Annotated in this window: 53 protein-coding genes and 7 pseudogenes (1 of these 60 cut by a window edge); 27 read left to right on the top strand and 33 right to left on the bottom strand. The window is 68.6% G+C overall.

Features of this window, described 5'->3' with window-relative positions; all coding sequences use genetic code 11:
• From ACWGKT_RS40120 to ACWGKT_RS40110, 3 genes are all read right to left on the bottom strand, one after another.
• Positions 1 to 21 carry the start of a tetratricopeptide repeat protein gene (locus ACWGKT_RS40120; protein ID WP_453277563.1) on the bottom strand. Its footprint begins 4347 nt before the window's first position, so the window shows 21 of its 4368 coding nt (coding positions 1-21); its start codon is at positions 19 to 21; the stop codon falls past the left edge of the window.
• A 1133-nt stretch (positions 22 to 1154) separates the two neighbouring features.
• Positions 1155 to 1313: a DUF397 domain-containing protein gene (locus tag ACWGKT_RS40115; protein WP_453277562.1), complete on the bottom strand. Its 159-nt coding sequence runs from the start codon at positions 1311 to 1313 to the stop codon at positions 1155 to 1157.
• Positions 1314 to 1329: 16 nt separating this feature from the next.
• Positions 1330 to 3159: a hypothetical protein gene (locus ACWGKT_RS40110; RefSeq protein WP_453277561.1), complete on the bottom strand. Its 1830-nt coding sequence runs from the start codon at positions 3157 to 3159 to the stop codon at positions 1330 to 1332.
• Positions 3160 to 3370: 211 nt separating this feature from the next.
• On the opposite strand from ACWGKT_RS40110, the gene ACWGKT_RS40105 reads away from it, so the two are divergent.
• The 4 genes from ACWGKT_RS40105 to ACWGKT_RS40090 all read left to right on the top strand — a co-directional run bounded on the left by ACWGKT_RS40105 (position 3371) and on the right by ACWGKT_RS40090 (position 6251).
• A protein-coding gene (locus ACWGKT_RS40105; protein ID WP_453277560.1) for an IS5 family transposase occupies positions 3371 to 4188 on the top strand; the annotation gives its coding sequence in 2 pieces (ribosomal slippage) (positions 3371 to 3713 and positions 3713 to 4188; 819 coding nt in all).
• A 268-nt stretch (positions 4189 to 4456) separates the two neighbouring features.
• A complete protein-coding gene (locus ACWGKT_RS40100) occupies positions 4457 to 4849 on the top strand; it encodes a hypothetical protein (RefSeq protein WP_453277559.1) in 393 nt (130 codons plus the stop codon).
• A complete protein-coding gene (locus ACWGKT_RS40095; RefSeq protein WP_453277558.1) occupies positions 4846 to 5487 on the top strand; it encodes a maleylpyruvate isomerase N-terminal domain-containing protein in 642 nt (213 codons plus the stop codon). The genes ACWGKT_RS40100 and ACWGKT_RS40095 overlap by 4 nt, the downstream gene beginning before the upstream one ends.
• Before the next feature lie 353 nt (positions 5488 to 5840).
• Positions 5841 to 6251, top strand: coding sequence for a hypothetical protein (locus ACWGKT_RS40090; protein ID WP_453277557.1), 411 nt, complete (start codon positions 5841 to 5843; stop codon positions 6249 to 6251).
• Between the two features lie 466 nt (positions 6252 to 6717).
• On the opposite strand, the gene ACWGKT_RS40085 is transcribed toward ACWGKT_RS40090, so the two are convergent.
• On the bottom strand, positions 6718 to 6912 hold the full coding sequence (locus tag ACWGKT_RS40085; RefSeq protein WP_453277556.1) for a hypothetical protein: 195 nt from the start codon (positions 6910 to 6912) through the stop codon (positions 6718 to 6720).
• 346 nt (positions 6913 to 7258) lie between these two features.
• On the bottom strand, positions 7259 to 7762 hold the full coding sequence (locus ACWGKT_RS40080) for a TetR family transcriptional regulator (RefSeq protein ID WP_453277555.1): 504 nt from the start codon (positions 7760 to 7762) through the stop codon (positions 7259 to 7261).
• A gap of 81 nt (positions 7763 to 7843) precedes the next feature.
• Here ACWGKT_RS40080 and ACWGKT_RS40075 point away from each other — a divergent pair, with 81 nt between their 5' ends.
• Positions 7844 to 8905 (top strand): FAD-dependent monooxygenase, encoded by a 1062-nt coding sequence (locus tag ACWGKT_RS40075; protein ID WP_453277554.1) that lies wholly within the window; start codon positions 7844 to 7846, stop codon positions 8903 to 8905.
• Between the two features lie 13 nt (positions 8906 to 8918).
• Here ACWGKT_RS40075 and ACWGKT_RS40070 read toward each other — a convergent pair whose 3' ends face one another.
• Positions 8919 to 10163, bottom strand: coding sequence for an RNA-guided endonuclease InsQ/TnpB family protein (locus tag ACWGKT_RS40070; protein ID WP_453277553.1), 1245 nt, complete (start codon positions 10161 to 10163; stop codon positions 8919 to 8921).
• 27 nt (positions 10164 to 10190) lie between these two features.
• Here ACWGKT_RS40070 and tnpA point away from each other — a divergent pair, with 27 nt between their 5' ends.
• A complete protein-coding gene (gene tnpA / locus ACWGKT_RS40065) occupies positions 10191 to 10607 on the top strand; it encodes an IS200/IS605 family transposase (RefSeq protein ID WP_453277552.1) in 417 nt (138 codons plus the stop codon).
• 697 nt (positions 10608 to 11304) lie between these two features.
• Positions 11305 to 11961, top strand: coding sequence for a hypothetical protein (locus tag ACWGKT_RS40060; RefSeq protein ID WP_453277551.1), 657 nt, complete (start codon positions 11305 to 11307; stop codon positions 11959 to 11961).
• A 79-nt stretch (positions 11962 to 12040) separates the two neighbouring features.
• Here the strand turns inward: ACWGKT_RS40060 and ACWGKT_RS40055 are convergent.
• Both ACWGKT_RS40055 and ACWGKT_RS40050 read right to left on the bottom strand, forming a co-directional pair.
• A pseudogene (locus ACWGKT_RS40055) lies at positions 12041 to 12422 on the bottom strand (VOC family protein).
• A gap of 163 nt (positions 12423 to 12585) precedes the next feature.
• Positions 12586 to 12852: a hypothetical protein gene (locus ACWGKT_RS40050; RefSeq protein WP_453277550.1), complete on the bottom strand. Its 267-nt coding sequence runs from the start codon at positions 12850 to 12852 to the stop codon at positions 12586 to 12588.
• 527 nt (positions 12853 to 13379) lie between these two features.
• On the opposite strand from ACWGKT_RS40050, the gene ACWGKT_RS40045 reads away from it, so the two are divergent.
• Together ACWGKT_RS40045 and ACWGKT_RS40040 are read left to right on the top strand one after the other, a co-directional pair.
• Positions 13380 to 14576, top strand: a complete 1197-nt coding sequence (locus ACWGKT_RS40045) for a cytochrome P450 (RefSeq protein ID WP_453277549.1) — start codon at positions 13380 to 13382, stop codon at positions 14574 to 14576.
• Between the two features lie 2 nt (positions 14577 to 14578).
• Positions 14579 to 15124, top strand: a complete 546-nt coding sequence (locus ACWGKT_RS40040; protein ID WP_453277548.1) for a hypothetical protein — start codon at positions 14579 to 14581, stop codon at positions 15122 to 15124.
• Positions 15125 to 15343: 219 nt separating this feature from the next.
• Here the strand turns inward: ACWGKT_RS40040 and ACWGKT_RS40035 are convergent, their stop codons facing one another.
• The gene (locus ACWGKT_RS40035) at positions 15344 to 16789 is read right to left on the bottom strand and encodes a gamma-aminobutyraldehyde dehydrogenase (protein WP_453277547.1); all 1446 of its coding nucleotides are present in this window, start codon (positions 16787 to 16789) and stop codon (positions 15344 to 15346) included.
• A gap of 574 nt (positions 16790 to 17363) precedes the next feature.
• On the opposite strand from ACWGKT_RS40035, the gene ACWGKT_RS40030 reads away from it, so the two are divergent.
• Genes ACWGKT_RS40030 through ACWGKT_RS40015 form a run of 4 tightly spaced genes read left to right on the top strand, consistent with a single transcriptional unit; the run spans position 17364 to position 21296 of the window.
• A complete protein-coding gene (locus tag ACWGKT_RS40030) occupies positions 17364 to 18473 on the top strand; it encodes an extracellular solute-binding protein (protein WP_453277546.1) in 1110 nt (369 codons plus the stop codon).
• Positions 18473 to 19354 carry an ABC transporter permease gene (locus tag ACWGKT_RS40025; protein WP_453277545.1) on the top strand — a complete coding sequence of 294 codons (882 nt, stop codon included), beginning with the start codon at positions 18473 to 18475 and terminating at the stop codon, positions 19352 to 19354. Before ACWGKT_RS40030 ends, ACWGKT_RS40025 begins: the two co-directional genes overlap by 1 nt.
• Positions 19341 to 20171, top strand: coding sequence for an ABC transporter permease (locus ACWGKT_RS40020; protein WP_453277544.1), 831 nt, complete (start codon positions 19341 to 19343; stop codon positions 20169 to 20171). Before ACWGKT_RS40025 ends, ACWGKT_RS40020 begins: the two co-directional genes overlap by 14 nt.
• A 3-nt stretch (positions 20172 to 20174) precedes the next feature.
• A complete protein-coding gene (locus ACWGKT_RS40015) occupies positions 20175 to 21296 on the top strand; it encodes an ABC transporter ATP-binding protein (RefSeq protein WP_453277543.1) in 1122 nt (373 codons plus the stop codon).
• A 34-nt stretch (positions 21297 to 21330) separates the two neighbouring features.
• Here the strand turns inward: ACWGKT_RS40015 and ACWGKT_RS40010 are convergent.
• The 12 genes and pseudogenes from ACWGKT_RS40010 to ACWGKT_RS39955 all read right to left on the bottom strand — a co-directional run.
• Positions 21331 to 21884, bottom strand: a pseudogene (locus tag ACWGKT_RS40010) (RNA-guided endonuclease TnpB family protein); the annotation flags it as partial.
• Positions 21885 to 22159: 275 nt separating this feature from the next.
• The gene (locus tag ACWGKT_RS40005; RefSeq protein ID WP_453277542.1) at positions 22160 to 23410 is read right to left on the bottom strand and encodes a PucR family transcriptional regulator; all 1251 of its coding nucleotides are present in this window, start codon (positions 23408 to 23410) and stop codon (positions 22160 to 22162) included.
• Positions 23411 to 23418: 8 nt separating this feature from the next.
• Positions 23419 to 24834: a phytoene desaturase family protein gene (locus ACWGKT_RS40000; protein ID WP_453277541.1), complete on the bottom strand. Its 1416-nt coding sequence runs from the start codon at positions 24832 to 24834 to the stop codon at positions 23419 to 23421.
• Positions 24835 to 24857: 23 nt separating this feature from the next.
• A complete protein-coding gene (locus ACWGKT_RS39995) occupies positions 24858 to 26600 on the bottom strand; it encodes a DUF3556 domain-containing protein (protein ID WP_453277540.1) in 1743 nt (580 codons plus the stop codon).
• A gap of 19 nt (positions 26601 to 26619) precedes the next feature.
• Complete coding sequence (locus tag ACWGKT_RS39990) at positions 26620 to 28008, bottom strand: class I adenylate-forming enzyme family protein (RefSeq protein ID WP_453277539.1); 1389 nt, start codon at positions 28006 to 28008, stop codon at positions 26620 to 26622.
• 336 nt (positions 28009 to 28344) lie between these two features.
• Positions 28345 to 29556 carry an acyl-CoA dehydrogenase family protein gene (locus tag ACWGKT_RS39985; RefSeq protein ID WP_453277538.1) on the bottom strand — a complete coding sequence of 404 codons (1212 nt, stop codon included), beginning with the start codon at positions 29554 to 29556 and terminating at the stop codon, positions 28345 to 28347.
• Complete coding sequence (locus ACWGKT_RS39980) at positions 29553 to 30512, bottom strand: 3-hydroxyacyl-CoA dehydrogenase NAD-binding domain-containing protein (protein WP_453277537.1); 960 nt, start codon at positions 30510 to 30512, stop codon at positions 29553 to 29555. Before ACWGKT_RS39980 ends, ACWGKT_RS39985 begins: the two co-directional genes overlap by 4 nt.
• A gap of 32 nt (positions 30513 to 30544) precedes the next feature.
• Complete coding sequence (locus ACWGKT_RS39975; protein WP_453277536.1) at positions 30545 to 31300, bottom strand: acetoacetate decarboxylase; 756 nt, start codon at positions 31298 to 31300, stop codon at positions 30545 to 30547.
• A gap of 28 nt (positions 31301 to 31328) precedes the next feature.
• On the bottom strand, positions 31329 to 32099 hold the full coding sequence (locus ACWGKT_RS39970) for a crotonase/enoyl-CoA hydratase family protein (RefSeq protein WP_453277535.1): 771 nt from the start codon (positions 32097 to 32099) through the stop codon (positions 31329 to 31331).
• 58 nt (positions 32100 to 32157) lie between these two features.
• Positions 32158 to 33327 carry a CaiB/BaiF CoA transferase family protein gene (locus tag ACWGKT_RS39965; RefSeq protein WP_453277534.1) on the bottom strand — a complete coding sequence of 390 codons (1170 nt, stop codon included), beginning with the start codon at positions 33325 to 33327 and terminating at the stop codon, positions 32158 to 32160.
• A gap of 156 nt (positions 33328 to 33483) precedes the next feature.
• Positions 33484 to 34389, bottom strand: coding sequence for a LysR family transcriptional regulator (locus ACWGKT_RS39960; RefSeq protein WP_453277570.1), 906 nt, complete (start codon positions 34387 to 34389; stop codon positions 33484 to 33486).
• A 408-nt stretch (positions 34390 to 34797) separates the two neighbouring features.
• A pseudogene (locus ACWGKT_RS39955) lies at positions 34798 to 35562 on the bottom strand (SpoIIE family protein phosphatase); the annotation flags it as partial.
• Positions 35563 to 35840: 278 nt separating this feature from the next.
• Here ACWGKT_RS39955 and ACWGKT_RS39950 point away from each other — a divergent pair.
• Both ACWGKT_RS39950 and ACWGKT_RS39945 read left to right on the top strand, forming a co-directional pair.
• Positions 35841 to 36998, top strand: a pseudogene (locus ACWGKT_RS39950) (PP2C family protein-serine/threonine phosphatase); the annotation flags it as partial.
• A complete protein-coding gene (locus tag ACWGKT_RS39945; protein WP_453277569.1) occupies positions 36904 to 37482 on the top strand; it encodes an ATP-binding protein in 579 nt (192 codons plus the stop codon). The pseudogene ACWGKT_RS39950 and the gene ACWGKT_RS39945, both read left to right, overlap by 95 nt.
• A gap of 36 nt (positions 37483 to 37518) precedes the next feature.
• Here the strand turns inward: ACWGKT_RS39945 and ACWGKT_RS39940 are convergent, their stop codons facing one another.
• Positions 37519 to 38091: a TetR family transcriptional regulator C-terminal domain-containing protein gene (locus ACWGKT_RS39940; RefSeq protein ID WP_453277533.1), complete on the bottom strand. Its 573-nt coding sequence runs from the start codon at positions 38089 to 38091 to the stop codon at positions 37519 to 37521.
• A 409-nt stretch (positions 38092 to 38500) separates the two neighbouring features.
• On the opposite strand from ACWGKT_RS39940, the gene ACWGKT_RS39935 reads away from it, so the two are divergent.
• The 3 genes from ACWGKT_RS39935 (at position 38501) to ACWGKT_RS39925 (ending at position 42205) form a co-directional block, all read left to right on the top strand.
• Positions 38501 to 39613 (top strand): alpha/beta fold hydrolase, encoded by a 1113-nt coding sequence (locus tag ACWGKT_RS39935; protein WP_453277532.1) that lies wholly within the window; start codon positions 38501 to 38503, stop codon positions 39611 to 39613.
• Entirely contained in the window at positions 39610 to 40614 is a 1005-nt protein-coding gene (locus ACWGKT_RS39930; protein WP_453277531.1) for a zinc-dependent alcohol dehydrogenase family protein, read from the top strand. The genes ACWGKT_RS39935 and ACWGKT_RS39930 overlap by 4 nt, the downstream gene beginning before the upstream one ends.
• A gap of 373 nt (positions 40615 to 40987) precedes the next feature.
• Positions 40988 to 42205, top strand: a complete 1218-nt coding sequence (locus tag ACWGKT_RS39925; protein ID WP_453277530.1) for a glycosyltransferase — start codon at positions 40988 to 40990, stop codon at positions 42203 to 42205.
• Between the two features lie 367 nt (positions 42206 to 42572).
• Here ACWGKT_RS39925 and ACWGKT_RS39920 read toward each other — a convergent pair whose 3' ends face one another.
• Positions 42573 to 42914, bottom strand: a complete 342-nt coding sequence (locus ACWGKT_RS39920) for a hypothetical protein (RefSeq protein ID WP_453277529.1) — start codon at positions 42912 to 42914, stop codon at positions 42573 to 42575.
• 1367 nt (positions 42915 to 44281) lie between these two features.
• Between ACWGKT_RS39920 and ACWGKT_RS39915 the strand changes: the two genes are divergently transcribed.
• Positions 44282 to 44611, top strand: coding sequence for an ANTAR domain-containing protein (locus tag ACWGKT_RS39915; protein ID WP_453277528.1), 330 nt, complete (start codon positions 44282 to 44284; stop codon positions 44609 to 44611).
• A 44-nt stretch (positions 44612 to 44655) separates the two neighbouring features.
• Here ACWGKT_RS39915 and ACWGKT_RS39910 read toward each other — a convergent pair whose 3' ends face one another.
• Positions 44656 to 44784 carry a hypothetical protein gene (locus tag ACWGKT_RS39910; protein ID WP_453277527.1) on the bottom strand — a complete coding sequence of 43 codons (129 nt, stop codon included), beginning with the start codon at positions 44782 to 44784 and terminating at the stop codon, positions 44656 to 44658.
• 32 nt (positions 44785 to 44816) lie between these two features.
• On the opposite strand from ACWGKT_RS39910, the gene ACWGKT_RS39905 reads away from it, so the two are divergent.
• From ACWGKT_RS39905 to ACWGKT_RS39895, 3 genes are all read left to right on the top strand, one after another.
• On the top strand, positions 44817 to 45101 hold the full coding sequence (locus ACWGKT_RS39905) for an STAS domain-containing protein (protein ID WP_453277526.1): 285 nt from the start codon (positions 44817 to 44819) through the stop codon (positions 45099 to 45101).
• A gap of 135 nt (positions 45102 to 45236) precedes the next feature.
• Positions 45237 to 46235, top strand: a complete 999-nt coding sequence (locus ACWGKT_RS39900) for a YihY/virulence factor BrkB family protein (RefSeq protein WP_453277525.1) — start codon at positions 45237 to 45239, stop codon at positions 46233 to 46235.
• Between the two features lie 54 nt (positions 46236 to 46289).
• Positions 46290 to 46844: a phosphatase PAP2 family protein gene (locus ACWGKT_RS39895; RefSeq protein WP_453277524.1), complete on the top strand. Its 555-nt coding sequence runs from the start codon at positions 46290 to 46292 to the stop codon at positions 46842 to 46844.
• Here the strand turns inward: ACWGKT_RS39895 and ACWGKT_RS39890 are convergent.
• The 3 genes from ACWGKT_RS39890 to gvpJ form a co-directional block, all read right to left on the bottom strand.
• Entirely contained in the window at positions 46836 to 47057 is a 222-nt protein-coding gene (locus ACWGKT_RS39890) for a hypothetical protein (RefSeq protein ID WP_453277523.1), read from the bottom strand. The genes ACWGKT_RS39895 and ACWGKT_RS39890 overlap by 9 nt on opposite strands.
• An 85-nt stretch (positions 47058 to 47142) precedes the next feature.
• Positions 47143 to 47931, bottom strand: coding sequence for a GvpL/GvpF family gas vesicle protein (locus ACWGKT_RS39885; RefSeq protein WP_453277522.1), 789 nt, complete (start codon positions 47929 to 47931; stop codon positions 47143 to 47145).
• Between the two features lie 3 nt (positions 47932 to 47934).
• Positions 47935 to 48327: a gas vesicle protein GvpJ gene (gene gvpJ / locus ACWGKT_RS39880; RefSeq protein WP_453277521.1), complete on the bottom strand. Its 393-nt coding sequence runs from the start codon at positions 48325 to 48327 to the stop codon at positions 47935 to 47937.
• A gap of 336 nt (positions 48328 to 48663) precedes the next feature.
• Here gvpJ and ACWGKT_RS39875 point away from each other — a divergent pair, with 336 nt between their 5' ends.
• The 4 genes from ACWGKT_RS39875 (at position 48664) to ACWGKT_RS39860 (ending at position 50147) form a co-directional block, all read left to right on the top strand.
• The gene (locus ACWGKT_RS39875) at positions 48664 to 49035 is read left to right on the top strand and encodes a phage holin family protein (protein WP_453277568.1); all 372 of its coding nucleotides are present in this window, start codon (positions 48664 to 48666) and stop codon (positions 49033 to 49035) included.
• Positions 49032 to 49514 (top strand): DUF3618 domain-containing protein, encoded by a 483-nt coding sequence (locus ACWGKT_RS39870; RefSeq protein WP_453277520.1) that lies wholly within the window; start codon positions 49032 to 49034, stop codon positions 49512 to 49514. The genes ACWGKT_RS39875 and ACWGKT_RS39870 overlap by 4 nt, the downstream gene beginning before the upstream one ends.
• A gap of 5 nt (positions 49515 to 49519) precedes the next feature.
• Positions 49520 to 49786 (top strand): DUF4235 domain-containing protein, encoded by a 267-nt coding sequence (locus tag ACWGKT_RS39865; protein ID WP_453277519.1) that lies wholly within the window; start codon positions 49520 to 49522, stop codon positions 49784 to 49786.
• Positions 49787 to 49874: 88 nt separating this feature from the next.
• Positions 49875 to 50147 (top strand): hypothetical protein, encoded by a 273-nt coding sequence (locus ACWGKT_RS39860; protein WP_453277518.1) that lies wholly within the window; start codon positions 49875 to 49877, stop codon positions 50145 to 50147.
• A 1127-nt stretch (positions 50148 to 51274) separates the two neighbouring features.
• Here ACWGKT_RS39860 and ACWGKT_RS39855 read toward each other — a convergent pair.
• From ACWGKT_RS39855 to ACWGKT_RS39840, 4 genes and pseudogenes are all read right to left on the bottom strand, one after another.
• Complete coding sequence (locus tag ACWGKT_RS39855; protein WP_453277517.1) at positions 51275 to 53350, bottom strand: hypothetical protein; 2076 nt, start codon at positions 53348 to 53350, stop codon at positions 51275 to 51277.
• Between the two features lie 262 nt (positions 53351 to 53612).
• Positions 53613 to 53807 (bottom strand): annotated as a pseudogene (locus ACWGKT_RS39850) (NAD-dependent dehydratase); the annotation flags it as partial.
• A complete protein-coding gene (locus ACWGKT_RS39845; protein ID WP_453277516.1) occupies positions 53801 to 54088 on the bottom strand; it encodes a hypothetical protein in 288 nt (95 codons plus the stop codon). The pseudogene ACWGKT_RS39850 and the gene ACWGKT_RS39845, both read right to left, overlap by 7 nt.
• Complete coding sequence (locus tag ACWGKT_RS39840; RefSeq protein WP_453277515.1) at positions 54088 to 54258, bottom strand: hypothetical protein; 171 nt, start codon at positions 54256 to 54258, stop codon at positions 54088 to 54090. Before ACWGKT_RS39840 ends, ACWGKT_RS39845 begins: the two co-directional genes overlap by 1 nt.
• 53 nt (positions 54259 to 54311) lie before the next feature.
• Between ACWGKT_RS39840 and ACWGKT_RS39835 the strand changes: the two genes are divergently transcribed.
• Entirely contained in the window at positions 54312 to 54629 is a 318-nt protein-coding gene (locus tag ACWGKT_RS39835; RefSeq protein WP_453277514.1) for a hypothetical protein, read from the top strand.
• Between the two features lie 333 nt (positions 54630 to 54962).
• On the opposite strand, the pseudogene ACWGKT_RS39830 reads toward ACWGKT_RS39835, so the two are convergent.
• Both ACWGKT_RS39830 and ACWGKT_RS39825 read right to left on the bottom strand, forming a co-directional pair.
• Positions 54963 to 55259 (bottom strand): annotated as a pseudogene (locus tag ACWGKT_RS39830) (integrase core domain-containing protein); the annotation flags it as partial.
• Positions 55260 to 55263: 4 nt separating this feature from the next.
• Positions 55264 to 55437: pseudogene (locus ACWGKT_RS39825) on the bottom strand (IS30 family transposase); the annotation flags it as partial.
• Positions 55438 to 55516: the final 79 nt, after the last annotated feature.

The following is a 55516-nucleotide window of genomic DNA, read 5'->3' as shown; positions in this document are numbered from 1 at the left end:
CGCTACGCGCAGATCTGCCAAGGTGGAACTCCCCCGTGATCGGACGCCGCTCGCGGCTGAGCTGAAGCCGGGCCGGGAACCATCGTGACATTTCCCGAGGACCTTGGACATCGGAATCCACCAAGCACACCTCGTACCGAAGAACTCACAGATCAGCAGGGGGAGTTACGTGAATCCGCAGCCGTCTGGGCCGTCGCGCGGAGGCCGGTGGTGTGGCGCGTGGCGCACGATGGCGGCGGAAGCCCGGGAGCAGCAGGAGCAGGGCGAGACGGCCGCGACGGTCAGGGCGCCGCCGCCAGTGACGGCCCAGGTGGTACCGAGAGCGGCATTCTTGATCCCCCAAGGTTTCCACAGCGCTCCACCCGACCCGCGCCCCGGCGTCGGGCCTGCAAAGGCGACGCCTCCGCTTGTGGGAGTGACGGGCGGCTGCTGCGCTTGCTCACCCCTCCCCGCGGTGATGTCCGACTCGGGACGGCCTTTGTGGATCAGTGGTTCGGACATGTCTCTCTGCACAGTGGCGGGGTGGAAGAGGGGGAAGAGGGGGCGTCGGCCGTGCGCGACGGGCGTGAGCCCCCGTCCGACGCCGGTCTATGCGGCGCCCGACTCGGACGGCAGATCGGAGTGGTGGGCCAGCGGGGTATCCGGGGCAGCTCGCAGTCGGACCCGGAGACGTCGGAGAAGGGACGGTGGCAGTTCCTGCAGTAGGTGCCCAGAGCGTCGACGCGCTATTCGACCTTGGTCTTGAAGGAGCCGCGGAAGTCCGCGACGCGAGCAACGGCTTCGTCGGGTTCGTGGGCGGACGGCTTGCTCGCCGCCAGCCGACGCCGGATCTCCACTGCTCCCTGTTCGGCGGCGGTGTGCCGGCCAGTGGGGAGGTGCGGTTCGAATGGCTTCCAGAACGGTGGCGTCAATGGAGCTGGCGCCAAGTTAGCCCGCCGTAAATCTGCCAGCTCACCTCGTTGACGGCAGCCTGCCACAAGGTCCACCCCTCCGCGCGGCTCAGGCAGGAGGTGGGATCTCGACAGCCGGGTTTGATGTCACGATGGCACATTTGTGTCAGCTGTCCAGCGCAGCCCAAGAGGTAGCGGACTGCTGCAACAGTGGCAGTCTCTGCGGCGTCACGGACGAAATGCATCGCCAGTGCAGATTGCCTCTCAGAAGCGCTCCCAGCTCTGTACGTGTATGTGCAAGGGTGGCTTCGTCACGTCCTTGCTGTCTCGAACCCACACGACTGGCAATGCCCAGGCAACCTCAACGCATGTACCGCCGCTCGTTGAGTAAGAGCTCTTTCTCCATACGAATGTTCCGCGCATCGTTGCTGTTGTCCCCTCAAGGGTGCTGTCGCAGCTGACTTGCCACACACCTCACGCCGACGGCGATGGGGTGCGTGGCCGGCAGATGGGCGCAATCGGCTTCGAGGACAGGGAGCCGCTGCAGCGCGGCGTCATTTTGCCCTGCCTCCACCAGGAGTTGAACCACCACCTTGCGGCGGTCCAGCACAGTTAGATCCCCCGGCCCTAGCGTGCTGGCGCTCTTTCGTACTGCGGCTTCGAGGAGGGGCAGGCCCTCGTCGTGAGCTCCTGCTGCAAACGCGCTGGTGGCAATTCCGAATTCCATGCCCAAAACGAGACGATGGTTGTGTCCCAGTGCCGCGGCTGCCCTGTTCACCAGTTGTTCGTAGAGGCGGCGGGCCTCGGAGTAGCGACCGCAGCGCATGGTGAAGAAGGCAACCATGCTTTCAGCTATCAGAACCTCCTCATGGTCAGTACCGAACTCTTGCCTAAGGGCCTGCATCCTCTGCCGTGCGACGGTCAGCCCTTCCTCTGCGGGACGCATGGGCGCATCCAATTCCCACAAGATCGCCTCGGCTTCGCCGATACCTGCTTGTGCCGCACGCCGCATTGCAGGGATGGCGAGTGCGAATTGGCCCGCTATTACCGCGTTGTAGGCAATCGTGTAGGCCTCATGGAGCGGGGCAAGTTCCATGACTGCCACCCAGACTGCTTCGGGTATGGCCTCCTGCGCGGAAACGTCGATCAAGTAGTCGAAAGCCAGGTACCCGTGTTCGACGTCGCCGAGCAAGAGGCTGTTCGCGCCCGCAGGGACGGTGGGGGTCAGAGCCCAGTTCAGCGCCTCCGAGAACGACTCGGGACGCAATTCCACTCCACCGCGGCGAACAAGGTAGCCCTCGTGGAGTTGCTGGAGAATCTCCGCGGGCAAAAGACGGTGGTAGCCGGCGCGGCGGGCGTCGACAGCCGTTGCAACCAGTGCCGCCCCGCGCGGGTGGTGTCCTGGGATCCAGGCGTGCTGCCAGGCTTCGACTAGTTCCGGGCCGGCCGCCAGCAGTTCGGCTACCCCGAAACGCTCATCGCCGGCCAACGCGCGGACCAGCCGGGGATCGGCCATCACAGCCCGGGCCCGCTCGCGTTCGGTATGCGTCCAGCGCCTTTCGACGTGGACCACTTGGGCTTGTCGCAGTACGGCCCTACCCTGGCGCCAGACTTCTTGCGCAGCCCCGGAAGTCTCGGTCTCCGCACGGTCCCGGTAGCGGTCGTACTCGTGGCTGCGCATGGTAGCCAAGACCAGCACCTGCCGGCCCGGAAGTAGCAGACGGTGCAGGGTGGAGGTGGTCAGTCCTCCCGGCCCCAGGAAGCGTTCCAGATCGTCCAGCCACACTACGCAGCGGTCGACTGCTCCCCAGTCGTTCAGCAGCACTTCCACGGCCTCACGCATGGAGGGAGCCACGAAGTGATAATCAGGGTGCAGGAGCTGGATCGCCTCGAAGGCGGCTCGCGTTTTGCCCGCGGTGAATTCGCCGACCAACAGGACGAAGCCGCCGCGCCGTAGGACGGCGTGCAGCTGCGGCTCCATGTCACGCGTGACGTAGGCCGGGACCCGGTCGATCGCGCCGCCCTGCTCAACGGTCTCGGCTGGGTGCACTCCCACCGCGACCGGATCATGCATGTCCCGCACCAGCGGAAATCGGCCTCCCGGCGAGGGGATCTCCAAGGCACGGGGCCGACGGCGAGCCGCCTCGGCCTGCCGCTGCCTCTCCGTCTGCACGCCGACCGCAACGGCGCTCACCACGGCCGCGACCGCGGCCCCCAGCACCCCCGCCCATGCCTCCGACCCCCACACCGCAGCAAGCAGTCCGATCACCGCGCTGACGGCCGCCATGGCCACCAAACGCAGCCATGACCGGTACAGCCCTCCAGTAGCCCCCACAGTTCCCCCTACCTCCGATGGCAAGGGACGCCGTAGGAGCCTTCCCTCAGTAGCTCTCACCCAATCCGTAGCCGTCGGGTCAGGGCGGTCAACTGGAGCCGCTTTAGACCGTGTCCTACGTGGTGAGGCGGACGTCGGGCTGTGTATGGGGCGGGGTACGTGGAGTTGGATTGTTCCGGACGGGCTGTGGGAGATTGCAGAGCCGCTGATCCCCCCGTCGAGGGTGCGTCCGCAGGGCGGTGGGACGCAGGACACGCCTGATGAAACGTTGTTCGCGGCGATCATCTACGTGCTGGTCAGCGGCTGTGCCTGGCGGGCACTACCACCTTGCTTCGGCATTTCGAAGTCGACTGCCCACCGGCGGTTCCTGATCTGGTCCAGAGCCGGCGTCTGGGGCCGCCTGGACGAGGCCGTCCTGCACAGACTGGACGACGCCGGCCTCATCGACGTCACCCGCGTCGTCCTCGACACCGCCCACGTCAGGGCGAAAAAGGGGGCGAACTCACAGGTCCGAGCCCCGTGGACCGGGGCAGGCCGGGCTCCAAGATGCACGTCCTGTCGGACGCGAACGGACTGCCCCTCCTCGTCGGCGTCTCGGCCGGCAACACCCACGACAGCGAAGGGCTGAAGCCCATGGTGACGGGTCACCAAACGAGACACGACCCGGACCGCGGCCGCTACTTCAAGCCCCAGCGCCTACATGCCGACAAAGCCTATGATCGCCCGGACCTGCGAAAATGGTTACGCGGCAAGCGCATTGGAGTCCGGATCGCCCGCAAAGGCATCGAGTCCAGCGAACGATTGGGCCGCCGCAGGTGGGTGATCGAGCGCACGATGTCGTGGCTGTCCGGCTACCGCAGACTCAGCCCCCGCTACGAGCGCAATCCCCGCAACTACCTGGCCTTTCTCGGCCTGGCCGCCGCCCTGTGCTGCTACAAACGACTCGTCCGCCTCACCACGTAGGACACGGTCTTAATGTCTCGGTTAAGCCGACGATGCGCCGCCCATCAGTGAGGCGTTCGCGCCATCGTTCAGGCAGCGGCAACTTCCGGGGCGCGCCTGGTTCGAGTGCCTGGCCACCCGACGGCCGGGAGACTGCGCACAAGCCGGAGTTGCCGCCCCGGCCACCCAATGCGGCCTCAACTGACCATTTGCAAGGGAGTGTTGGAATCATTGCCGCTCAGACCGGGCTTCGCCACACTGGGCGGGTCCGACTCCCCACGACCTGCACATGACAGGTAAGGACTATGAACACACGAAGGATGATCACGCTCGCCGCGGCAGCTCCGTCGCGACCGGCGTGCTGCTCGTTCCCGCGACTCCGGCCGCCGCCGCAGCCACGTGCATCGCCCTGGCCGCAGGTGAGTTGGCGGGGAGGGCTCGTTCGTCGCTGAAGCCGAAGGCCACGTCGCGAAAGGACAGCGCGAGCAGGAGCAGCAGTGCGCTGGCGGCGGTGAGGACGATGACGGGGGCGCATGACGGCGGCGGCCAAGGTGTGCCATCGGGCTGCGTGACGTCGATGGGCGAGGATGTCGCGCCTCGCCAGGCGCTCGCCGCCCGGCTGCCCACTATGCGGATACCCTTGACTGCCGTGATCTTCGTGCGGGCAAGATGCCTGACATGACTACGGAGATACGGAAAGCGTACCTACTGGCTGCCGAACAGGCTGTGCAGCTTCTGACGAGGGAAGAAGTGGCGCGCTGTTGGGAGAAAGAGTCCGTGCTGCCGGGGATGTCAGTGGGCGGACTGGCTGGTCACCTTGCGCGCAGCGTTCTGCAGGTCGAGTGGTTCCTCGATGGCCAGGTGGGCGGCGCGGAACCGGTGTCACCGGTGCGCTACTACGCCAGGCTCGTCGACACGTCCGTGCCCGACTCCGCGCTCAACGTCGGCGTGCGTGCACGAAGCGAGGAAACAGCCACAGCCGGCTCCACTGTCGTGGCTGAGCAGGCACAGGCGGCGTGGCAACGGCTGGCGCAGCGGTTGGACAAGGAGCCAGCCGATCGACGAGTGGCCATCCTCCACCGACCAGGAGAGGAAATGCTGCTCGACGGCTACCTCCAGACCCGCTGTGTCGAACTGGCAGTTCACCTCGATGACTTGGCCTTGAGCGTGGGTGCTCGTCGCCAGGCGCCCGAAGCCGCACTCGCCATCGCGGTTGACGTGCTTGTCGCAGCTGCCCGCGACCGGCATGGCGATCAGGCCGTGTTGTATGCGCTGGCCAGACGCGAACGTGATGTCGACCAGGCCTTGCGCGTGCTGTAGGCACCGCCACCCTCAATTGGGCAAGAAGTCCGAGAGGGGCCATCGGAAGCGACGGGCCCTCAGGGGCAGCCCGACTCTGCTCGCCGAATATCAGCGGGCAATGGTCGTCGTTCTGATCGTTGCCCTGCGGATGTCGGAGATTCTTCCGCCGGAACAGCCAGCGCATGGTCAACCGCCCGCGCGGCACAGCCGCTGATGAAAACGGGGCTGTTCGGGCGATAGGTCAGCGCCCGTCAGACCCCCTGCCGGCCATGACCAGAACAGCGATCCGGTGATCGAAGAGACACCGCCTGCCCCCGGCCATCCATGGCCGCCTTTGCAACCACGCTTCCCCAGGAGAAGGGAAAACCGCTGTGCACGCTGTCATCGTCTGGTGGGACCTGTCTGCTTCTGACCAGACCATCGAGTCCATGCGCACGTACCTGCGCGAGGAGTCTGTAGCGGCGTTTTCCGAAGTGCCAGGACTCCGTTTCAAGATGTGGCTCTCCGATACGGAAACCAACCGGTGGGGAGCCGTCCTGCTGTTCGAAACCGTGGAGGCGTCGCAACAGCCATTGCCCAGCCGAGCGCTTGAGCTGATCGGCCACCCAACGGCAGTCGCCCACTCATTCGACGTGGAGGCCACCGTTGAGGGGCGGTATGAGACCCAGCAGCTTGCGCGGCGCGGCCGAGCCTTCGACGAAACTGGCGAGACAAGTACGGCAGGCACGCCGACCACAGTTGCCGGCCCGGCTCCGTCGTCTCCTCGGAGGCGAGTCGTGTGACCGGCGACGTTGGTCGTGGGGGGGGCGGAAAATTCAACAGGCAGCAGCGCCACGGCATCGCGTACCGTGCCGCCTCCGTGACCCCGGCGGCCTTCCCGGTCGCCGTGGGGGCAACCGCGTGATGACCGATCTCGTGACGCTCCTGGAGGTGGGTGGTCCTGTCACGTGTGTGGCACGCCCTCGGTCAGAGCGAGGGGCCAGGCTGTCCGCGCAGCTGGTCGTGGAACTCCCTGACGAGATCCACAGGATGTGGACGCGCGGTCGGCGTCCGGGGATGCGGCGAGGCCGAAGTCGCGGGTCCGAACACCTCTGCAAGGTGGAGCGGGTCAGGGCCTTGGGGCGACGGCCTCTTCGAGTTGGCGGTCGACACGGAGCCTCTCCCGCGTCGCGGTCTGGCCGCGCATCGCGGCGCTGATCCAGTGGTTGCCGACGGCCCGGGTGGTCTTGTTCGTGGTCTGGTTGTTGATCAGCAGGTGGAGGTTCGCGGTGTTCGGCCAGCGGGTGCGTCGGTGCTCCAGCCGTCCAGCAGCAGCTTCAGTCTGAGGTCGTCGAGCGGCCGGACGCGGTCAGCGATGGTCAGCCGTCGGTTGCCGACGTCGACGTCGACGAGCATGAGGTCGAGCCCGCACGCCCCACTCACCCGCAGCGCGACCTGGGGCATCAGCTTCCCAAGCTGAGAGCAGGACGTGGGCGCCGATCAAGGCCCGCGATGTACCCAGGCCCAACGTCGGCGCCGCGCAGTAACCGCTGCTCGACGTCGTGCGGGTCGGGTGCGTGGGGTCCCGGGGCAAGGTGGAACGCGGCCTGGACTCGGTGTTGTTCCGGGCTCTGAACATGTTGGCGGCCCTGCCGGGACTTGTCGGTCGGGGTTCGGCATTTCTCGCCGGGGCGGGTACTGCGGCAGCGGGCGATGAATGCCCCCGGGAAAGGACGCGGGTCAGGAGGTCAAGCCGCCGCCCGCCTGGGTTCGTTCTCGCTTCGAGGCCCGTCGCCTTCCGGCAGTCCTGTCACCGATCCGTCGTCAACGATGCCGGGGGCGAGCGCAGTTCGGCGATCACCTCAGCGCCCGACGGTGCGTGATCGGGATCCACCAGCCACTGCAGCATCAAGCCGCCAAGCAGAGCGAGCGGCACCGAGCCGCCGAGCCCCTCCCGCGCCCTGCGCTGGCCTTCGGCGAGGTGTTCGCGCACCGCCGCCGACCGTTCGGCCTGCACCACGGCCTCCAGTTGGGCCACCCACAACGCCCGATGCGTCGTGAAGCTGTCGATCAGCGCCTGCCAGCGCTCCTCCGCGCTTCCTGCCGGGGCATGGCGGGTCAGTTCCTCGTCGAGCTCGTCCACGGCTTCCACCAGCGCCTGCGTGAGCAGCGCGTCCCGGGAACCGAAGTGGTAACCGATGGCGGCGTGACTGACCCCGGCGGCCGCGGCGATGTCCCGCACGGTGGTGCGGGCCCAGCCGCGTTCGATCAGGCACTGCTTGGCGCCGGCCAGCAGATCTTCCCGGTTTCCCATGCCCGCAGCATAGCGGAGATTTGACCAATTGGTTCATCCGTACGGCTTGACCATTTGGTCAAGCCTGTTACGTTCATGCTCATGACCAACACCAAGGTTCTGATCTCGGGCGCGAGCGTCGCCGGACCGGCCCTCGCCCACTTACTGCACCGCGACGGGTACGACGTAACCGTGGTCGAACGCGCACCGACCCTCCGTGACAGCGGGTACGCGGTGGACTTCCGCGGCGCCGCGTTCGACGTACTCGACGAGATGGGCATCCTCGACGAGGTGCGCGGGCACGACACCCAGATGCGCGGTACCGCCCTCCTGGACGCGGCAGGCGCCGAGGCCGGGCAGCTGCCCGCAGAAGCGTTCGCGGGCGAACTGGAAGTCTCGAAGCGGGACCTGACCCGGATCCTGCACCGCATCACCGCGGACTACACGGAGTACGTGTTCGACGACTCGATCACCACGCTCACCCAGCACGAGTCCGACGTCGCGGTCGAGTTCGAACGCGGCGCGCCCCGTCAGTTCGACCTGGTCCTCGGGGCGGACGGGCTGTACTCGAAGGTGCGGCAGCTCACGTTCGGTCCGCACTCCGGCGTACTGCGGCACCTGGGACTGTCCGGCGCCGGGTTCACAGCGGCCAACTTCCTCGGCCTGGACCACAGCGGGGTGCTGCAGCAAGGGAAGGGCACCGCCATCTACATGTTCAGCGCGGGCGACGCGGACCGGATGGCGGTGAGCCTCTCCTTCGCCACCGACTCGCCCGCCCTGGACCGGCTCGAGCGAAGCGAGCAGGAGCAGGCCGTGCGGGCGGCGTTCGCCGGGCACGGCTGGGAGGCGCTTCGGCTACTGGAGGCGATGTCGGCGGCGGACGACTTCTACTTCTCCTCTTCATGCCAGGTCCACCTGGACCGCTGGTCGCACGGCCGCGTAGCGCTGGTCGGAGACGCGGGGTACTGCGCCGCGCCCACCAGCGGCATGGGTACCTCACAGGCACTGATCGGCGCACGCGTACTGGCTCGGCAACTGGCGAAGGCGGGCGGCGACCACGCGACCGCGTTCGCCGCATACGAGGCCGAACTGCGGCCGTACGTCACGGAGAACCAGGCCAAGGGCCGAGAAGGCGCAGTGGCCTTCGGCGGTCGAGTCCATTGACGTACTCCCTGGCCTAAAGTCCAGGGATTCCGGCCTGGGTCGTCTGACCGTTCCGGGGGCTTCCTGCTTCACCGCGCTGTGCGGGCACGTGTGCCCGTCTTACCGGCGCTCCACAGGCGTTTAGCGTCTCCACCCGTCCGGTGGCGACGATTCGGCGTCCTTCGAACAGGACGTTGCGTGCTGCGTTGTGGTCACGGTCGTGCACGGTGTGGCACTCGCCGCAGGTCCACTGCCGGACGTGCAGGGGCTTGGGGCCGTCGCGGAATCCGCAGGCCGAGCAGACCTGAGAGGACGGGAAGGCCCGGTCCACCTTGGCGAAGGTGCGGCCGTGCTTGACCGCCTTGTACTGCAGCATGCCGACGAATGCGGACCATCCTGCGTCGTGCACGGACTTGGCGAGCCGGGTGCGGCCGAGGCCGGACACCGCTAGGTCTTCCACGTACACCGCTTGGTTGTCGCGAATGATCTGTGTGGATGCCTTGTGGTGCCAGTCCCGGCGCCGGTCCGCCACTTTGGCGTGCTGGCGTGCGACTTTGATGCGGGCCTTGGCCCGGTTCTTCGATCCCTTGGCCTTGCGGGACAGCTCCCGCTGAAGGCGCTTGAGCTTCTTCTCGGCCCGGCGCAGGAAGCGCGGGCTGTCGATCTTGCTGCCGTTGGACAGGACGGCGAAGGCGGACAGGCCGAGGTCGATACCGGCTTCGGTCTCCGCTTCGGGGAGGATGTCCGGTTCGGTGTCCACGACGAAGCTGAGGAAGTACCGGCCAGAGTTGTCTTTGGTGACGGTGAGGGACGTGGGTGCGGCCGGAAGCCGACGGGACCACTTGACCTTGAGAGTACCGACCTTGGCCACGTGCACGGTGCCGTTGTCCTGGAGGCAGAAGGCGTTGGTGTTGAGGCGGATCGATTGCCTCGTGTCCTTCTTCGACTTGTAGCGGGGCGGCCCGACCTTGCGGCCCGGCCGCTTGCTCTTGAGGCTGTCGAAGAAGTTCTTGTAGGCGGTGTCGAGGTCCCGGAGGGATTGTTGCAGGACGACCGCTGACACGTCGGCGAGCCAGGCGCGTTCCTCGGTGCGCTTGGCCTGTGTGATGCGAAGTCGGGACAGATCTGCTGACTTCACGTATGGCAGCCCCGCCGCGTGCGCTTCCTTGCGGTCGCGCAGGCAGTCGTTCCACACCACGCGGGCGCATCCGAACGCCTGGGCCAGCGCACGGCGCTGGGAGGCGTCCGGGTAGGCCCGGTAGTTGTAGCGGAGCTGCATGACCAGGATCCTACTACGATTGGTCTCATGGATGGGCGAAACGATTACAGGCTTGGTAGGCATGTGGTTTCGGCGATGCACGTGCACTTGGTCTTTGTGACGAAGTACCGGCGTGGAGTGTTCAACGACGAGATGCTGACGCGCTGCGAAGAGATCATGCGCAAGGTGTGCGAGGACTTCGAAGCGGAGCTGAAGGAGTTCAATGGCGAACGCGATCACGTCCACCTTCTGGTGCATTACCCGCCGAAGGTCGCCGTCTCCAAGCTGGTCAACAGCCTCAAGGGCGTCTCCGCCCGCCGGATACGACAGGAGTTCACCGGCCGGATCAACCGCGCCATCATGCACGGGCACCTGTGGTCACCCTCCTACTTCTCCGCGTCGTGCGGCGGGGCGCCGTTGGCGATCGTCCGCCAGTACATCGAGCAGCAGCAACGTCCGATCTAAGGTGCACGTCAGAGCAGTCTTGAGATGCATTCATCCCCGGCGTGAACGCCGGGGCTTTCTGCAAGGAACCCGGTAAGAACGGACGACCACGGTCAACAGCGGTGCGATCAGCCCTACGCGGCACCCGTGCATCACAGCATCCGCACAGGTCAGCAACCATCCGCTCGTCCAAGCGCCGTCGCTCGAGACGATGTAGTTCCTCGTAGTTCCTCGCGGTCGGGGCGAACTCGCGGCAGGTCGCCAGCTCGCCGCCCCAGCCGGTGAACAGCCGGCCGACCTCCGGCGCCGTCCGCGGGATCCGCATCCGGGCGCCCTTGGAGCCGCGCGGGCGGTTCATCTCGTCGATCGGGCACTCGACGCCCCGCCCGGTCATCCGATGGATCTCGACCTTGTGCCGCAGCTCCAGGAACAGGAAGTACGTGCTCAGCGCCTGCGAGCGGGCGAGGCGGGTGCCGCTGGGCCAGGCAGATCAGCACAACAAGCCACAAACCATGATCGGGCCCCCTCACACGGCAGAAATCCGCGCATCCATCACCCCTCGACCAGCTACACCACTTCGCGGGACACCATCTTCGTGGAGCGGTCCGTAGGCGGCCGTGCCATTTCATTCAACGCACCGGGACGCAGCCGCTGGTGAATGACGGAGTGTCAGTGGCGGGTGGAAGACTGCCGCTCCCCTTTCCGGAGGGAGAAGGCCGTGGCAACGGTGACGAACGATGTGGCAGTGGCCGACATGAGACGGCTGGGCAATGCTGAGCCTCTTGAGCCCTATCCCGGTGGCGCACGGGCACGGTGGAAGTGCCGGTGCCTGAACGAGGGCTGCGGCAAGATCATCTATCCGAACTGGAATAACGTGATGAACGGGCAGGGTGCCTGCAAATACTGCGCGCCCAACTCCCCCGTCGACCCCGAGGCGGCCGCGGCCGCGATGCTCGAGCACGGCTTCACTACCGTCCTACCGTTCCCCGGCACCGGAAAGCCGTGGCTGTCGAAGTGCGCCGCCGCCGGCCACCTGGTGGCCCCGCGCTACGACAACACCACAAGCCGCGGTGGACGGTGCCGGTTTTGCACCCGTCGCGGACCCGGCGACCCGCAGCAGGCCGTGGCCGACATGAAGGCAGCCGGCTTCACCCCGCTCGAACCGTACCGGAACGTCAGTACACCCTGGACTTCACTGTGCAACGGCTGCGGCAACGTCGTCTCCCCCAACCTCAACAACGTACGCACCTGGGGGCGGTGCTGTCCGCACTGCGCGAAGTATGGCCTCGACCCAACTGCGCGCATTCGGCGAACGCGCGGGTGTCTGCGCCATGAGGAACCCCCCTCTCATGGCCCGCGGGCACCAAGCCGCTGAACAGCGGGGGCATCAGGCGCTGCCGCGCCACTACACCGCTCTGCGGGGCATGACGGAAGGAGGGGACGTTCGCGACCCCTCAGTCGATGCAGAACTCGTTGCCCTCGATGTCCAGCATCGGGATGCACGAATCATTGCCGTCATACAGCGTTCGCACGTGTACCGCCCCGAGCGGGACCAGGCGTGCGCACTCGGCCTCAAGTGCGGCGAGGCGCTCTTCACCCACGAGTCCGGTGCCGACCCGCACATCAAGATGCAGCCGGTTCTTGGCGGCCTTCCCCTCGCAGGCAAACCATGCGTCCTGCTGCTCAGGTGGCTGCGAGCGCTTTGAAGTCGTCCCACGTGGCAAACCCCTCGGGTGGCGGCGGTACGACGTACCCCAACACCTCGCACCAGGAACGGGCGAGGCGCTGAGGTTCTGCGCAGTCGAAGGTGACTTGGAACTTCTTGATCGACATCACCGGGCCACCGAATTGGCGCGTGCTCTTCAGCGAAACCCCCAGGGTGCCATCGCCGCAGGGCGAGCGCCTTTCGTCAGTCGTCTTCCTGAAGGGGCGGCCCACCGACAGCTACACCACCACAGGGGACATGACCCCAGGATGGCCGCATCGACCTTGTCGTTCTTCAGCCGGGCCGAGGCGATGGCTTTGCACTGCAGCAGATGCACCAGGGCGGCTCGAAACCATGCTCCTGAAGCAGTTCGACCAGCCGGCACCAGCCGAAGGCGGCCTCGAACGCTACCGGGGTGTCCATGGGCGGATCCCCGATCACCCCCAAAGCCGACACCCGCCCGTTGGGCACGTTCCTGTTCACGCAAATCCCATCGCCTTGGTCGGCGATGGCGATCTGCGACCTCTTGCGATCCACGTCGATCCCAACGTAGACAGACATCCCGGGCCTCCTTCCCGAGCTCGTATGGCCCCGGAAACAGAATCCACCGGGCTGAGCACGGAGGAGGCCCGGCCCTCATAGGGTCAGGTAGGCATGCAGCGCGCGGGTCTGGGCCGTGTGGTTCGGATGGTCCGAGTTGGCAAGGGTGAACTGCCGCAGCGGTCCGAAGTGCGCCTCGGTCGGGTTGTGCTCCAGTACGTGAAGTCTGCGCCTGCCCCGTCGCCGATGTGCCACAGCCGCCCTCTCGGCCGGTGTCCGGGCCACGTTGCCGCGTGAAGGGCTCATGCGTTGGCTGCCGAACCCAGCCCGCCTCGGCGCCACACTGCGCTCGTCGGCCTCCGTTTTCGTCAGGGTGATTAGTTTGCTGCCGAAATCACGGAATCCCTGCTCAGCGCGGTGACGGAGGGCGGCGCATCACCCATTTGGAGTAATCCGATCGTGCGCCGAGTCGCACGCCACCCGTTCGGAGTGGTCAATGGGGATGGGCTGACACGAGGCCTCGTTCATCGCCCCGAGGGGTTGATGCCATGGGAATCAGAGGCTCCATCGATGTTCTCGCGGATGTGCACGCCGGAGACCCGTACCCCGTCTACGAACGACTGCGTGAGACTGAACCGGTGTACCAGTGCCGGAGCGGCACCTATCTCCTGACGCGTCACCCGGACTGCTGGCGCGTACTGACCGAACGCGAGCTCTTCCTCGCGCCGGGTGCTCAACGGCCGTCCACGAGGACGAGCGGACATGCCGCGCCGGTGCTGTCCCGCGTCATGAGCTCGCAGAATCCTCCCCGGCACACGAGAATGCGTGCGGCAGTGGCCCGGCGGTTCGCCGAGCACGTACGACGTCGGCAGCCGTGGCTCAGCAAACTCTGCGACCACCTGCTCGAACCCGTGGTCGAAGCGCTACGCCACGGCGGCGTCGCCGACATGACCCCTGTCGCCGAGGCTTTCCCACGCGACACGATCATGCACCTCCTGGGACTGCCCCGGACCGACCGAGAGCTGGTCTCGACGCTCGTCGCCGACATCTTTCCGACCTCGGGGCCACTGCCCGGAGAGGAAGACGACGGCGCGGCGGCGATGCGACGGCTCACCGACTACCTCCACATGGAAGTGGCCCGCAGGCACCGTGAGCCCGGCGACGATCTGACGTTTGAACTCATCCGTGCGCACACCGCCCGTCCCGAGGCCCTGCCGCACGACGAACTGGTCAGCATTCTCACGGGCCTCACCGTCGCCGGATTCCCGCAGATCGCTGCGGGAATCGAGACCGGAATCGTCCTGATGATCCGGCACCCCGAGCGTGCGGTCTTCTTGGACGCCCCTGGCCGTGCCCGGATGTTCGTCGACGAGCTGCTCCGCTACGACGCACCGGTGCAGTTCACCCCCGCCCCGCGCATTCCCGTCAGGACGGTGGTCATCGGCGGCGTGACGATACCGGCGGGCGCTCGGGTCTGGCCGGTGCTGGGCGCCGCCAACCGGGATCCCGCTGTGTACTCCCGGCCGGACGAGTTCCTGCCGCAACGCGGCGGGCCACGTCATCTGAGCTTCGGTGGAGGCGCCCACTACTGCCTCGGCGCCGAACTTGTGCACCTCGAGATCGCGATGCTGTTGCAGCGGCTTCGGCAGCGGCTCCCCGACCTCGCGCAGGCACAGCCTCCGGCCCAGAGGTACGGGCGGCTGCGCGGGTTCACGTCCCTCCCCGTCCTGCGAACGGAGCGCTGATCGTGGCGAACCGCAGGAGTCCCGGCACATGCCCGGAGAGCATGCAGGTCTTCCTGGAGCGCACCGCCTGCTCCACGTTCCTCGACGCCGCACTCGGTGTCTACGAAGGGATCAGGCCAGGCTGCCCCTACCCGTGCTTCGGCGTGCTGGTCGGCCGTATGCACGGTGGCACAGCCCGCGTCGAGCGCGTCGAGTTCGGCCGCAACGTGCGGGCCACCGACAGCGCGGCCCTGGGAGAGTTCGCGGAATGCATCGTGCCCTGCTTCGGAACGGCTTACGAGAACCCACATCGGGGGTACTGGTGCGATTCCACCGACTTGCTGCGCATCCTGCGGGGCGCCGAGGCGGACGGCCTGGACGTCCTCGGGTCGATCCACCTCCACCCGGACTGGCACAACATCGACTCACCGGGCGGAGGGCCGCCGCTGAGCGAGCACCCAACTCGTATGGAGCCTTCCGGTCTGGGCGAAGATGTGCTCGGGCTTGCCCGAGCCCAGGTCCAGGCTGCCAAGGAGTGTTTGGAGTGGACGATCTTCCCGTCGGCGTAGGAGTACACGGGTGCCGAGCCGATGACCTTCTCCTGTGGATCCCCCAGGTCTCCTCGGCGAACACGCGCATGAAGTCGCGCGTGAGTCCTGTACCACCAGCAGACGCGGAACCTGCTGGTGTCGTACTCGCCGAAGAGGCCCGACTTCTTCTGAGCACCCCCGACAGGGCGCCTGTTCAGGACACCGTCAGGCGCCCCTTCGAGGCGCGGACCTCCCCGATCACAGCGACGTCATGACGTGCTTGATGCGGGTGTAGTCCTCGAAGCCGTAAGCCGAAAGGTCCTTGCCGTAGCCGGACTTCTTGTATCCGCCGTGCGGCATCTCCGCGACGAGGACCATGTGGGTATTGATCCATACGCAGCCGAAGTCGAGGCGCTTCGACATCCGCATCGCGCGGGCGTGGTCCTTTGTCCAGACCGAGGACGCGAGAGCGTAGTCGACGCCGTTGGCCCACTCCACGGCCTGATTCTCGTCGGCGAAGGACTGGACGGTGATGACCGGGCCGAAGACCTCGTTCTGGATGATCTCGTCGTCCTGCTTGAGGCCAGAGACGACGGTGGGGGCATAGAAGTAGCCGCTGTCACCGATGCGATGACCGCCTGCCTCGACAGTGGCGTGCGAGGGGAGCCGGTCGACGAAGCCGCCCACCTGTGCGAGCTGGTTCGCATTGTTGAGCGGGCCGAAGAGCACGCCCTCCTCATCGACGCCACCGGTCTTGACGTCGGCGGCGGCCTTGGCCAACTGGGCGACGAACTCGTCGTGGACGGCCTCGTGCACGAGGACGCGAGTGGCGGCCGTGCAGTCCTGCCCGGCGTTGAAGAAGCCCGCGGTCGTGATGCCCTCGACGGCCCGCACGATGTCCGCGTCGTCGAAGACGACCACGGGTGCCTTGCCGCCGAGTTCCAGGTGGACCCGCTTGACGTCCTTGGCAGCGCTCTGGGCGACCTGGATGCCGGCACGGACCGAGCCGGTTATCGCGGCCAGAGCTGGCACCGCGTGCTCGACCATCAGTTGCCCGGTGTTCCGGTCGCCGCACACGACATTGAGTACACCGACCGGCAGATCCAGCTCCTTCAGTACCTCGCCCACGATCCGTGCGAGCAGCACCGTTGACGCGGGGGTGGTGTCCGACGGCTTGAGAACCACGGTGTTCCCCGCGGCGATCGCCGGTGCGAACTTCCACACCGCCGTCATCATGGGGTAGTTCCAGGGCGCGACCTGTGCGCACACACCGATGGGCTCGCGCCGGATGATGGAGGTGAGGCCCTGCGCGTACTCCCCCGCCGCCTTGCCCTCCAGAAGGCGCGCCGCGCCCGCGAAGAAGCGCAGCTGGTCGACCATGGGAACGATCTCTTCGGTCCTGGTCACGGCGCGGGGCTTGCCGGTGTCCCGGCACTCCGTCTCGACCAGCTCCTCAGCACGTGCCTCGACGGCGTCCGCGATTTTCAGGAGCAGCTGCTGCCGGATACCGGGGGTGGAGTCGCGCCACACGGCGAAGGCTGCCGCCGCGGCTGCCATTGCCGCGTCCACGTCCGCCGGCCCCGAGAGCGGTGAGCTCGCGTAGACCTCACCGGTGGTGGGGTCGAGTACCGGCAGTGTACGACCGTCCTCCGCGTCTACGAATGCACCGTCGATGTAATTGCGCAGCACATGGATTTCGTTCACGACGTTCTGTGCTCCTCGTGGCTCGGGAATCGTGGCAGGGCATCGGCGATCAGGGGGAAAGCTGCTGTCGGCAGATCTGTGTCCGGGCTGGCTGGACAATGGCGGTGACGCGGCGCCCCAGGGGGTGGGGGGACGCCGTGCGAGTGCGCTCCGGTCGTGCCCGGCCGAAGGGCTCGACCCGGACGCCGCTGAAGGGGTGACAACGACGCTATCCGTCACCCGACCAGCCAAGAAGTGGCGGATTCATCCATGATCACGCCACCTCAATGGATGGTTTGCACACCGCCTGCGGGCGTTGACGTGCAGAGGACATGTCCCTACTGTTGCGCCACGCGGTCGCCGGGCTGGCACAGACCGCGTGTACCGGCTCGTTCCCCTTCCGCAGGTCGCCTGATCGTGGCGGCGGACGTGAACGAGTTCCGGAATGTCATGTGCGATTGACGACGGCTATAAGCCGCAGGCCACACTCCGGCCTGCTCACCCATGGCACAGATGGCAGTTCGAAGAATTCCCTCTTTCCCCTCTGGGGCTGATCCCTGCCCTGCCCCTTCATTGCCGGAAAGGCATGCCCACCATGAACGAGCAGTCACACAGAAGCACGAGCCGCCGGTCGATCCTGCGGGCGGCTGGAGCCTCCGCGCTGGCGGCACCCCTCGCGGGGAGCCTGCTCACCGCGTGCAGCACCAAGTCCACCCCTTCGGCCAAGCCGAACACCACGGTGACCGTCACCTCGTACGGCGGCTCGTACAACGACCAGCTGACGAAGACCCTGCTCAAGCCGTTCGAGAAGAAGACGGGTGTGCGCGCGTCGCTGCTGGCCAACACCAGCCTCGCCGGCCTCAAGGCCCAGGTGCAGTCCGGCGATGTCCAGTGGGACCTGGTGGAACTGACCGCACCGGAGTACCTCCAGGCCGTCGACGAGGGGCTGTTGGAGAAGCTCGACTACGACGTCATCAGCGACAGGGGGCTGCCGTCCTACGCGAAGGCCGACTACGGCATCAAGTATCTGAGTTTCCTGTTCGTGATGGCCTGGGACCAGAGGCACATTCCCGACGCGCAGGCACCCAAGGACTGGGAGCAGTTCCTGGACCAGGGGCGCTACAAGGGCAAGCGTTCCGTCTACGCGCAGTTGTCCGACAGCTCGATCCTGGAGGCGGCACGGCTCGCCGCGGGCGTCCCCTTCGACAAGATCTATCCACTCGACGTCGATGCCGCTCTGAAGTACCTGGCCCAGCACCCCGGGCGCGACAAGCTGATTTACCACACCGCCAACCAGGAGCCGATCCAGCAACTGACCTCGGGTGAGGTCGCGCTCTCGACCAGCTTCAACAACCGGATCAGCGCCGCCCGCAAGGACGGGGCAAGGCTGAACTTCACCGCCAGGAACAGTGTCGTCGCAGGCGACTACTTCGTGGTCCCCAAGGGCGCCACGAACAAGGAGGCGGCCTTCCGGCTCCTGGACTTCATGAGCAACGACGCCGCAGCCGGCGCCGACTTCATCCAGACCACGAACCTCACCCTGGCCAACACCCCGGCCCTCGCCAAGCTGCCTGCTTCGGTCGCCGACTCCCTGCCCACCAGCCCCAAGCTGGCAGACTCCATCCTGGTCCGCGACGACGCCTGGTGGGCCAAGAACCTCAAGGCGACAGAGCAGCGCTTCAAGCTGTGGCAGGCGGGCAGCTGATGACGTCCACCGTGACACCTGCCGCGGCCTCCACATCCGCGGGCACCGACGCCCGGCGGCGGCACAGGCGCCCACGCGGCACCTGGTTGCTGCTGCTGGCGCCCGCACTAGCCTTCGACGCCGTACTCTTCCTGACGCCTCTCGGCAAACTCGTCGCGGCGAGCACCCACGACCACGCCTACCAGCGCGTGCTGAAGGACCCGCTGGTGTCCCGGTCGCTGCTCAACACCTTCGAGATCAGCGCACTGTCCACACTCGCCACGGTCGTACTCGGCTACCTGCTGGCCGTGGTGATCTGGCGGCGCGGCCCACTGGCGCGGGTCGTCCTCTTCGCTCTCGTACTGCTGCCCTTCTGGACGGGCGTCCTGGTGAAGAACTTCGCGTGGGCGGTGCTCCTGCAGGACAACGGCCTGGTGAACACCGCACTGCAGGGGCTCGGCCTCACCGACGCCCCGCTGGCCCTGCTCCACAACCGCTTCGCCGTCGTGGTCGGCATGGTGCACTATCTGCTGCCGTACGCCGTCTTCCCGATCTTCGCGGCCCTGGCCGCGATCGACGACCGGCTCGAACTGGCCGCCCGGTCACTGGGGGCGGGCGAGGTGTCGGTCTTCCGGCGGATCATCCTGCCCCTGACAGTGCCGGGGGTCTCCGCCGCGGGTCTGCTGGTGTTCATCATCAGTACGGGGTTCTTCATCACGCCCGTCGTGCTCGGTGGCCCCGGCGACATGATGATCGCCAATCAGATCGACTTCTACGCACGCCAGTTGACCGACTTCGCCGGTGCGTCGGCGCTCGCGCTGCTGCTGACCGTCGTCGTCAGCGTACTCGTCGCCGTGTACCAGCGGATCCTTCGTGCAGGAGGCGAATATGAGGCTCACTAGACCTCGACATGTGTCCTCGCTGATCGCCTCGGTGCCGGTCTTCGTCTTCCTTGTGGTGCCGACGCTGATCGTGCTGCCGGTCGCGTTCACCGGCAGCCGCTACATCACCTTCCCGCCCAAGCAGTTGTCCACGGACGCGGTCACCGGGTTCTTCGGCGACCAGGCATGGATGGCTGCCCTGTCCGCGAGTCTCCAGGCCGCCGGAGTCGCGGTGGTGATCGCGGTGTTGCTCGGAGGTACAGCAGCCGTGGCACTGCACGGGCGTGTGTTTCCCGGGAAGGCGGCGGTGACGGGCCTGCTGCTCGCACCGATGATCGTGCCTGCCGTGGTGATGGCGCTGGCGTTCTACCAGTTCTTCATCTCCCTGGACATGGTGGGGACGGTCCTGCCGATCGGCCTCGCCCATGCCGTGATCGCGGTGCCGTACGCCTTCCTCACCGTGCGGGCCAGCCTCGCCGGGCTGAATCCGGCGCTCGTCCGCTCGGCGAGCAGCCTGGGCGCGGGAGTCTTCTCCGTCATGCGGTTCGTCTATCTCCCGGTCATCCGGCCAGGGCTCGTCGCGGGGGCCCTCTTCGCCTTCTCGGTGTCCGTCGACGAGACGGTCATCGCGCTGTTCCTGCAGTCCCCGGACGCGACGACGCTGCCGGTGAAGATGTTCACCGACATCCAGTACAACCTGACCCCGAAGATCGCCGTGTCATCGGCGATGCTCGTCACCGTCGCCACGCTCGGTCTGCTCGTCCAGGTCTGCTTCACCATCCGCCGCCGCTCCGTCGCACGGCTGCTCCCCTTGACCGCCCCCGAACAGACAAGGTGAACCATGACGACCACGACCACACGGCAGGCATCCGCCTCGACCCCTCATGAAGAGCGCCGTGGCGCCATCGAGTTGCGGGGCGTCCGCAAGACGTACGGCAATGTCGCCGCCGTCGACGATCTCGATCTGTCGGTCGAGCCCGGCGAGTTCGTGACGCTGCTCGGGCCGAGCGGCTCCGGGAAGACCACGACGATGATGATGGTCGCCGGCTTCGAGGAACTCACCTCCGGCACGGTGCTGATCGACGGCGAACCCGTGGACCGGCTTCCCCCGAAGGACCGCAACCTCGGTGTCGTCTTCCAGAGTTACGCCCTGTTCCCGCACATGAGCGCCGCCGAGAACGTCGAGTTCCCGTTGCGCATGCGAGGGGTCCAGCGCGGCGAGCGGCGCAGGCGCGCGGAAGAGGCACTCGCCCGCGTCGGACTGGCCGGTCTCGGCGACCGTCGTCCCCGGCAGATGTCCGGCGGCCAGCAGCAGCGCGTCGCCCTCGCCCGCGCCCTGGTGTTCAACCCGGCTGCCCTGCTGCTGGACGAACCGATGGCCGCTCTGGACAAGCGCCTGCGTGAACAGATGCAGGACGAGGTGAAGACACTGCAGCAGTCGCTCGGCATCTCTGTCCTGTTCGTCACCCATGACCAGGACGAGGCCATGTCCATGTCCGACCGGATCGTGGTCATGCGCGACGGCAGGATCGTGCAGGAGGGAGCCCCCGAGGACGTGTACGCGCATCCGCAAACCGACTGGGTGGCCAACTTCCTCGGCGACACCAACCTGCTGCCCTGCACGGTGCTGGAACGCAAGGACGGCGAGGCCGTCGTCGACCTCGGCGCCTGGGGAGTCGGCCGGGTACGGGACCGCGGGGCCAAGGGCGACGCGTACGCGGTCTCCGTCCGCCCCGAGCACCTGCGGTTCGTCGAGGCCGACCGCACCGAGAACCGCGGCTCCGGCCGGCTGCTGTCGTCCACCAGCCTCGGCGCCACGATCCGTCACCGACTGCACGTGGGCGGCCAGGACGTGGTCATGCGCGAACTCGGCACGGGCTCGCGCGCGACCGGCGACCTCGACACCGAGGTAACGGTCGGGTGGTCACCGGAGGAGGCCCAACTGCTCGTACTGGAGCGTTGACTGCTCCCCTCCCTGAAGGGAGGGGATTCCTGGCTCAGGCTGCCCGCTGGGGCCACGCCTCAGCGGGTCTTGTGCCCTCAACACCAGCCGGGTTCAGAACAGCCCGGACCAGCATCACGCGGGCGGGGTTCTTGTCCCTGGGGGATACGGCGCCGCATGTGGTGCAGGTGTAGGTTCGTTCCGAGAGAGGAAGTGCGCGCTTGGTTCTCGCTCCGCACTGCGCGCAGTCCATGGTGGTTGGATGGACAAGGTGAGGACAGTCTTCGCGGCGCCGATGGCAGCGTCGGCTGCCGTGCGGGCCATGGTCGACATCGCGAGGAACTTCGGGCGGAAGTCCTCCACGGCGAGGGCGTCATGGTCACAGACCACGCGCTTGGCCCCCTTGTGGGCGGTGTCCTGACGCTGCCGGGCGACCTTCTTGTGCAGCTTCGCGGCACACCCGGCCTGTTCAGGGAAGCGGCTCAACCGGCGCTTCCCCGACGAACGAGGCGTACCAGTGGCCGAGGCCGTCCCGGTGGATACGCACGCTCGTCGAGGTGGACGGCAGGTCGCGACCACACCACGGGTCAGCACGATCCCGCCCGCCAGGTCCACGAACCACGGAAGCTGTACCGGGCCTGCGCACCAGCCGACCCGCGGTCCAGCTCCCTCCCGCTATCGAACAGTTGGGCTGGCCATATCAGGAAGGTGCAGGTCAGAACCTATACGAAGAGAACTCCGCCGCTGCGCGGATCCACCCCAAGGACGCCTTCCCCACTACGCCCCACGACCGGGGCCTCCTGGGAGGAAGCAGGTGAAGGGCGCTTGGCCGCCGACCGGATGTCCTGGTGGATCGCCGTGGTCGCGGCCCGTGCCCGTCATCTTCACTTACGGCGCAGGACCTTCGACCCGTGCCAGCGGCAGATCGTGAGAGCGAAGTGGAGGTCGAAGGCGTTGGCGTCGAGGTCGAGGTGGTAGTGGTCGACGGCGCGTTGGACGCGGTAGTGGACGGTGTTGCGGTGGACCATCAGCTGGTCCGCGGTGGCGGCGTAGCTGCGATGGGTGGCGAGGAAGACGCGGAGTGTCTCGCGGAGGAGTTCGCGGCGGTGGTCGTCAACGGCGAGGTCACCGAGGGTGTCGAAGACGAAGTCGGCCAGTTCGCGGGGCTCGTCGACCAGGAGAGCGACGGGGGCGACGCGGGTGAAGGCCACCACTCCAGGGGTGCCGGCCCCCGCGGAGAGGGCGAGGGCCTTGGCGCGGGCGGCGGCGCGGGTGCTGCGGCGGAAGCCGTCGAGGCCCGGGCGGACGGTGCCGAGGGCGATTCGTACCGGTAGTGCGGCGTCGGCCAGTTCGGCGGCGACGGTGTCGGGGTCCACCGGGCAGCTGGGCCTGACGGCGAGCCAGATCCGGGCGTCTGCCTCGTCCGTGTGGACCAGCAGGGGGCGGCCCTGTGCGTGCAGGACGGTGTACAGCAGCGAGGTCACCCGGTCGAAGACGGCGGCGGGGTCGGTGGTCGCCGTCGTGCCGTGGAGCCAGCCCTCGACGGCCAGATGGCTGCCGGACAACCGGTAGTCGAGGGCGGCCTCGGCCTGCCGCAGATCGACCCGGGGGTTGTCGAGGAGCTGGTTGACCCAATACTGGCGCGGTATACCGCGGCTGCCCACCCAGCGTTCGCGCTCCTCCTCGTAGACACGACCGATCTGGTCGCAGACCCGGTCCAGAAAGGCCGAGGTGAGGCTGACGAGAGTGATGACGGTGCCGGCCGGGTCCGGCAGCCCCAGTCGGACCGCCTCGCCGAGGACCAGGTCCAGGCTCTGCGCATGGCCGAGCCGGTAGGCGCGCAGCAAGGCTGAGAGCGGAACGTCGCGCTGGGCGAGCCTGCGGGCGTAGGAGACGGCCGAGGCCGGCGCGTCCACGGTCTGCGGGTCGATGCGGTTGATGATGACGTGCAGGGCGGTGACGATGTTCTCGGTGATGCTGGCTTGCAGGAGCCCGTGCAGCGGTTCGTCGTGTTCGAGTTGGGCGATCTCCGCCTCGGTGGTGGCGACCAGCCTGGCGATGACGTCGTCCCGGTTGGCCTGTATGAGCTGGGCCGCGAGAACGACGGGATCCGGTGTCCCCTCCGGCCGCTGCACGGGCCCTCTCACCGGTCCAGGTACCGCAGTGCGGAGCGGGCGGCGTTCGCACCGCACATGCCGTGGACCCCCGCACCAGGTGGGGTGGCCGCCGAGCACAGGTACACACCGGGGATGCCGGTGCTGTAGGGGTCGAGGGACATCCGCGGGCGCAGCGCGACCTGCCGTGCGGTGTTGGCACCGGCGACGATGTCGCCACCCACGAAATTCGCGTTGTAGCGAGCCAGTTCGGTGGCCGAGCGCACCGAGCGTCCCACGATCCGCTCCCGGATCCCCGGCGCGAACCGCTCGATCTGGCGCAGCACCGCCTCGGTGGCGTCACCCGGGTAGCCGTGCGGGACGTGGGCGTACGCCCAGATGGGGTGGACGTCGCCGCAGGAGCGGCCGGGGTCGGCGAGGTACTGCTGGCCGACCAGGACGAACGGGCGCTCGGGCATCCGCCCGGCGGCAGTCTGCGCCTCCGTACGGACGACCTCCTCCAGGGTGCCGCCCAGGTGTACGGTACCCGCGCGGCGGCATGCCTCATGGGTCCACGGGATGCCGTCCCGGACTGCGAGGTCGATCTTGAATGCCGCCGGCCCGTGCCGCCAGCCGCGGTAGGCCCGGCACACCCGGCCGGGCAGCCGGTCGCCGCAGATGCGTGCCGCGGCTCTGGGCGCGGTGTCGAGCATGATGATCCGGGCGGGGGCCAGCTCGGCCAAGGAGTCCACCCGCACTCCTATCTCGATGGTCCCGCCGAGCTGGGCGAGCAGTGCGGCCAGCGCATCGGTGATGGTCCGGGACCCGCCGCGGGCGACGGGCCAGCCGAAGCGGTGGGCGGCGCCGATGAGCATCAGCCCGACCGCGGAGCTTGTCGGCCCGGTCAGCGGATGCATCAGATGCGCCGCCGCGCCCGCGAACAGCGCCCTGGCTTCCTCCGTGCGCCAGCGCCGGGCCACGGCCGTGGCCGGCTGCAGCGCCCGGAGCCCGAAACGGGCCAGTGCCACCGGGTGGGCGGGAAGATGAGGTACCGGGCGCAGCACATCCTCGGTGAGCGCGTCGAAGTCGTCGGCCAGCGGGGCGAACAGCCGCTCCCACGCCGGGCCGTCCGCACCGAGCCCGCTCGCAGTCCGTTCCAGGGAGCGGACCAGCACCCCGGCCCGCCCGCCGTCCAGCGGGTGGGCCAGATCGACCTCGGGCCACGCCCATGCGACGCCGTACCGCTCCAGGCCGAGGGTCCGCAGGAACGGCGAGCCCACGCCCAGCGGGTGCACTGCGGAGCAGTGGTCGTGCAGCAGTCCGGGGACGGTCAGTTCGCTGCTTCGGGCGCCACCGCCGATCTCGTCGGCGGCCTCCAGCACAGTGACCTTCAGCCCCCGCTGTGCCAGGGCGACGGCGGCGGCCAGCCCGTTCGGGCCAGCCCCGACGACGATCGCGTCACTCATGTGCGGCTCCCACCACGATCGTGTCACTCATGCGCTGCCGCCACCTCGGTCGCCGGTCGCGGCGCGCCGACGGGCTGGACGGGGATCGCGGGCGCCTCGTCGTCGAGCCAGGGCTGCCGGGTCACCATGTCCCGCACGTTCACATACCCCTCCTCGATCAGGCCGCTCGCCGCATCCACGATGCGGTAATGCTGCCGCGCGCGGTGCGTCGGCTGCGACTCGAGAATGACGACGCGCAGGTCGCCCGGCGCGAAGCCGCACCGCTGCTGTACGGCGGCCAGCAGCTGCTCGTTGTGCAGATGGCCGTCGCCGAAGTTCCAGCCGAGGACCGCTCCCGCCACCGTCTCGCCGTCCCGCACATCGTAGGACCCCACGTCGTCCACGGCTCGCGGCAGCAGCCCGACCAGCGCGCGGCCGTGGGTGTGCATTGCCCGCCAGGCCAGCCCCTGGTCCAGCACCACTTCGGCGGTCTCGGCGCCGTACAGGCGGGTGAGCTGGCCGAAGGGCAGACCTGACGCCTTCACGATGTGCTCGTTGAGCCGCTGCTCGGTGCCCTCGCGGAAGCACCACAGGCTGGTGGCCCAGTTGCCGGCGTAGTAGCGCATCGAGGGGAGGAACGACACCAGGTCGGGGCGGACATGACCGAGCACCGGGACCACCACCAGGCTCAGCACCAGCACCGCGGCCAGCAGTGGGGAGTGCAGGGCGAAGGCGCCGACCGCCGCGTCGTGGCCGAACAGGACGAGCGCCGAGTAGATGAAGAAGACGTTCCACTCCAGCGGTACACCCATCGGGAAGGTCGACAGGATGTGCAGATGGAAGACGACCATCACGGCCAGGGCGACGGTGGTGACGATCCCGCCGTGCGAGAGCAACAGGACCAGCGGCACCGCGTACTCGATGACCGTACCGCTGTGCGCGGCCCCGACGGCGAGCCCCGACGGCCTGAGATCGTCGGGGTAGTGCCGGTACAGCCGGCGCTTGAGCCAGGCCGGACGCAGCGGACTGTTGCTGATCATCACCGCCACCACGAACGGGAAGTGGCGGTTGAGCTTGGAGGAAGCGGCGCCCCACCACAGAGCGACCATGACCAGTTTCAGCGCGGCGGGCATGTCGGCCACCGGGAAGAGGAAGACCAGCAGCGTCAGCCCGTAGTGCTCGGCGCGGGCGGCGAGGAAGACGGTCTTGTCGCGCAGCCCGAGCAGGGCGAGCAGCGCCACGAGCACGGCGATGCGCCACGGCGCCAACACACCGGACGCACCCGGGTCGCCCGGTGAGCACAGCAACCACACCGCCGCCCCCAGTACGGCCGCGTAGAGGGCCACGTCGGCCACCGTGCGCCGGGTACCCGCGGTGCACGGGATCCGGCCGGGCCAGGGGGGCAGCCGTACAGTGCCGGGGCGCAGCCAGTGCAGGAAGGCGCCGACCGGCGGCAGGAAGTGTGAGCTGAGGGGGCCTGAGCCGCAGCCGAGGCCCAGGACCTCGTACAGCAGCGTCCAGATCGCGAGTTTCTGGTAGACGATCGGCTCGCCCCACCACGAGCCGAAGTGCGTGACGCCGCCGACGCCGGGGGTCGCGGAGACGACCGCGATGCCGCCAAGTGCGTACGCCGTGATCTTCAACAGGTACAGCAGGTGCACGATGCCGGGGGTGCCAAAGCCGTGCCTGGCCCAGTGCTCGGCGAGCAGTCTGATGCGCTGCTGGTAGGGGCGGGTGCGCCACCGCTGTGTGTCGACGTCTGCCGTATTCGGTGCGAGGAATCCCATGACTGCCTCCGGTTTCCGTTCAGCCAGCGGTGGTGACGGCGGTGGTCCTGGCCCGGAGCGCGGGCTTGTCCGTCTTGCCGACGGGATTCCTGGGCAGTCGGTCGACGAGGATGATCTCGGCGGGTACCTTGAACCTCGCCAGCCGGGCCCGGCAGTGGTCGAGCAGGTCGGTCGCGGTGGCCGAGGCGCCCAAGCGCAGCGCCAGGAAGGCCACCGGCACCTCGCCGAGCCGCTGTTCCGGGGCGCCCACCACGGCGGCTTCCAGCACGTCGGGGTGGTCGCCGAGTGCGATCTCGATCTCCTTGGGGTAGATGTTCTCGCCCCCGCGGATGATCATGTCCTTGATACGGTCGACCAGCACCAGATAGCCGTCCTCGTCGAAGCGCCCGACATCGCCCGTGTGCAGCCAGCCGTGCACGACGGTGCGGGCGGTCTCCTCCGGGCGGCCCAGATAGCCGCGCATGACGTTGGGCCCCCGCACCACCACCTCACCGGTCGCCCCGGCAGGCACGATCCGGCCCTGTGGGTCCATCACGGCGACCTGCTGGCCGGGCAGCGGCAGTCCGACCGTGCCGGGCTTGCGCGGGCCGTCCAGCGGGTTGGTGGTGGAGGCGCAAGTGCCTTCGGAGAGGCCGTAGCCCTCCAGGATCGGGATGCCGTAGCGGCGCTCGAACCGCTCGATGAGCGCGGGCGGCATCGGGGCCGCTCCGCAGGCGGCGAACCGTACTGACGATGTGTCGGGCACAACCTCGTCCGGCAGTTCGGCGAGCATCGAGTAGATCGACGGGACCGCGGAGAAGCAGGTCGGGCGGACCTCGGTGAGCAGGCCGAAGAAGGTTTCCGCCCGGAACCGCCCGGCCACCGTGACCCGGCCGCCGGCCAGCAGCGGGGACAGAACTCCGACCACGATCCCGTTGACATGGAACAGCGGCAGGATCAGCAGGCTGTGGTCGGTCTCGGACAGGCGGGCGCTGTCGATCATCATCCCCGCCATGGCCGCGAGGTTGGCGTGGTCGAGCATCACGCCTTTGGGGCGCCCGGTGCTGCCGCTGGTGTAGATCACCAGGGCGAGCGCGCCGTGGTCCGTCTGCGGTGGGGCCGTGTCTTCGGGTCCGCCGCCCAACTCGGCCACCGGCAGCGCCCCGGCGAGCGGCGACGGCCCGGCGGTGACGACCACGGCGGCACCCGCGTCGCCGAGCTGGTATCGCGCCTCGCCCTCGGTGAGTGCCGGATTGACCGGGGTCACGGCCGCGCCGAGCCGCCAGGCGGCGAAGAGCGCGACGGCGAAGTCCGCCGTGTTGGGCAGCAGCAGCGCCACCACGTCGCCGCGCCCGATGCCCCGCGCCCGCAGGGCCGCCGCGGCCCGGCGCACCCGACGGGCGAACGCCGCGTTGTCCAGAATTGACACGTCATCAGCGATACAGGGACCGTACGCATCCCGCCGGGCCCGCAGATCTGGCAGTTCCGCGATATGCATGCCTGCTCCTCGAAGTACGTCGACGGACGTCGGGCGGACGCGGCTGCGCGTCCCGACGCGGGACGGATGTCCGGTACGTGAGGAGAGACGGTACGAATCCGCGGCGCCGCAGGCCCATGGGCGCGGGGGACGACGCTCGGGGCAGGACTTGTGCGCGGTGCACGAAGCGCGGGCGGCACGCCTGCACCGGTCCGCGCCGGCACCGAGGCCTGGTGCACTCGGGGCCGGCGCGGGGTTTGTGGGGGCCGGTCGGTGGGAGAGCCGCGGTCAGACGAAGGCGCTCTCGCCGGTGACCGCCTTGCCGACGATGAGCGTGTTCATCTCGCGGGTGCCTTCGAACGAGTAGATCGCCTCGGCGTCGGCGAAGAACCGTGCGATGTCGTAGTCGAGCACGATGCCGTTGCCGCCGAAGATCTCCCGGCACCACGCCACCACCTCGCGCATCCGCGAGGTGACGTACGCCTTTGCCAGCGAGGAGTGCTCGTCGCGGAAGACGCCGGCGTCCTGCAGCCGTGCGAGCTGGACCAGCATGCCCCAGCAGGCGGTGATGTTGCCGAGGCTCTTGACCAGCAGGTCCTGCACCATCTGGAACCGCGCGATCGGGCGGCCGAACTGCCTGCGCTGCTTGGCGTAGTCCAGCGCCAGCTCATAGGCGCCGATCATCACGCCGAGGGCCTGCCAGGCGACCCCGCTGCGGGTGGCACGGAGGATTTCCGCCACGTCACGGAAGGAATGGATCCGCTGCAGCCGGTTGGCCTCAGGCACCTTGACGTCGGTCAGGGTGATCTCGGCGTTCTCCACGATCCTGAACGCGATCTTGTTATCGATCTTCACTGGGGAGAAGCCCGGGGTGCCCTTCTCCACCACGAACCCCTTGACCCTGTCGTCCGCCTCGTCGCGGGCCCAGACCACCACCAGGTCGGCGAACGTCGCGTTGCCGATCCACCGCTTGGCGCCGTTGAGCACCCAGTTCTCCCCGTCCCGGCGCGCGGTGGTCCGCATGCCCCCGGCCACGTCGGACCCGCCCAGCGGTTCGGTCATCGCGAAGGCCCCGATGGTCTCCAGCGCGGCCATCGAGGGCAGCCAGCGGTCCCGCTGCTCTTGGTCGCCGCCCCGGTAGATGCTGTACATCGCCAGGCCGTTGTGCACGCCGAAGAAGGTGGCGCTCGAGGCGTCGGTACGGGTGTACTCCATCGACAGCATGCCGACCAGCAGGTTACTCCCGGCCGGCAGCGGGTCGCCGTACCCCTCGTAAGGGACGCCGGCGAGCCCCAGTTCGCGGAACTTGCCAATGAGCTCGCGGGGGAACTCTCCCTTGGCCCAGTATTCGTTGACCAGCGGCTTGACCTCGGTGCGCATGAAGGCCCGTGCGTGAAGCAGCAGTTCACGCTCGTGCGGGGGCAGCAGCGACTCCACGTCGTAGAAGTCCGCGGCCAACCGCTCCTCGACGGAAACCTTCTCGGGCAGCAGGGCGGTCATGACCGGTTCTCCTTCTCCACGTTGGTGATGCTGTCCCGGGCGGACAGCACCGCGATCTGCTTGGCGTCGCGCTCCTGGCTGAGGTCGGCGTAGGAGCGGGCGCCGTAGGCGTCCTCGACTGCAGCGACGAGCCGTTCGGTCTGTTCGGGGCTCTGCTCCGGGCGGCCGAGCGAGTCCCACATCTTCTGCATCGACACGCCGATGTGCTCGGCCATGTGCCGGTAGCCGCCGGGGCCGCCGCCGAGATGCGCGCCGAGGAACGGCCCCACGGTCGCCCAGCGCAGGCCGAGTGAGTTCACCATCACGGTGTCCAGTTCCGCCGGGCTGACGACGCCCTGCTCGACCAGGTAGATCGCCTCCCGGCTGAGGGCGTTCTGCAGGCGGTTGCCGACGAAGCCGGGGATCTCCTTGCGTTCCACGACCGGTACCCGGCCGACAAAGCGGTAGAACTCCACGGCCCGTGTCACGCTCTCCTGCGAGGTGCGCTCACCGGGCACCACCTCCACCAGCGGCACCAGGTGCGGAGGGTTGAAGGGGTGGCCGATCAGAATCCGGCGGGCGTCCTCGATGGTGTCGGTGAACGCCGTCGCTGGGATCGCCGAGGAGGAGCTGAGCAGCAGCGCGTGCGCGGGGGCGGCGCCGACCAGGTCGCTGAACAGCTCCCGCTTGAAGGTGACGTTCTCCGGGCCGTTCTCCTGTACGACATCGGCGTCGCAGACCGCGTCGGCAAGGTCGTCGGCCACGTGTACCCGCTCCGCGAGGCCGTCCACGTCCAGGCCCTGAGCGGCGAGTTGCCCGGCCGCTCGGTCGAGTGTCTCGGCGACCGCGTCAGACAGGTCCGGCCGCGGGTCGGTGATCCGTACCCGCATGCCGTGGCCGGCGAAGAGTGCGGTCCAGGACAGTCCGATCGTCCCGGCGCCGACCACCGCGGCGGTGGTGGTGAATGGCTTGGTCATCACATGTCTTCCTTCTGCTTCCGTGGTCATGCTCATCGCGCGGGGTGGGCGGGGCAGGCCAGGTAGTCGTGGACGGGCTTGATGGGCGCCAGGGTCAGATCGGTCAGAATGTGGCTGGCGGAGACGATCTCGCGCACCGGCAGATCGGCCAGGGGCGCCAGCACGTGCTCGAAGAGCTGCAGTCGGGCGGGACCGGTCCAGGCGCCCTTCACCGCGATGTCGGTGATCTCGGTGCGCACCAACTGTGCGACCTGCGGAGCCCCGTCGAAGCCGGGGACCAGCTTCAGCATGTACGTCGGCACACCGATCTGGGCCACGGCCTCCTCGACCGACAGCTCGGAGTGCTTGTAGCCCATCGTGGCGGTCGCCACCCGAAGGGTGCCGACGTCGAGGACTCCGACCAGCGCGCCGTGGTCGGCGCACAGGGCGGGCGACCCGGCGGTCTTGGGGTACGCGCTCGCCTCGCGCCCGGAGGTGATGGCCGGAAGGTTGTCCAGGTACATCGCGTGCAGGTACTCGCCCCGCTCGCCCTCGTAGCGGACCTGGATCGCCTGGCCGGCCTCGGTGTACGGGCCGTACCCGCTGACGTCGCCCATCCGCATGACCTCGAAACGCACCAGTGACTCGTCGATCTCCAGCGGTTCCGGCACCACCGCACGCAGTGCCGCGTGGTCGGTGCGGTAGACGATGTTGAGGTACTCGCGGTTGGTGAAGCGCGGCACGACCGGCGGATAGGCCGGGTTGGCCAGTGGAGTCGCGATGTGCCGGGGCACGTCCTGCTGGTTCATCGTGTGTTCTCCCTTGAGTCCCGTGGTCCTACCGGTCCTGCCAGACCGGGGAGCGGCGCTCGGTGAAGGCGGTCATGCCCTCGCGCACGTCGGCGGAGGCCGCGAGCCGCGCCATCTGCCGCCCCTGCACGGTGAACGCCTGCTCTTCAGGTGCGCCGTCGGCGGTCCTGACGAGTTCCTTGACCGCTGCCAGTGCCAGCGGGGCGTTTCGCGCGATCCGCTCGGCCAGGTGCAGTGCGGTGGCGACGGTCTCCCCGGCCGGGACCACACGGTTGGCGATGCCGAGCTGTCCGGCCCGTCCGCCGGAGACCGGCTCACCGGTCAGCAGCAGTTCCATCGCCAGGTGGTACGGGATGCGCTTGGGCAGCCGGATCACCCCGCCGCCCGCCGCGATCAGCCCGCGGCTGACCTCCGGGAGGCCGAACCGGGCGTCGTCCGCGGCGACGATCAGATCGCAGCCCAGGGCGAGTTCGAAACCGCCTCCCATGGCCCAGCCCTCAACAGCGGCGATCAGCGGCCTGGTCGTCCGGGCCTGGGTCAGGCCGCCGAAGCCGCGCCCCGGGATCTCCGGCGATTCACCGGCCAGCGCGGCCTTGAGGTCCATCCCGGCGCTGAAGGTGCCCTGGGCGCCGGTGAGCACCCCGACCCGCAGGTCGGGGTCCGCCTCCAAGCGGTCGAGGGCCGCGGACAGCCCGGCGGCGACGGCCGCGTTGACCGCGTTGCGCGCCTTCGGCCGGTCGATGATGATCAGCAGGGACGAACCGATGGTTTCGGTCCGCACCTCGGTAGTGCTGTGCATGGTGTGAGTCCTTGATTTACGGTGGGTCAGCAGTTGGCGGCGGAGCAGTGACGGGATGTCAGCGGTCGGCGGCCAGTTCCCTGAAGATCTCGTCGGTGTGTTGGCCGGGCAGCGGGGCGAGTCGGCGGACCGATGCCGGGGTGGCGGAGAACCGCACGGGGATGCCGACCGAGCGGATGGTGCCCTCGCTGGGGTGGTCCACCACATCGAGCAACCCGCCGCCGCGCACATACGGGTCCTCGGCGGCCCGGTCCAGTTCGAGCACGGGCGCCATCGGGATGCTGTGCTTGGCGCAGACCCGGGCCCACTCCTCGGTGCTCAGGCTCGGCGAGCACTCCCCCACCAGCTCCATCAGCGCGTCGACGTCGTCATCGGCGATGGACTCGCTATTGACGCGCGGGTCCGCGGCGAGGTCGGCACGGTCGGCGGCGAGGAAGAAGTGCCGGAAGTTCTGCGGGTTGTACGGGATGACGCAGGCGAGGCCGTCCCTGGTGGGCACCGCACGGTGCCCCCTCTTCATCGACAGCGGGAACCCGGTGGAGCCCTGCGGCGGTTCGAAGACGTGGCCCGCCAGGTGCTCGACGAGGTTGAAGGCGATGAGCGTGTCGGTCATCGGGATCTCGATGTACTGGCCGGTACCGGTACGAGCCCGGTTGACCAGCGCGGCGAGCACCGAGTAGACGATGGTCAGTGCGCAGACCTTGTCACCGATGATCGTCGGCAGGTACGCCGGGATGCCCAGCGCCCGGTTGGCCACGTCCACCAGGCCGGAGGCAGCCTGCACGGTCTCGTCGTAGGCTGCGTTGCCGACCCGGTCGGAGCCGTTGCGGAAGCCCTGGGCATGGGCGTAGACCAGGCCGGGGTTGCGGGAGGCGATGTCGGCGTGGGCGAGGCCGAGGCGGCCGAGCGCGCCGGGGCGCATATTGGTGACGAGCACGTCGGCGCTGTCGATCAGTTCCAGGGCCCGTGCGCGGTCGGCGTCATCCTTGAGGTTCAACGCCACGCTGCGCTTGTTGCGGTTGACGTTGAGGTTGAGCGGGGTCATGCCGGGTGTGGTGCGGTAGGGGCCTACCCGCACCGTGTCGGACGGGGACTCGATCTTGATGACGTCGGCGCCGAGGTCGCCCAGGACCTGCGCCGCGTAGGGCCCCATCACCACCGTTGACAGATCGATCACCCGTATGCCGTCCAGCGGACCGGTGGTCCCGGCGGCCGTGATGTCCATCATCACTCCTGTTCACGCAGTAATTTCATGGCGAATGTTTCCACCGACGACGCTATGCGTGAACGAGCCCAGAGGGAATGATCAAATGCCGAACAAGGGCATGACCACACCGGTCACACCCTTTCCGTCAATCCCCGGAAAAGGGCAGCCGGAAATCGATCAGACGGAGATGACCTCGTTGAAGATCTGCCGCGCCCGGGCGGCGACGTCACTCAGGTCGCCACCGTCACTGGCCCGGTCCCTGCGCAACAACAGCCCTGTTTTCAGGGCGGGTTGGAAGTTCTCGACGGGCAGCACGGCCACGTTGTCCAGCCGGTACCGATGCATGGGGCTCTCCGGCGACAGCATGCTCATCGAAAATGCGATACCGGAGGAAATCAGTTCGGAACTTCCAGAATAGTCCGCCACGTTTACGCGGATTCTTTTCTTTATGCCAGCTAAATTCAGTCGAGTGTCGATTTCGTCGAAATAGGCCGGGGTGGCGTCATTGGGCGTCGCCACATAGGACAGATCCGCCAGTTCCTCCAGGGTGACCGACGCCCGGCCCGAGAACCGGTCGGCCGGAACCGCTGCGCCCAGCCGCTCGCGCATCACCTCGATGATCTCCAGCGCCGGATCGGAGACCGGCAGCCGGGCCAGCGCCATCGCCAGCCTGCCGTCGTGCACCGCGTCCGCCAGGCCCGCCGACGTGCCGGGCCAGCGCTTAAGTTCGCACACCTCCCGGCAGGCGTCTTCCAGCAGTCGCACCCGCTCCCGCAACAGCGGATGCACCCCGGCGGGCATCCCCATGAACAGCCTGTCCAGCCGCGGGCGCACCGCCTCGCTCAGCCGCCACGGAATCGAGTGGACCCGCTCCAGGATGTCGCGGGCCATGGGAAGCAGGGCGGCGCCCGCCGGGGTCAGGTCGACCCGGTGGGTGGTGCGCTCGAAGAGCTCGTGCCCGAGTTCGCGTTCCAGATCCTTGATCCGCTGGCTCAGCGGAGAGGCCGCCATGTGCAGTTTGCGCGCCGCCTGCGAGAAGTTGAGCTCCTCGGCCACGGCGACGAAGTAACGCAGGTGCAGCATGTCCACGCCTGTCACCCTACCTACGACAGAGCCCCCGGCCGCCGGGGCGCGGCGGCCGTTGCGCGCGCAGAGCCGGCCGAACTGGCCCGGCGCCTCGGGGCATGGGTGGCGGTCACCCCCGATACCACAGAGGTCTGCAACAACCGTGATGCCGGAGTCGCGGGCGTAGGCGGGTGATGGGTTACGCCAACGTCGAAAGACCGTCTACGGCGGGCCAACGTGTGCCTGCTGGCCGGTACCCGGCTGCCGCTGCCGGCACGCGGGTGCCTGGACCGGGCTTTGGCCGCCAGCGAGGTCGTCTGTCTCGGTACCGAACCGCCGTTCGTCACGGGGACCGCCCTGGGCGGGAACCTGCGGGACGCGCTGCGCGCGGTGACCCGCCGGCTCCCGCCGCGCAATGATCCGGATCTACAGCCCGAGCAGCGGCTGTTCGGTCCATACGGTCTTGCCCTCTCGCGTGTAGCGGGTGCCCCAGCGCTCCGTCAACTGGGCCACCAGGAACAGGCCGCGGCCGCCCTCATCGGTGGTGCGGGCGCGACGCAGGTGTGGTGAGGTGTGGCTGGCGTCGGCAACCTCGCAGACGAGACATCGTTCACGGATGAGTCGCAGGGTCACGGGGCCACCCGCATAGCGGTAGGCGTTGGTGACCAGTTCACTGGCGATCAGTTCGGTGGTGAACGCCAGGTGTTCCAGTCCCCATTCGGTGACTTGGGCCGTGACGAGCGTTCTGGCCTGGGCAGCAGCTGTCGGCTCCAGCGGCAGTTGCCAGGAGGCGACGTTCTCCGGTGGCAGTACGCGGGTGCGTGCGACGAGCAGGGCGATGTCGTCAGCGGGCTGTGCGGAGACGAGCGAGTCGACAACCGCTTGGCACGTCTTCTCCAAGGGGTCCGCCGGGTGCGTGAGCGCTGTGCGCAGCCGTTGCAGGCACGTGTCGACGTCCACGTGGCGTTCGCCGATGAGTCCGTTGGTGTAGAGCGTCAGCAGGCTGCCCTCGGCCAGTTCGATCTCCCGGGTTTCGAACGGCAGACCGCCCAGGCCGAGCGGTGGGCCGGGGGGCAGGTCGAGCAGGTCTGCCTGCCCGTCTGGTGTGGTCACGACCGGTAGGGGGTGACCGGCGCGCGCCGCGGAGCATTGCCGGGAGACGGGGTCGTAGACGGCGTACAGGCAGGTGGCTGCCCTTTCCGTACGTCGTTCTTGCGCCCCCGGTCACCGCCCCGGGCCGGCGCTTCGGTGCCCTCACTGTCCTCCGTCTGGACAGGCGCGGCGCTTACGGGGCGGCGGACCGCACAGAGCTGCAGGAGATAGGAGGCGAGCTGGCCGCGGCCCTCGCCGGGCTTGCCGAACGGGGCACTGCGATCACGGCCGGGCCCACGCCGGTGGTCGGTCCGGGGCACGGTGTGGACGTCTGTACGCCGGGCTGGGGGGTGCCCGGCGTTCCCGGGTCTGCGGGCATGAGCATGATGTATGCGCTGCGGCGTCTGGCCGAGATGCTGAACCAGGCCACGACCATGGACGACGTTGTCGCGGCCACCCGGCTCTACGTTATGGCCCCGTTCCGCGCCCGGGCCCTGGCCCTGGCCTCGTCGTCCGGGGGCCGCCTGTGGATCCTGGGGCACAGCGGTGCCTCCTCAGGCATCGTCCGCACCCTTCACGGCGCCAGGCTGGACGCCCGCACCCCAGCGGCGCAGGCGGGCCGGGGGCACCCGCTGTTCCTCTCCGGTGGCCGGCAGGCCGACGGCCACACCGACGGGCGCGATGGCGGACCACAAGCCGAGGCGTACCTTCCGCTCATCGGCGGCAGGCAGGTCATCGAGTTTCCTCGCCTCGAAAGCAGGCATGTCGTGGGCGTGTGCTGCCTGTCCTTCGCCGGGCCCCGTGACTTCCCGTCCGAGGAGCGGGCCGTCCTGAGCATGATGGCGGACCTGCTGGGCGCGGCGGTGGAGCGCGTCGAACTGGCGACGAAACAGCGGGAAGCCGCCGAGTACCTGCAAAGGAGGCTGCTTCCGCCCACGCTCCTCGAGCTGCCCCGACTGACCACCACCGCGCGCTACCGGCCCGCCACGGCTACCTCCCTGGTGGGCGGTGACTGGTACGACGTGCTCAGGCTGCCGGATGAACAGATAGTGCTGGTCGTCGGCGACGTGGAGGGCCACGGCATGGAAAGCGCCGCCGTCGTGGGCCAGGTGCGCACCGCGGGTGCTGCCTACGCAAGCGAAGGGCACCACGCCACGGCCGCGCTCGACCGGATCGGCAGGTTGCTCGCCCAGCTCGGTACAGAACTGCTCGTCACCTGCTGCATTGTCACCTTCGACACGGCCGACGGCACGGCCGACGTGGCCCTGGCCGGCCACCCCGAGCCACTGCTACCGCGGCCCGACGGAAGCATCGGCTCTCTCGAGGCGCCCGCCAACCTGCCCCTCGGCGTCACGACGCGGCACGCCTACCAGTGGCGTGAGCACACCCTGGAGCCCGGGGCCGTCCTGATGCTGTACTCCAACGGCCTGGTCGACCGGCATGCGACCGACCCGGAAGCCTACGCGCGAACCCTACTCACATCCGGCAGCCACGAAGTCGGAACCGATCTGGACCAGTTGGCCGACCACCTCATGGCCGAGGTCCACGGTCCCCAGCAGCGCCACGACGACGCGGTGCTGCTCCTGGCCCGCTACGAAGGCGCTCTCGGCAAGGCTGCGCCGCGCACGGGGAGACTGCAGATCCAGCGGCGTGACCTGCACGGGGTCAAGGCGGCCCGCAGTTTTGTGGACGCCCGCCTGCGCTCGTGGGCGCTGGCGGACATGTCGGACGCCCCTGCAGCTCGTCGTGTCCGAGATTGTCACCAATGCCCTCATCCACGCCGGCAGCGACGTCGACGTCCGCCTGCGGGCGTATCCGGACCACATCCGGCTCGAGGTGCGCGACTCCGCCAGCAACCCGCCGGTTCCTTCACCTCTGGCCCTGGCCGAGGAGGAGAACGCTGAGGCCGAGCACGGCCGCGGCCTGCTCATCGTGGAAGCCCTGGCCAGCGCGTGGCACACCTACCCCAACGGCCGCGGCAAGACAGTCTCGGTGGACCTGCCTGTCCCGGAGATGTGAACGGCCCGCCGACCACCGGCGCCGACGGGCCGTCGCTCAGCGCAGGACGACGTCGAAGACGGCGGTGAAGAAGGCCTCGAAGGCCTTCGCCGACTTGTCGGAGCGCGCCGAGATGAGTGCTCCTTCCCAGGCGCTGAGGACGAACCGCGCGATGGTATCGGCCTCCAGGGCCTTGGTGACCTCGCCCGCCTGCTGGGCTTCGGCGATCGCGCCGCTCAGGGCCTCGCACCAAAGGCGCAGGCTGCCCTGTACGGCCTTCCGTAGCACCTCGCTGTGGTCGGCGATCTCGGTGGCCAGATCACCGATGAGACACCCCCGGCCGAACCCGTAGCCGAGATTCTCGTCGCGCAGGGTTTCGAAATGCCGACGCAGCCGCACCAGCGGCGGCACGCTCGTGTCGCCGAGGGCCTCGAGCCCGCGGGTGGCCCCGTACCGCTCCACCGCGATGACGGCCAGCGCTTCCTTGCTCTCGAAATGGTTGTAGAAGGAGCCCTTGGGCGCACCGGCCGCCTCGGTGATGTCCTTCACCCCGGCCGCGGTGAAACCGAACATGTGGAACTGCTCGACCGCCGCATTGACGATGTCCTCACGCAGGCTCGCTCTGGCCATCTCAGCTCCCAAGGTAATACGACCGACCGTCTAACTATAGCCCATGGGCTTCCCGGCCATAGGAGACCTCGCACCGCGACCCCGCACAGGTGCCAAGCCGAGCACACGGACCGGTTCGAAGGTGCGCGCAATGAGCGTCCGATCGGACGGCTTCGCGGCCGAGGGTGGTTCGCCGGTCAGCCGGTGGCGGCAGCGCTCGTGGCTGCAGCCGGCAGGCCCCCGTCGCAAACAGCCCACCCGCATCGGGCGGCGTCAGGCGCGGGATGCCGACGGCGTCGCGGACGACCGCGGCCCGGTCGGCGCAGAGGTCCCGGGCGGCACATGGAGGAGGGGGTGCGGCGGCAGACCATTGACGAGTTTGAGATGGTCGGTCATATTGAACGGGCTCAGTCTTTTCGAAGGAGGCGTTATGCAGGACGGAAGCGGTGTGCCCCGGCGCACCATGTTGGGCGGGGCCCTGGCCGGTGCGGCGGCGGGCATCGGGCTGACGGGAACGGCGTCGGCGGCGGAACGGGGATCGGGGGCCGGGGGCGGCTCACCCAAGGCTGTCATCCAGCCACGCCACCGCACGATCGACGGACTGTCCATCCGCTACGCGGACAGCGGCCCCGCAGGCAACGGCGACAGGGAGGCACTGTTGCTGTGCCCCTGGCCGGAAAGCCTGTACGCCTTCGACCAGATGTGGCCCCACCTGGCCAGGGACACCCGCCTCATCGCCATCGACCTCCCGGGCTTCGGCCACTCCGAACGCCGGGAAACCCTCCTAACCCCCAAGGCCATGGGCGACTTCATCATCAAGACCGCCGACGCCTTCGACCTGAAGAACCCCCACGCCGTCGGACCCGACATCGGCACCGGAGCCCTGCTGTTCGCCGCCGCCACACACCCCGACCGACTGCGCAGCATCGTCATCGGCAGCGGCGGCGCCGCATACCCCATCCAACTCGGCACCGTCCTCCACGACTGGGTGTTCACCCCCGACACCACCCCCTACCGCGGCATCGGACGCCAAGTCGTGGGCGGCGCACTGGACACCATCGAAAACCACACCCTGCCCGCCGACATACGCGAGGACTACCTGTCCGCCTACGAAGGCGACAAGTTCGTCGAATCCATGGCCTACGTCCGCTCCTACCACACCAACCTCCCCGCCCTCGGCGAACTCCTGCCCCGCATCAAGACACCGGTGCAGATCATCGCCGGCCGACACGACACCGCCGTCCCCCCACCAACGCCGAATACCTCCACAAACACCTCCCACACAGCAAGCTCAACTACCTCGACGCCGGCCACTTCACCTGGGAAGAAGACGCAACCGGCTACGCCGCCCTGGTCACCAACTGGTGGAACCACGGATACACCAAGGCGTGACACCTGGGGGAAGTGCCCCTTCCACACCCGGGAGGGTCACCCCGGCGTTGCTCCCGTCGAGTTGGCAGCGCCGATCCTCGCCATACCTGGAAGCGTCAGTAACAAATGGTCAATTACCTCTCTCCTGTCTTCGAAAGGGGCTCCAAGATGAGCCAGCTCATCCTGTCGGCGGTCGGCGGCGACCTCGACGAGACTGTCTCCCTCAATGCCCGGCCCGATCGCGCCCTCGCCGGCGACGACCTCCTCGTCGCAGTGGAGGCCGCTCCGGTCAACAATGCCGACCTGCTCTTCGCGGCCGGCTGGTTCGGGGTCTACCCGAGCGTCCCGAGCGAGTTGGGTGCCGAGGGAGTGGGGCGCGTGATCCAGGCCGGTCCGGCGGCCGACCCCGCACTCGTCGGCCGACGTGTCCTCATCCTGCCGACCTTCACGCACGGCACCTGGGCAGACCACGCCGTGGTCCCCACCGGCAGCGTCGTCCCGGTGTCCGACCGGGGCGAGGCCCTGCAACTGGCCATGCTCCCCGTCAACCCAGCGACCGCCTACGCGCTGCTGAACGATTACGTCTCCCTCAAGCCGGGCGACTGGATCGGCCTGAACCTTGCCAACTCCGCCGTCGGCCAGTACGTCATCACGCTGGCCAAGCAGGCCGGCGTCAAGACCCTCGCCGTCGTCCGCCGGCAGGAGGCGGCCGAGCAGGTGCGCCGGCTGGGCGCCGACCTCGTGGTCGTGGACGGCGACGACCTCGGCGACCGGGTTGCAAAGGCCCTGGACGGAACGCAGCTGCGCATGCTGCTGGAAGGCACGAGCGACCCCGCCCAGATCGCCGCGCTGGTGAGATCCGTCGAGGCAGGCGGCAGCGTCGTGGTCTTCGCGGCGGCCACGGGGCAGTCCCCCGCCCTTCCGCTCGGCGACTTCATCTACCGCGGTATCTCGCTGCGTTCCTTCTTCATCCTCAACTGGCTGCGCGACACCCCGCGCGAGCGGCTCGAGAGGATCTACACCGAGCTCACCGGACTCGTCGAAGAGGGCGTGATCGGCGCAGCGGTTGAGGCCACGTACCCGCTGGAGGAGTTCCGGGCCGCCCTAGCGCACGCGCAGCAGGCCGGGCGCTCCGGAAAGGTCCTGTTCACCCCGGGCCGTCCAGCCGCCTGAGCCGGCTCGCGCACCTCACTTCTCCTCCAGGGGAGGGCGCCCCCGGCCCATCGCAAGATGACTGACCGTCTCGCACCTGGCCTGAGCGGCAAGGTACTCATCCGCATCGACTGACCACCCCACCGCACCACCGGGTCGGGGGGGCGGGGGGGCTGTGGGGCCCCGCGCCGCGCCCCCCGCCCCCCCCCCCCCGCCCCCGGGTGTGGGCGGCGCGGGGCTTTTGCGGCCGCCGGCGCGGCCCCGCCGCCCACCGACCCGCCGGCCAGGAGATTTTGCCGCGGCAAGCCCATGCCGCTGTCGCTCTTCGCCTGCGCCGCCGCAGGCCGCTTCGTTGTCGGCGCTTCAACGTGGCGTTCCAAAAGGAATCGAGACCATGGCAAAGATCATTGTCACAGCGACCCCGTTCGAGGGTCATGTCACACCCCTCGTGGCGATTGCTGCGGACTTGACCGCCCGCGGGCACGAGGTGCTCTTCTACACGGGCGCCCGGTTCGAAGAGCGCGTACGCAAAACCGGTTCACGCTTCGTGCCGTACCCCGCGGAAGTCGACTACGCCGACCTCGCCGCCGCCTTCCCCGAACGCGAGGGGCTCGCCCCCTTCGACCGCATGGTCTTCGACATCAAGCACGTCCTCTCCGACCCCGTGCCGGTCCACGACAACCGCCTGCAGGAACTGCTCGCAGAGTTCCCGGCCACCGTGGTCATCAGCGAGCCCATGTCGTACGGGACGTTGCCCATGGCGCTGCGTGCCCCCCGGGAGCAGCGCCCGCTCATGGTGAACATCGGCATCGCGCCGCCCACCTTCGACAGTGTGGACACCGCGCCCTTCGGGCCGGGGCTGCTCCCGCCCGCCACCGACGAAGAGCGCGCCAGCTTCGACGAGATGCGCGCCCAGACACGGACGATGTTCGCCGACGCGCAGAAGTGCATGGAGGGCGTGTTCACCTCGGTGGGGGTCACCCTGCCCGACTTTCTCTTCAACGCCTTCGGCACGGTCCCCGATCACGTGCTCCAACTGACCGTCCCCGCCTTCGAGTACCCGCGCAGCGACGCCCCTGAAGGTTTCCGCTTCATCGGCCCCGTCCCGCCCGGTGCCGGAATCGACTTCGAACGCCCCGACTGGTGGGCGGACCTGTCTTCAGGCCGGCCGGTGGTCGTCGTCACCCAGGGAACCGTGGACCATGGCGACCTGTCGCGGCTCGTCGTCCCCACGCTCCGCGCCCTGGCGAACGCGGACGTCACCGTCGTCGCCACCACCGCGCGCCCCGACGGCCCCGACATGGTGCGGGCCGAGATGGGCGGCAAGGTCCCCGCCAACGTCCACCTCGCCGGATTCGTACCCTTCGAGCACCTGCTGCCGCTCGCCGACGTCCTGGTGACCAACGCCGGTTACCGGGTTCCTTGCAGAAAGCCCCGGCGTTTACGACTCCGTTGGGAAATGCGTAAACCGGCGAGTGCGGAAGCGGGAGAACCAGCCGCCGGCCTTCTGCACGGCGGCCTGTTCCTCCGTCTCCTGCCGCCGGCGCTCCTGCTCTTGGTGCTCGCGTTCGTCGGCATCGGCCTGCTGCTCAGAAGCTGCGTGGGGTCCTGACATGACAAGTTGAAACCCGCCCCCTCCTTCCGCGGGGGAGTGCGGCTCGGATGGGCCGTGTCCAGCGCCTGGGTCGGCGGTCGGCGGCGTGGGACGCGGGGCACAGATGCCGCGTCAGCCGATGCAGCCGGTGGGGATGACGGGGCTGAGGAGGCAGTTGGTGGGGGTGTTGCCAGTGATGGTGGGGCTGGTGGTGGGGCTGGTCCACTTTTTCAGCCGTCGCCGACACCACCGGTCCACACGGCCGATCGGGGCCGGAGCCGTCGGACGGTGGGGCGCGCGAAGGAAGTCATGCCAGAATGCCGGGGCCCCTAAATACAGGGCCCCGGCATTCTGGTCATACTAGGTGTACGGGTAGATCGTGGGTTCAGCCACAGACCGAGGCAATGCAGACATTGATGTTCTTGATCGTGACGCTGGGGTTGAAGGACTTGTAGGTGCTCACCGTCACGTTCTTCAGAGCTGTCACGTTGACGGCGGCGTTGTTGAGGTTGTTCTCCAGCACGCTGAGCTCGTTGCCGGTCAGCGTCCGGTTCCCCGTGATCTTCACGATGACCGGGCCGACGTCCGTGGCGTTGCAGGTGACCACGTTGGCGAGGCCGTTGCTGCAGCTGTAGTGGCCTGTGGCGGACGCAGTGGAGGCACCACCCAGCAGAAGGGCCGGGATCAGGCCCATGACCGCGGCGGCGGGGACAAGCAGCTTCTTCACGACGGTGACTTCCTCTCGTATTACCGCTCTCCCCTGGAGCTCCCCATTCCTTGCCTGCACTCTCTCAGGCGGGACGTAAGAGGACCTCAGGGGCTTCCAGTGCCTTGGTCTTGCCAACGACACGCCACTCACACGCCGGCCGGGAAGGCGCCACCCAGATAGGCGACTTCAATTCGCCTTTTCGAAAAAGGGTTGCTGGTGTTTCGTGATCCTGTTCGTAGAACCCGAGGCCGCTCCCGGATGAGCCTGGTTCCCGGGCTCCGCACGGCACCACCGGGCCGGGGCCCGTCCGCCTGTCCGCTGCGCAGCCTTCGACCAACACCCGGGGTGCAGACGAGGCATTTGTGCGCGGTGATGTGCTCCCGCACGCCTTGCGGCACTGCTCCGGGCTCGTGTGACCCGGGGCGAACCGGCCCAGAATCCGTGATGGGCGGCCAGGGAAGGTCCGGCAGGCCCCAGCGGGGCGCGCGGCTTGGGGGCCCGCGCGCAACGTAGGTCAGGCCGCGCCGTCTGGGGATGGCGCGGCCCACCCTCCCGCTTCCCCAGACAGCGGCACGTCGTGGCCGGGCGAGGCAACACCATGTCGGCGCGCAGCGAACCGCGGGCCGGGGGCCAGGAACGTCCCGCCAGTACGCGTCCGTCCCGACTGATGGCCCCCCTGTCCTGCCTGATCATGCACGACAGAGGAGTATCGAGGCGGAGGACACATTGGAGCGTGACGGACACGGATGCCCGGACGGACGCACCCGGAAAGTGGTTCTGCATACTCGCTGGTCGATCACAGGCGTGGTAAGTAGCGAACGCTTGTGGGCGGCCCCGCCGCCTCTGAGAGCGGGGCCGCCCGGCATCGCACGCACAGAAACTGTGGAGACGGAATATGCGTGCTGCACCAAGTCCAACGAGGCCCGGGTGTACGGGCTACGGACAGATCAGGCCGCTTTTCACACGGTAGGATCATCCCACTCGCCGCGCCTTCGATGCGGCCTCAAGCCTCCCGATCCCTACAGGTGACCACGTCCCGGCCTGCGCCGACCGGCGCTCGGTCCCAGCCGCCCGGGTCCAGCTCCGCGGCACCTTCGGGTTGTTTCCCGATCAGCGATCCGACTTGATCTCGCCCCCCCGGTGCCACGCAGCCAATCGGATCGATCGACGCGGCGTGATGACGTCGGCATGACAACAGGCCCACCGGGCTACCCGCCGCTGGCGGGGTTCGGAAGCCAGCCCCGTCGGGGCTCTCCGAGCGCAGCTCGGAGAGCTCAGCACATTCCGGCCAAGATGCGGTGACGTCCCCGTGGCACAGGGATGCGTCGAGGGACGCGGGGCAGGCGAAATGCGTCCGCGCTCCGATGACATCCACGGTGATATGCATGGCCTCCTCCGCGTTGCTTGGCCGAGAACCCGGCGCTGGTCCCCGCGTCCGTGACCTCGTACAGCAGGTCGAGCAGCTGCGCGCGGAGAATGAGCAGCTGCAGCGGGCGGTCGCCTCCCATGCGGTGGTAGACCAGGCCATCGGGGTCCTCGTGATGATGGCAGGGATCAGCCCGGAGGACGGATTCACCGTGCTGCGGGAGGTCTCACAGCACACCAACACCAAGCTGTCCTCGATCGCCGAGCAGATCATCAAGCACGCGCAGGGCGCTGGCTTGCCCGAGACAGTCCTGTCCGAACTCAACGCTGCGCTCGCCCGCAGGGAGTGACCGAACCAGGCCGACTGTGCGCGGCCGCGGAGCGGGAGCGTGAGTCAGACGGGACGCCGGCCGGCCACGGCGCCACTTGGATCGTCGAGGAGCGCAAGGCGGGCGGTGAGGCGTTTGCCGACCGGCTCGCGCTGCGCCTCAAAGCCCTGGGCGACCGCAGGCCTGACGATCACCTCCGCCCCCATCGACGGCCCACGTCATCACCGTGCGCGGAGAGATCGACCACCACACCGGCGGCCCTCTCAGCCAGGCTCTCAGCCTCCCCGAGGGCGCGGCCGCATCGCGGATCGTGGTCGACCTCAGCGGCGTGACGTTCATGGACTCCAGCGGCATCAACATCCTCATCGCCGCGCGCAACGCAGTTTGCGACGCCAACGGCTGGCTGCGCCTGGCCGGCCCGACCGAGCCCGTGATGCGCACCATGCAGCTCGTCGGGCTCGACGAGATCATCGACTGCTACCCCGCCCTGCGCCACGCCCTTGACGCCTGACGCCTCTCTGCGCACGCGGCGCCTGCTCTTGCTGGCGTAGGCGGGGCCCGAGATGGTTACCCGTGGGGCATGGCGAAGCTGCATCTCCCAGGGCGGAAAGCGGATCACGGGAGCGACGAGGCGCAGGAACGCGCGATGCCCACGCCCGAGGAGGTCGGGCCCGGGCCCGACGTGGAGCGCCGGGCGCCGGACGCACCGACGAAGCTGCCCAAACGGGCCTGGGGCGCCGTACTCAAGGGCGCGCTGCGCGAGTTCAAGGACGACGAGTTGACCGACCGCGCGGCGGCTCTCACGTGCTACGGAGTGCTGTCGCTGTTCCCGGCCCTGTTGGTGCTGGTGTCACTGCTGGGCATCACCGGTAAGTCGGCCACCGACTCGGTGCTGGCCAACATCAGGAAGTTCGCCCCCGGCTCAGCCCGGGACATCATCACCCGGGCCGTGGAGCAGCTGCAGAGCAACGCCGGCGTCGGCTCGGTCATGGCGATCGTCGGCATCGCGCTGGCGGTGTGGTCCGCCTCCGGCTATGTGGCTGCGTTCATCCGCGCGGCGAACGCCGTCTACGACATGCCGGAGGGCCGCCCGGTGTGGAAGATCCTTCCGGTGCGGATCGGCGTGACGGTCGTGCTGATGGTGCTGGCCGTGGGCAGTGCGCTGATCGCGGTGTTCACCGGCAGCCTGGTCCGCCAGGCCGGCACCGCTCTGGGTATCGGGGACACGGCGCTCACGGTGTGGTCGATCGCCAAATGGCCCGTTCTCGTGGTCCTGGTCACCGTCATGATCGCGATCCTGTACTGGGCGAGCCCGAACGCGAAGGTGAAGGGCTTCAGGTGGATCACCCCGGGCAGCTTCCTCGCCCTGGTCATCTGGATGATCGCCTCGGCCGCCTTCGCGTTCTACATCGCGAACTTCGCCTCCTACAACAAGACCTACGGCACCATGGCTGGCGTCATCGTCTTCCTCCTCTGGCTGTGGATCACCAACCTGGCCATCCTGCTGGGGCTGGAGTTCGACGCCGAGACCGTACGACAGCGGGCCATCGCGGGCGGCCATCCGGCCGAGGCGGAGCCGTACACCCAGCCCCGCGACACCCGGAAGTGGGACGAGGAGGATCGGCGCCGCCTGGACGAGATGTGACCCGCCACCTGATGATCTTGGGTGTGGGTCGGTGACCTCGGATACTTGCCACCTATGAGGCTTCTGGCGGGGTTGCGTGACGCTGATCGGTCGTTGACCAAACACGCGGCCTCCCGCATCCCGCCCGGCTTCGGAAAGGTGCTCTCAGCGGTGGAGGAGACCGCCGAGAGCACGAAGCTGTGGTGTGGCGCCGCTGCCGCCATGGCGTGGCTGGGCGGGTGGCGCGGCCGTAAGGCGGCGGTGGCCGGACTGGGTGCCCTGGTGATGGCACAGCTGATCTCGAACGGCCTGTGCAAGCAGCTGGCCGACCGGCCCCGGCCACCGAAGGAGTGGTTCCCCCACGACGAGGTCGAGGACCGCGCCGACTCCTCCTCCTTCCCCTCCGGACACACCGCCGCCGCAGAGGCCTTCACCGCCGCTGTCGCACCCACGTGGCCGGCCGCCGGAGCAGCGTGCGCCATACCCGCCGCCATGGTGGCGCTCGAGCGCGTGCAAAGCGGCGCCCACTACCCAAGTGACGCAGCCACCGGCGCCGCCATCGGCCTGGCCAGCGCCTGGCTCACCCGCCACGCCCCACGGCTGATCCGGCACAACCGGCTCCTACGCTGAGGGGAGCGGCCGCATCTCCACGATCGGCAGGCCCAACATCCGAAAGCGTGCCAGCAAACCGAACAGATGCGCCTCGTCGATGACATCGCCGTAGAACACCGTCTGCTTGCCGATCACCACAGCCTCCAGCTCGGGGAACGCTTCCGCGACGGCCTCCAGGACGCGGCCGACGACACGGAACTCGTATCCGCGGGCCGGACTTCCACCGGGCATAGCCTCACGCTGAGTCGGGCCGGGCCCGACAGACATCACCCGCAACGGGTGGGCTCCAGCCGTTCCTGTGAGGCTCCGCGACTCCTTACCCGTCCGGCTGGGCTGCCGCGGCTCCGAACGCTTCCGCGGTACCGCCTTCGGCCTGCTGGGAGGAGGGGGTGTCGACGAAGCTGTAGGGCGGCAGCGGGCCGTTGACACGCAGCTCGAGATGCAGATGCTCCCGGCGGAATTCGTCGACCGCGGCCAGGAATCGTTCCGCTGAACCGCGGTCCACCAGGAAGGAGAAGTTGGCCAGCCAGCCACTGCTCGGCGGACCGGCGCTGACCGCCTCGGCCAACGGCTCCAGCGCCTGGTGGAGCAGCTCCGCGTCAGCTGCCTCGCGTGCCTGGACAGCGGCGGCGATCATCTCCCCGAGCCGGATCTTGTCTTCCTGCGTGCCGCCGCCGGCCTCGCGGTTCGCTTCCGCCAGGGACCGGATGTCGTCATGGTCGGCCATGATCAGGCGGATCACGGCCTCTTCGTCGTGGTTGGCCTTGACGTTGTACTCCGCTGTGCCATCCAGCGCCCGCAGCCGCTCGAGGAAGTGCTCCGCACGCTCGGCGAGCACCTCAGTCACCGTGTCGTCGTCCGGAGAGGCGCTGGCGAACCGCATCGGCAGTACCACGCCGCCCGCTCCGGCCTCGGCAAGGACACGCTGGTGGGCGAGCAGATCGCGGCGCTTGGGCCGCAGCTGATCGGGGGCGTCACTGACGATTGCGGCCAGCTCGCCCTGGCGCAGCACGCGTACCGGCCGCGGAGGGTCTCCGATGCCCTCCAGGTCCTGGCGGAGGGAAGGGTGTGAGGCGCGGATGATCCCGTAGACGTAGGTGCTCATCTGTCATTCCCCTCTCGCGCGCGCGGCCCGGTCGCCCTGCCGCTCCCGGCCCTCGTGACGTGCCTGCTGGAAGGTGCCGGAGATCGTTTCCTCGGCGCCGGGCAGGGCTCCTTTGGTCTTGCCGCGGGCGCCGGACTGGGTGAGCTCCGTGAGCCCGGCCGGTTTGCTCGGCCCCGCTTCCAGGTCGAGGCGGTTGCACGCTTCGGCGAAGCGAAGGTAGGTGTCGATGCTGGCGACGACGATCCGTATGTCGATCTTGAGTATCTCGATACCGAGAAGGGAGACCCTCACGTACGCGTCGATCACCAGCCCGCGGTCGAGGATGAGTTCCAGTACGTCGTAGAGGCCGCTGGAACCGCCTCCGCCGCCCTGCTGTGTCGCGACGGTCATCGTCACCAACCCCTCGTTCGTCTGCCTCTGCGCGGTCCGTCGACGCCTTCCCTCGCTGCGACGCAGGCTTCCGGGGCCGAGTAGCCGCCACCACCTGCGACCAAACGCACGTACGAGCGGGTCAACCCCCGTAGCAGCGCGTCCGTCCGGGGCTGCGATCAGACCATTCCGCCCGCCCTGAACTCGTCCGCTCGGGGTACCCGCGTGCCCATCGGATGGCCGGGCCCATGAAACAGCCCGGCGTGCAGGAACTCAGAGGGACGGGAGGTGACCGTCGTGTCGAGCACGCAGTGGCACCATGCCAGCTCCGGACACAGCACGGACCGCTCCGGCCAGGAGCCGGTGGGCGAGCTGGTGCAGCGCGCCTCGCAGCAGCTGACCGAGCTGGTGCGCGGCGAGCTGAGGCTGGCCCAGGCGGAGATGAAGGAGAAGGGCAAGCGCTACGGCAAGGGCAGTGGCCTGTTCGGCGGCACCGGAGTCGTGGGCTTCCTGATGCTGCAGGCGCTGGTCGCCACCGCGATCGCAGCGCTGGCGGTGCCGCTGCCGGTGTGGGCGGCGGCGCTGATCGTCACCGCGGTGCTGGGTGTGATCGCCGCGATCATGGCCATGAGGGGAAAGAAGCAGGTCGACCAGGCCGCGCCGCCCGCACCTGAGCAGACGATCGAGAACGTGAAGGCCGACGTGGCCGAGATCAAGGAGAGTGCCCACCGATGACCCAGCCGACTCACGATGAGCCCACCGCCGCCGGCCCCGACGAGCTGCGCGAGCAGGTCGAGCAGACCCGCGAAGAGCTCGGGCAGACGGTCGAGGAGCCGGCGGCCAGGACCGACGTCAAGGCGCGCGCCCAGGACAAGGCCGCCGAGGTCAAGGAGCAGGTCGGCCCGAAGGCCGGCGAGCTGAAGGAGCAGGCCGCGGTCAAGGCCGGCGAACTGAAGGCGAAGGCCGCCGACCTAGCACACCCGGCGCAGGACAGGCTGCCCGGCCCGGTCAAGGACAAAGCCGCCCAGGCCGCCGGGCAGGCCCGAGCGAAGGCCGCCCAGGCCGGGCAGGTGTGGGAGGAGAAGGCGCCTGAGCCGCTGCGGCAGAAGACGGCCCAAGGGGCGCAGCTGGCGCGGGACAACCGCAAGGTGCTGCTGGCGGCCGCGGGCGCGGCCGTCGTGGTGTGGCTGGCCTGCCGCCGCCGGAAGGGGTGAGCCGGATGAAGGCATCAAAGATCGCGCACAAGCCGGTCGGTCTGGCGCTCGGGGCCGTCAGCGGAATGGCCGCAGGAGCGCTGTTCAAGCAGGCGTGGAAGATGTTGGGCCACGAAGAGGACGCCCCGGACGCCACCGACGAAGAACGCTCCTGGCGCGAGGTGCTGCTCGCTGCCACGTTGCAAGGGGCGATCTTCGCCGGTGTCAAAGCTGCCGTCGACCGCGCCGGCGCCACCGTCACCCGCCGCCTGACCGGCACCTGGCCCGGTTGACGTATGAGGATGAGGAAGGGCCGGTACGAACGGACACCGGCCCCCTCATCGCCCCCGACACATACCCGCACGAAGGACGCTCACAGTCATGTCCGATCAGCATGCGGCCACCGCGCTGACCGCCGCCGCAGTCATCGCCACGATCTTGGTCGCCCGTGCAGTCGCCCTTGGCCAGGGCGACCGAAGGCGTGTCGCGCGCGCAGCGAACCACGTGCGCCGTCGCACCGCACCTCGCGCAGACAAGGCCGCGTCATCTGCGGCCGCGGTCTCGGACGCCGCCTCCTGCGCCGTGCGAGAGGCTGAGCAACACGTCAACCACTGCTGGCAGCAACTCCAGACGAGCGACGACCCATCCGAGTGACCCGCCAGTGCGCGCATTCGGCGTTCCCCGGCGCAAGCACGCAGCGGTCGGCGAGCTGCGGCCGCAGCAGGTAGGTCAGGATGTCTGCTGACGTGCGCCGTCGCAAAACTGCATCGCCTGATCCTGGACGAAGTCGGCTCGCGTGGCGAATTGGACTGGTAACGACGTCCGTGCCCTCGGCCACGGTGGACAACGTTGGCACCTGGCGTTTGAGTGTCGCCGTGAAGACCGCCCGCCGACGAGGAAGAAGGCCGTCACGAGGAGTGTGCAGCCGGTGAACAGCAGCCGACGAGGGCCGCGTCCTGATCTGGCGCAGCGCCACGGCGGTCAGTCCGTGCGTAGGGAACACAGCCCTCACCTCCACAGCCCTTGGAGCGCGCCGAGGACGGACCCGGGTGTGGGCGCGTGCGGTTCGCCGCCGATGCAGCCGTGGAGGAAGCAGGACGACGCGGTCAGCGTAGGAGGCGACCCCCGGGTCGGGCGCGTCCATGACATCCCGCGATCAACCGAAGGCAACGCGAACGCATCTGTTCGCACCCTGCATCCAGCAGCCGATACCGTTTGGAACTCCTGAACTCTCCGGGCTACACGGACACTTTCCCGCACGGCGCCTGACGCGCTGCCGTTCACACCCTGCACTGTCCGGTCCCCCGCCTGGTCCTCGAACTTTTCGGCCGCCCCGTACATCCGAACACCCTCCCCCGCCGACCCTGCACCGGGCAGAGATCGGCACGTGCCTCCGGTTCCGCGGAGTCGTGGCGCCAGCAAAACTCGACGGGACAGGAAACGGCCCCGCGCATCCGCCACGGCGGGTGCGGACAGACGGGCCGACGCACGGCCCCTTCCCGAAGGCCAGCTCGTGCTGGTCAAAGGCCTGCCGGTTCCCTCTCCCAGCGAAGGCTTGCCATCCAGGGCGGGCTGCTTGAATCCGTACCGCATCGGCCGAGGACCGGAACCGGGCCAGGAGGTCCAGATCGGATTCGCGCGATGACGTCAGAAAGACTCAGAACATCGTCCAAGGGCCCGGACCATGCAGTGGACCGGGCCCCTCATGGAGCAGCCGGCCCCCGCGGTGGTCGTTGCGGATGCCGGCTGCTCCGGGATTACGGCGTACTCGCCCTGGGAGCTCAGCCCTTGAGGGGCTCGCTGTCTAGCAGTGCCCCGGTGTCTCGCTGGCTCGGGATCGCCGCGAGCGCCCGTACCGCCATACCCGCCCGGTGCTCCTCGGCCTGCGTGCTCAGCGCACGGGCCGCCTCATTGAAGCGGACGACGGACGGCGGGTCGGAGGGGCCCAGCAGGTGCAGCTTGAGCTCGGTGCGGGCCTCGGCGTAGGTGTCCTTCTCGGGGTGGCGCACGGTCTCCAGCAGGGCCGGCATGCCGACGGCGTCCGGGGTGAGGACGGCACCTGCCCGGACCGTGGGGAAGGTGTCGCGGAAGTCCTGCTCGGGAAGTCCGCTGGTGTTGGCGACGGCGTAGGGCTTCTCGCTCTCGAGATAGTCGGAGATGACGCTGGAGACATCGCTGACCAGCAGGTCGGCCACGTTGAAGCAGGCGTAGACGGTCGGCCGCGCCTCGGTGATGATCCGGTGTTCCCACGCGGGGAACGAGGCCCAGTACGCGGCCTCCCAGGCGGCGGTCGCGGCGGCCACGGCCGTGGCCCGGCCGGGCTCCGGGACCGACTGGAGCAGCATCCGCTCCGCGTCGTCCGCGCTCTCCCGGAACTCGGACGTGGTCAGGCGGTCGAGTACGGCCGTCCGGCGGGCCAGTTCCGCCGCCGTGGTGGGCGCGGGTGTCTCAGCGGGGTGTTCCGCGGCACGGACGGCGTTCGCGGCGCGGATCATCTCCTGGATCCGGGTGTTCGCGGCCGCCGCACGGGGTTCGACCGAGCCGGTCAGCGGGTGCGGTTTGTACAGGAGCCGTACCCCCGGATCGGCCAGGAGGGCGCGGACGATGTTCTCGCCGGCCTCGATCACCGAGGTGTTGCCCGGGTTGCCGTCCCAGCCCTCCCACGTGGGGGCGTAGAGAACCGTGGTGTACGCACCCGTGGGCGCACCGGCGTAAGGCTCGATCGCGTCCAGCTGCGGGCGTCCGATCTCCACGACGTCCCTGTCGTCGACACCCACATTCGCCAAGGCGTACCGCTCGCGCGCCGCGGGACCGGCCACCCATACCTCGTCGTAGGCCTTCGCGTACGGATTGCAGCTGGACAGCTTGTCGCTCTCGCCGTGGTTGACGAACGCGTGCTTGATGGTGGGGATCCGCAGCACCTGCGAGGTCTTCCCCGAGTTCGACGGGTGGATCAGCATCTTCAGCGTCGAGTGCTCCAGCCGCATCAGGTCGGCGACCTTCGGCAGACACACGATCGGGATGTCGGTGGAGGCGATCTTCCGCACCATGAAGCGCTCACGCAGCACGATCAGCGGGCGGCCCTCCAGCAGGGCCAGCGGTTCCAGCCACATGTTCGCCTGGTAGGCCGAGCTCGTGCCGCCGGAGAAGTACATGCCCACCGTCGGTCGGTACTCCGCGAGCCAGGCCTCGAGCCACTCCAGCGCCTGCTCGCTCGTCACCGGCCCGCGTCCCGGTCGCAGCCGCAGCCGCAGCATGCCGACGGCCACCGCCGCGCAGGCGGCGGACAGGGCGATTCCCGCGGCGGCCCACCGGGGCGAGCCGCCCGCCGCGTCGGTCAGCAGGCCGGCCGTCGCGGGCAGGCTGAACATGAGGAACCGCTTCCCGGAGCGCTGCATCAGCAGCGCCGGGGGAGCGGGGCTCAGCCGCAGCGGAGAGGCGTCGATGTTCCGGGTCACCACGGGCAGGGTGCGGGTGCGGCGTACGAGGATCGCAAGCGCCTGGCAGGCGAAATGCAGGGCGTAGAAGGCCAGCAGACCGCAGACGAGAGACAGGTACTTCCTCTCGTAGTCCTGATCCTCGATGACGATCAGGCCGGCTATCAGCAGAAGGTCCCGGACGACCTGGCGCACGAACACCGTCGCGTGCAGCTTCCCGAGGGCGGCGGCCATGCTCCGCTGCCACCGGTGCAGCGCGAAGTCCGCCGCCAGCCCGACGGCGGTGGAGCCCGCGAGCAGGGGGACGCTGGGGAGAAAGGCGCCCGCTGCCTGTACGGCGAACGACAGGGCGAGCACCGTGGGCAGGAAGAGGCGTGCCGCTGCGGTGCGCAACCGAGCGGGCAGGGGCGATGCTGACACTTCGCGGGCTCCAGGCGACTCAACATCCTCGAGCACGGACTCGCTGACTGGCGCGAACAGATCGCCGCGGGCCGGAAGCCGATGCGTATGGATGTTCTTTCTTCAAGAAGGTGGTGGGACTTTACCTGTTGGGTGGCTGGAATTTACCTGCAAGGTGGCTGAAGGTCACCTGTGCTGCCGCTTTCTCGGCTTTTGGGAGGATGAGCTGCGTCACACCGGCCCCAGTCGTCCCGTCCGGGCCGACGGCCCGAGGCGCAGGGCCTCAGTTTCCGGCCACCGACTTCACCGCCACCGACACCGGGGTCGACCCGCCGATCAGCTCCAGGACCAGACCGGCCGTCGCCGAGGTGTCGACCAGCTCCGCCAGTACGGCGGCCACGTCGTCGCGCGGGACCGTGCCGGGGCCGGTGTGCGCCTCCAGACGTACGAGGCCCGTGCCCGCGTCGTTCGTCAGAGAGTAGTGCTGAGCCGGCGATGGTTCATCAGGCTTCGGAGGACGTCGGGCTGGATGCCCTCGTCAGCGTGCCGCTGGCAGTAGGTGTGCCGGTAGGCGCAGAGGAAGATCTTGGATTTGTCGAAAGGCAGTATTTTGGTGGCCTGCTGCCCGTTGATCTCGACGCGGTTGGGGACCAGGAACTCGGGCAGTGACCGGATCCATTCGCGGTGGCGGCTGGCCAGCCAGCCGGACGCGAGTGACTTGCGGCCGTGGGGGTTCCCTACCCGTGCCGGCAGGAGCATCAGCTCAGCGGTGGGGTCAGGGGGACGTCGGCGCGGATCAGTTCTTGCTGCCTGGTGATCACTCCTGCGGTGGCCTGGGAGATCGGCAGTCGGCGTCCTTTGCAGCCAGCCTTGTAGTTGTCGTAGATCAGGACATTCTGGCCGTCGGTGTCCTGCTTGCGGTAGTCCACCGCAGTTGGCAGACCTCCATGGGCCGCCTACCGGTGCGGCAAAGCTGGCCGGCGTGGAGCCACGGACGTGGGACCGGTACGCCAACCTGCCCGGGATGCAGCCACGGCCCGATCCCGTCGTCGTCGCCGGCATCGCGCACTGGCGCCGCGGCGACGTCCTGGCCTGGCTGGACGCACGCCTCGACCCCGGCTCTTCCCCCGGCCGTCCCGCCGGCAGCCGTGAGACCCGGCCGCGTGCCGGCATCCCCGTACGGGCAGCCAAGCTCCTGGAGAGCGAGCCGGCCATCACGGCCGCCCGCGCCGCCGCCGAACTCGGCATCACAGCCCACACGGCCCAGGGCGCCCTCGCCCCGCCCGAGCAGCCGCAGTAGGCCGGCTTCTGCAGGAGGAGCCAGAGCTCACAGCCCAGGACGTCCAGGCCCGCCTCGGGTATCCGGTGTGGGCCGCCAAACGCGCCCTGCAAGCGGTCGGGAGCTCATAGCCGGCGCTGTGGGGACACATGGCGGCCGGCCCCACGGCGTGTGGTGCTGCGGGAAGGAGGGTTAGCAGCCCTCCCCACCGGCCGCCGCCTGATCGCCAAGGGCGATCATCACACCCAAAACCAGACGCCGGGAGACAACCGTACCCAGCAGCCTCATGGCCGACGAAGCCACTGCGCTGAAGCAAAGGGGCCTTCCCCGTGAAGGTGGGCACGCTGTTATTGATCACGCGGCGAGCGTGAGTTTGGCGGTGTGGTGTCGGCGTTCGTATGCGTTGGGGCTGAGGTGGCCGTTGGCGGAGTGCCGGCGGCGGGTGTTGTAGCGGGTCAGCCAGGCGAAGACGGTCCTGCGGCAGGTGCCGGCGTCGCCGTAGTCACGGGCGCCCTGGAGCGTCTCGCGTTTCAGGGACGCGTGGAAACTCTCGCAGGCCGCGTTGTCCGCGCTGGTGCCGACCGAGCCCATCGACCGGGTGACCCCGAGTTGGTCGCAGAGGCCGGCGAAGGCCCGGGAGCCGTACTGGGCGAGTTCAACCGGTCGTTGCAACACCGGGTTGTTGTAGTGAGCGTAGCTGTTCCTCGAAGACCTCGGCCGGGGTCTTCCAGTCGAGGATCTTGCGGGGTCGGTTGTTGATAGCCAGGGCGACGGCTTCGAGATCCTCGGCGGACCACCGGGACAGGTCGGTGCCCTTCGGGTGCCTCTGTGTTTGTCAAGGTGTCTGGTGCGGTGGCGTAGGCTCGGTTTTGGCGGGTCCGGGAAGTGACTTGTCCGAAGAGCCGGCC

The organism is Streptomyces sp. NPDC054794 (genome assembly GCF_053611585.1).
This window is presented reverse-complemented; position numbering and strand designations above follow the sequence as displayed.

Excerpts from the sequence above, each read along its gene's own strand:
- ACWGKT_RS40115 (WP_453277562.1), bottom strand. The coding sequence starts at position 1,313 with ATGCGCGGAACATTCGTATGGAGAAAGAGCTCTTACTCAACGAGCGGC.
- ACWGKT_RS40100 (WP_453277559.1), top strand. The coding sequence starts at position 4,457 with ATGACAGGTAAGGACTATGAACACACGAAGGATGATCACGCTCGCCGC.
- ACWGKT_RS40095 (WP_453277558.1), top strand. The coding sequence starts at position 4,846 with ATGACTACGGAGATACGGAAAGCGTACCTACTGGCTGCCGAACAGGCT.
- ACWGKT_RS40085 (WP_453277556.1), bottom strand. The coding sequence starts at position 6,912 with ATGCCCCAGGTCGCGCTGCGGGTGAGTGGGGCGTGCGGGCTCGACCTC.
- ACWGKT_RS40080 (WP_453277555.1), bottom strand. The coding sequence starts at position 7,762 with ATGGGAAACCGGGAAGATCTGCTGGCCGGCGCCAAGCAGTGCCTGATC.
- ACWGKT_RS40075 (WP_453277554.1), top strand. The coding sequence starts at position 7,844 with ATGACCAACACCAAGGTTCTGATCTCGGGCGCGAGCGTCGCCGGACCG.
- ACWGKT_RS40070 (WP_453277553.1), bottom strand. The coding sequence starts at position 10,163 with ATGCAGCTCCGCTACAACTACCGGGCCTACCCGGACGCCTCCCAGCGC.
- tnpA (WP_453277552.1), top strand. The coding sequence starts at position 10,191 with ATGGATGGGCGAAACGATTACAGGCTTGGTAGGCATGTGGTTTCGGCG.
- ACWGKT_RS40050 (WP_453277550.1), bottom strand. The coding sequence starts at position 12,852 with ATGTCTGTCTACGTTGGGATCGACGTGGATCGCAAGAGGTCGCAGATC.
- ACWGKT_RS40045 (WP_453277549.1), top strand. The coding sequence starts at position 13,380 with ATGGGAATCAGAGGCTCCATCGATGTTCTCGCGGATGTGCACGCCGGA.
- ACWGKT_RS40030 (WP_453277546.1), top strand. The coding sequence starts at position 17,364 with ATGAACGAGCAGTCACACAGAAGCACGAGCCGCCGGTCGATCCTGCGG.
- ACWGKT_RS40025 (WP_453277545.1), top strand. The coding sequence starts at position 18,473 with ATGACGTCCACCGTGACACCTGCCGCGGCCTCCACATCCGCGGGCACC.
- ACWGKT_RS40020 (WP_453277544.1), top strand. The coding sequence starts at position 19,341 with ATGAGGCTCACTAGACCTCGACATGTGTCCTCGCTGATCGCCTCGGTG.
- ACWGKT_RS40015 (WP_453277543.1), top strand. The coding sequence starts at position 20,175 with ATGACGACCACGACCACACGGCAGGCATCCGCCTCGACCCCTCATGAA.
- ACWGKT_RS40000 (WP_453277541.1), bottom strand. The coding sequence starts at position 24,834 with ATGAGTGACGCGATCGTCGTCGGGGCTGGCCCGAACGGGCTGGCCGCC.
- ACWGKT_RS39995 (WP_453277540.1), bottom strand. The coding sequence starts at position 26,600 with ATGGGATTCCTCGCACCGAATACGGCAGACGTCGACACACAGCGGTGG.
- ACWGKT_RS39985 (WP_453277538.1), bottom strand. The coding sequence starts at position 29,556 with ATGACCGCCCTGCTGCCCGAGAAGGTTTCCGTCGAGGAGCGGTTGGCC.
- ACWGKT_RS39980 (WP_453277537.1), bottom strand. The coding sequence starts at position 30,512 with ATGACCAAGCCATTCACCACCACCGCCGCGGTGGTCGGCGCCGGGACG.
- ACWGKT_RS39975 (WP_453277536.1), bottom strand. The coding sequence starts at position 31,300 with ATGAACCAGCAGGACGTGCCCCGGCACATCGCGACTCCACTGGCCAAC.
- ACWGKT_RS39970 (WP_453277535.1), bottom strand. The coding sequence starts at position 32,099 with ATGCACAGCACTACCGAGGTGCGGACCGAAACCATCGGTTCGTCCCTG.
- ACWGKT_RS39965 (WP_453277534.1), bottom strand. The coding sequence starts at position 33,327 with ATGATGGACATCACGGCCGCCGGGACCACCGGTCCGCTGGACGGCATA.
- ACWGKT_RS39960 (WP_453277570.1), bottom strand. The coding sequence starts at position 34,389 with ATGCTGCACCTGCGTTACTTCGTCGCCGTGGCCGAGGAGCTCAACTTC.
- ACWGKT_RS39945 (WP_453277569.1), top strand. The coding sequence starts at position 36,904 with ATGCGACCGACCCGGAAGCCTACGCGCGAACCCTACTCACATCCGGCA.
- ACWGKT_RS39940 (WP_453277533.1), bottom strand. The coding sequence starts at position 38,091 with ATGGCCAGAGCGAGCCTGCGTGAGGACATCGTCAATGCGGCGGTCGAG.
- ACWGKT_RS39935 (WP_453277532.1), top strand. The coding sequence starts at position 38,501 with ATGCAGGACGGAAGCGGTGTGCCCCGGCGCACCATGTTGGGCGGGGCC.
- ACWGKT_RS39930 (WP_453277531.1), top strand. The coding sequence starts at position 39,610 with ATGAGCCAGCTCATCCTGTCGGCGGTCGGCGGCGACCTCGACGAGACT.
- ACWGKT_RS39925 (WP_453277530.1), top strand. The coding sequence starts at position 40,988 with ATGGCAAAGATCATTGTCACAGCGACCCCGTTCGAGGGTCATGTCACA.
- ACWGKT_RS39915 (WP_453277528.1), top strand. The coding sequence starts at position 44,282 with ATGGCCTCCTCCGCGTTGCTTGGCCGAGAACCCGGCGCTGGTCCCCGC.
- ACWGKT_RS39900 (WP_453277525.1), top strand. The coding sequence starts at position 45,237 with ATGCCCACGCCCGAGGAGGTCGGGCCCGGGCCCGACGTGGAGCGCCGG.
- ACWGKT_RS39895 (WP_453277524.1), top strand. The coding sequence starts at position 46,290 with ATGAGGCTTCTGGCGGGGTTGCGTGACGCTGATCGGTCGTTGACCAAA.
- ACWGKT_RS39890 (WP_453277523.1), bottom strand. The coding sequence starts at position 47,057 with ATGCCCGGTGGAAGTCCGGCCCGCGGATACGAGTTCCGTGTCGTCGGC.
- ACWGKT_RS39885 (WP_453277522.1), bottom strand. The coding sequence starts at position 47,931 with ATGAGCACCTACGTCTACGGGATCATCCGCGCCTCACACCCTTCCCTC.
- ACWGKT_RS39870 (WP_453277520.1), top strand. The coding sequence starts at position 49,032 with ATGACCCAGCCGACTCACGATGAGCCCACCGCCGCCGGCCCCGACGAG.
- ACWGKT_RS39865 (WP_453277519.1), top strand. The coding sequence starts at position 49,520 with ATGAAGGCATCAAAGATCGCGCACAAGCCGGTCGGTCTGGCGCTCGGG.
- ACWGKT_RS39860 (WP_453277518.1), top strand. The coding sequence starts at position 49,875 with ATGTCCGATCAGCATGCGGCCACCGCGCTGACCGCCGCCGCAGTCATC.
- ACWGKT_RS39845 (WP_453277516.1), bottom strand. The coding sequence starts at position 54,088 with ATGCTCCTGCCGGCACGGGTAGGGAACCCCCACGGCCGCAAGTCACTC.